The following is a 57,671-nucleotide window of genomic DNA, read 5'->3' as shown; positions in this document are numbered from 1 at the left end:
AAGTACGAGATATCAAGGGAATACGGAATGGTTAACAGAAGAAGTTATTAAGAACCTACCAGCAGTAACAAAAATTGATTTGAAAAAATATCAGTTTAACGATATTACCGATCAGAGACACGAAAGAAATGGATTCTTACCAGTGGAAGATGAATATGGCCAAATAATCGATCTAATCATTGACTGTGAAGTTTTAATTTTTGCAACGCCTATTTATTGGTTTGGAATGACCAGTGTGATGAAAAGATTCATTGATCGCTGGTCGCAGACAGTTAGAGATGAAAACTATCCCAATTTTAATCAACAAATGAATCGTAAACAAGCTTATATTATTGCGGTTGGAGGAGATAATCCTTTGGTTAAAGGAATGCCTTTAATACAACAATTCGCTTACATCTGTGATTTCATTGGATTGGAGTATAAGGGATATTTAATAGGCGAGGGAAATAAACCTCTAGATATATTGAAAGATGAAACTGCTATAAAAGAGGCTCATACGTTAGGGGAAAGATTAAAAAAAGAGGGGGGAGTACAGGAATGAATAAAGCTTCGCACTATGGATGTAAGCAGTAGAAAGAGTAACTATAGAAAATAAACAAAACGCTGTGAATAATAATTTGGTTAAGGGAAACCTGCAGATTTCTGTAGATTTCCCTTAGTTATTTGGAAAGGTTTTTAATAGAAGTGGTGTACAAAGCAATTTGAGATCGCATTTCCTCTTGGAAAGCAATGTAATTATTCGGATGAATTATCGTGATAGAGTAATAGAGTTGAGTGTTAAAATACTAGTTTATAATAATGAAAACGTTCACATATCGGGCAACAAGAAAAAGATAAACTGTTACGGGAAACTGCCTATAACGATTTATCTTTTAATCACAAATTTAATATCACTTTTAAAAAAGCTCACAGATTTTTTGATGCTATTTTAATTGTTATATGAAAGGCCACAGATAATTGACGGAAACAAAAAATAAAGAGATTGTTTCATTTCTCACTTTAGAAAATAAAATAGTCTATCCCTTTGCTGTTCCAGATACGCTTTCTTTTTCAGACCAGGAAGAACTATTAACAATTATAGATAAAGCAGCAAATGATACAAATATTATTAGAGAAGCAGGGAACGAACAGGAAAATAGAGATTGGGTAGGAATTATTCCCTTTTGGTAGTATAATGAACGTGATAGATTAGTATTTATACAGGAAGTGTATATGATGAATAAAACAGGATTTAGAACTGAAAAAGATTCTTTAGGACAAAAAACGATTTCTCAGGATGCTTATTATGGCGTTCAAACGGTACGTGCTCTTGAGAACTTTCCCATCACGGAAATCCCAGTTCATAAAGAGCTGATTCTCGCGCTCGCCGAGGTGAAAAAGGCAGCGGCACTGGCCAATATGCATACTGGAATGCTGCCAGAATCTATTGGGGGGGCAATTGTAAGCGCTGCCGAAGAAGTGATGGAAGGAAAACTATTGGATCAGTTTGTCGTGGATTCCATTCAGGGAGGAGCAGGCACCTCCATTAATATGAACATGAATGAGGTGCTGGCCAACCGTGCTTTGGAAATATTGGGAAAAGAAAAAGGCGACTATAATTTCTGTTCGCCTAATACCCATGTCAACATGTCCCAGTCCACCAATGATACGATACCAACGGCATTAAAAATAGCTTCCTATCGCATGGCTCAGGAATTGATAGCGACCTTGAAGCGATTGGAAAAAGAACTGGTGAAGAAAGAAGCAGAATTTCAGAATGTGCTAAAAATGGGACGAACTCACCTTCAGGATGCTGTACCAATCCTGTTAGGTCAGGAATTCAGCGCTTATTCGGAAGTGGTTAGCAGGGATATTAATAGAATTACGCAGGCAGCAGAGGCAATGCTGACGGTCAATATTGGTGCAACAGCTGTTGGGACAGGCCTTAACGCCAAACCTGAGTACATGGAAAAAGCAGTAACACAATTATCCAAACAGATTGGTGTGAAGCTCCATTCAGCGAAAAATTTAGTAGATGGCACACAAAATACAGATGCTTATACGGCACTTTCAGCGGCGTTGAAAGTGTTGGCAATGAATATGTCCAAAATTTGTAATGATTTGCGTTTGATGGTATCCGGACCAATGACAGGTTTTCAGGAAATCATTCTTCCTGCAAAGCAGCCGGGTTCTTCCATTATGCCTGGAAAAGTAAATCCGGTTATGATCGAAGTGGTCAACCAGGTTGCTTTTCAAGTTGCAGGCAATGACCAGTCGATTTGTATGGCATCTGAAGCCGGACAATTTGAATTGAACGTGATGGGGCCGGTTATTATTTTTAATTTGCTGCAGTCTCTTAAAATAATGGACAATGGCTTAGATGTGTTTACAAGCTATGCAGTAAGCGGTATAGAAGCAAATGTAGAGAGATGCCGTGAGTATGTGGAAGAGAGTTATGGCATTATCACCGCATTGAATCCACATTTAGGATATGAAACAGCTGCCAAGGTAGTTAAGCAGGCAATTGAAACAGGGCTGACTATCAAAGAAATCTGCAAGGCGCACGACCTTTTATCAGAGAAGGAACTGGATACGATTCTGGATCCAAAAGAGATGACAACACCTGGAATTGCCGGGAATGAGTTTCTGATGAAAAAATGAATATCAAAAAGGTAACTGTTATCTTGTATCTCAAAGAATGCAGTTACCTTTTTGTTTTAAATAAAGCTAAAAAGTCCCGAAGTTACTTCACGAGACTTTATCGTTAGTAAATAAGGACGTGATAGAATATTGTCCATGTTTGAATGGGTTTAGAGTAAATATTGATAACTTATAATAATCTGCTATGGTAATAATAAGGTATGATTGTTTCAAATTGGTTCTTGTAAATATAGAGATGAGTATTGTATTTCGTTTTTTATTCCGCAAAAGGAGGGAGTATTTTGAGTTCAAAATGGTTTGGTTCGGCAGGTGTATGTATAAATGAAAATGGCGAACTGCTAATGGTACTGCAAGGAAAACCCGAAGAGGACAAAACTTGGTCTGTGCCATCAGGTGGCCAAGAAAGAAATGAAACTTTTGAAGAATGTTGTATTAGGGAAATCAAAGAGGAAACAGGATATATTGCAGAAGTAGTTGATGAATTAAAAGTAAAAAAGGGGATTTATGAGAAAATAAATATTTCTTTTGAAGTTCACTATTTCTTTGTGAAAATCGTTGGCGGAAAAAGAAAAATTCAGGATCCTGATCATTTGATTTATGATATTGCTTGGAAAAGCATAGAAGAATTACAGGAACTTCGTTTAACTTTTCCAGAAGATAGAAACTTTTTATTAGACAATATATTAAAGTAACCGGTTCTATAATAGGTGAATGAAGTATTTATGAAAGATGTTTCTTTTTTAGTATTATAACTACTAATCAAAAATCACTTATCATGGAGAATCGCCTGTAAAACTCCCGCCTCAAAAAAAGAGAGAGAATAAATTTATTTAGACGGGAGATAACGAGCGCTAACTCCCTGAATCACTAAACTAATCATTCAGTGGGAGAAAAGCAGCAGATTAAGTTCGCGACGTCCTGAGCAGGGGGTGGGCTGTGATTAATCGCCCCGTCGAAGAGCTTTTGCGATTACTCGTCCCATCCGTATAGAGGTTTACGTCGGAAACTCCCACTGAATGAAGTTTCGTTTTATTCCGATACTTCAAATCTTTTCCTTTTATGTCGATATAGATATAGAAGGAAGGGAGTGCTATTGAGGAGAGGGTATATAAATATTAAAAACTAGCAAGTAGTATCAAAGAGTATGTGGAATTATACTGAAATTATCGATTAAACGCTAATGATAGTATTTTCAATCTATCACGAGTTTATTTCTTTATCTTTATTAGGAATTGTATGGTCTATTATCTATTTTAAGACGGGAAGTTTACGATGGGCTATATTCTCTCACTTTCTAGTGAATTTAGGCATTATGACTGTTCCAGTATTTTTAAATGTTTATGTTCCTCCAGTGTGAAAATTTTAAAATAATTTATAATGTGAAAGTAAATGCACTTCCTGGAATCTATATCTCAAAAAATTAACAATTGCCAAAAATTACTTAACAGAAAAAGATTCATTAATAGAAGTTAGTTAGCAATATAATTGTCATAGAATTATGAGGTGATTTATTATTATGGAACCTTTGAAAAATGGAGATACAATCGGTATATTTACTCCATCTTCACCAGCAACCGTTACAGCAAAAAAACGCTTTGAACGAGCAAAATCTTTTTTGAAAGAAAAAGGGTTTGCTCTCATTGAAGGAAATTTAACAGATCGAAAGGATTTTTATCGGTCAGGATCACCTAAAGAGCGTGCAATGGAATTAAATGAGCTATTACATAATTCGAACGTAAAGATGGTAATGTCAACTATTGGTGGGACAAATTCAAATAGTATGTTGCCGTATATTGATTATGAAGCATTTAAGAAAAATCCTAAGTTGGTAGTTGGATATTCAGACGTAACGGATATTTTACTCGCGCTTTATGCAAAAACAGGGATTACAACATATTATGGGCCAGCTTTGATTCCTTCATTTGGTGAATTTGAACCTTTAGTAAATGATACATATCATTATTTTGAAGACTATTTTATGAAAACAAATCATTTACCTTATAACGTGCCAATGCCTTCATTTTGGTCTGATGAAAGAGTAAATTGGCAAGAAAAAACTACGGAGAAAAAGCTCTATAAAAATGAGTGGATTACTGGTCAAAGTAGAGTTGCAGAGGGAAGGCTGATTGGCGGAAATGTGAATGCCATGTATGGATTTATTGGTTCATCTTATTTCCCTGTAATGAAGCAAGGGGACATTTTATTGATTGAAGATTGTGCAAAAGATGCGGCAATTGTTGAAAAAAACTTTGCTATGTTAAAAATACAGGGTATTTTTAATAAGGTATCTGGTATTATTTTGGGAAAACATGAACAATACAATGATTTAGGAACAGGTAAGCAGCCACTGGATTTATTAATGGAACAATTGGATGGATTAGAAATGCCAATTTTAGCTGAATTCGATACATGCCACACGCATCCGATGCACCCATTAGCCATTGGCAAAAAAGTGAAATTAGATGCAGGGCAAAAACAGGTATTTTGTACCGAAGATTGGTTCAGTATTGAAACTACATGAAAAAATATACAAGTTGAAAATCATCGCTTGCTGTTAAAAAACAGTAAGTCTTTTTTTTGCAAAGAAATCCAAAAGAAAAAGTAATTGACCCTGACACGGTGTCAGGGCTTATGATGATATTACTTAAGAAAAAGAAGGGGGGCAGACCAATGAAAATCGGTGAATTGTCACAGGAAACAGGAGTAAGTATTCGATCATTACGATATTACGAAAAGAAGAATCTAATACGTCCTCCCCGGAAGGAAAACGGGTATCGGGAGTATGAGGAATCAGATATTGAAACGGTAAAAGCTGTTCAATTATTTTTAAAGCTGGGAATGAATACAGAGGAGATCTACCACGTTTTATCATGTGGTGATTTTCAGTTTGCTGGAAATAGAGAGTGCGCTCAAGATGCTATAGACCTCTATTCGGAAAGGTTAATAAGTGTTCGTGAACAAATTAATCATTTGCAGGAGATTGAATTGCATTTAGAAAAATTGATGAAGTATTGGAAAATGAAAAAAGAAGAAGGTGAGGGTTAAGTGAATTATCGGCTTCTTATACTCGTACTTGGAACATTCATTATCGGGACAGACGACTTTGTGATTGCTGGCTTGTTACCGCATATCTCCAATGATATGAATGTCACGATTGCTGCAGCAGGTCAACTGGTTACTGCCTTTGCAATTGCCTATGCTATAGGAGCACCTCTTTTTGGAACCTTAACAATGAATTTGCCTTTAAAAGGGTTATTGGTTGTATCCATGCTGGTATTTGCGATTGCGAATGCACTCTCTGCCATCGTAGCTTCTTTTGAAATGCTTTTTATTACTAGAATATTGGCTGCTTTGGCAGCAGCGATATTTACTCCTTTAGCAATGACTGCTTCTGCCAGCTTGGTGTCTGAAAAAATGAGAGGGAAGGCATTATCATTTATATTGGCAGGTATAACCATCGGTTTAGTTTTAGGAGCGCCTATCGGAACATGGATTGGTAATGCAGCCACATGGCGCTATTCATTTATTTTTGTATCTGTTATTTCGTTTATTACAGTTATCGGAGTTTTTCTATTTTTACCTAAAATGAAAAGGGAAGGAGAGATGACGATTCGAGAAAGGTTAAAAGGATTTAATAAGGTTATTCTGTTAACCTTAGTTGTAAATATAATTGGTACTACTGGCGGCTTTATGACCTATACCTATATTGCTCCAATTATTACGGGGATTACCAATATGGAGAATATCAGTATTTTTCTAATGTTATTTGGGATTGGAGCACTCTTTGGAAACCTGATAGGCGGATACTTTACAGATCGAATTGGTTCTTCTAAAACACTCATGCTGTCTCTTGGAGGATTTGCAGTATTATTGGCCTCTTTCTCCTTTTTATCGTTATTAAATCCATCAACACTTGCGGTTATTATGGTATCCATTGTCGCCATTTTATGGGGCGTTCCTGGATTTGGGATGAATCCTGCTCTTAACACCTTTCTTATATCATTGAATCCAAAATCAGCGCAAATGGTTTTATCCTTTAGTGCATCCGCGCTTTATATGGGAATTGGATTAGGTGCATTTGTAGGAGGCGGTGTAATTAGTGTAAGTTCGGTTAATTATGTAGGAGCTGGGAGCGGGATATTGGTGCTTATTGCTTTGTTGCTGTTTGTTATGATTCATAAAATTTGACGGTGATAGCAGAGGTAAAAAAACCAATAACAGAACTTGATAAATTTGACTTAATATTTAAAACAATTAATATAGATGATTTTGAAGCTATAAAATCTTTTACCAATATAAATGCAAGTAAAAGCAGACAGTCATGAATTTTAGTAAATAAAGTTCTTGGCTGTTTTTTATATGTATACAAGAGGTGATTAAAACACAAGCGAGAAATAATGGTCAGTATACAATTATTTCTCGCTTGTAAAATATTTAGTTGTATATAATTACGCCATAATTTTTCGAGAATGATTAGCAACAATAATTAACAAATAGCTGCCAGTAGGGAAACAATGGTTTGTGGAAGATAGAAATAGGGCGGATCCAGTTTATAATTTCTGATTACTTGAAAATCAAACTAAAAATCATAACCGACATAAGATGATTTAAAGAGCGCCCGTTAAAAAATAAATTGAGTAATAAATTGATATTTCTATTGACTTTTACGGTGCGTAAGGCCTCATAGTACTAAACAAGGAGGTGCTAAAAGTGGCAATGAGAGTAAAGGAAGTGACTGATTTAATGGGTATTAGTGCTCGTACACTGCTTCACTATGATGAGATTGGTTTATTGACTCCAAAAGAAACTACCAGTTCCGGTTATCGATTATACACAGAAGAAAATATAAAAACGCTCCAGCAAATTTTGATCTTTAAAGAGTTGAGTTTATCTCTAAAAGAAATAAGAAAGATTATTTATAGCCCATCATTTAACCAAGGGGAAGCATTGCTGTTTCAACGGAAAATGTTGCTAGAGAAACAAAGTAATATCGATAAAATGATAAATACGATTAATAAAACCATTCAATACATGTCAGGTGAAATAAAGATGACAAATGAAGAGAAATTTGAAGGCTTGGCTTTAGCTATAAAGCCTACGAACAAGAAGCTCGTAAACGTTGGGGAAAGGAATCTGTCAATCTTGTAAACGCGAAATTAAAAAGAATGTCAGAGGATGAACGCAAAAGTTTATTGGAAAGGTGGGATACGATTTTTAATAAACTTGCGGTTTGTCATGATTTTTCCCCTGAATCTCAAGAAGTACAAGCCATCATAAAAGAATAGTATGATTTCTTAAATGAAAATTTTAGGAAGAACTACTCTCTTGATGAATTTTATGGATTAAGTCAAGTTTATATGGAAGATAAACGCTTTATACCAAACATTGATTAATATGGTACAGGGTTAACAACACTGATGAGCGGTGCAATAAAGGTCTTTACAAATAATTAGAAATAAAAGGGTGGTTACAGTGAAAATAATAATAGAAAATACAATGAAACAATATGAACAGTTATTCTCTATGGAGGAAAATAGAGAAAATTACTTTCGATACTCTATGATGAAGCCTTTTGAAAAGATGTGGAATACGATTAATGTTCCATTAAAGGCTAAAGACCCTAATGGGTATGATGTCATAATAGCTACAAATATGCTCGGTTATCTTGATGTATCTGAAACGCAAACAGGAAAAAAGGCATTGGAGAATTTAAAAGATATTCAAGCACTTGAAACAGCACGTAATACGTTGAACGATTGTGTCCAATTTATAGAAGAAAATAATTTAAATATAAATACGGACGAATTAAGATTTGGAATGTATATAGCAGATCCGAAAAAATTAGAATTGCAGAAGGGTTATTGCGGATTCGGTGGAATTCCGGGATTTATCCAAGTGTCTATTTACCCCGATTCCTATAATACTCCTAAAATTCCAGCAGTGATTGCCCATGAATTTAACCATAATATCCGCTTTTCGTATTTTGATTGGGATCATGGCAATGTTACGGTTGGTGACTATTTAATCATAGAAGGATTAGCAGAATCATTTGCTAAAGAGCTTTATGGAGAGGATCTTTTAGGACCTTGGGTTACCTCCTTTGATAAAGAGGACTTAGCGTACTCTACCGAGGTAATGAAAGATGCGTTAGATGTTAAAGGTTTTGCGGAAGTTAGCAGCTATATGTTTGGAGATAAAATTGCAGTGGAGCAAGGATACCAGCCTGTGGGATTATCCCCATTTGCCGGTTATGCCGTTGGATTCCAAGTTGTACAGTCTTTTATGAAAGAAAATAACATAGGAATTGCTGAAGCAACCCTGCTGAGAACAGATGAAATAATAAACCATTGCGGATTGTTCGATAAATAAAAATGGATGACTGCCTCGGGATAAAAGTGAAAACAATCTACTATTAGTCCAAAATAATTATTTAACCAATAGTTTTCATTGCTTTACTGTAAATTGTACAACAGGAAAGGAGTGAAATAATGGAACTGCATAAAATTCATTTTTCAGCCAACAGTAATTTAATAGATTCGCAGGTGGAAATCAGTATGAGCGGACTTTCTCCATGTGAAATTGTAATACTTAAAGCTGAAATGCAAGATAACTTTGGGATAGATTGGGAATCCTGCGCTGTATTTGAAGCGGATACGGAAGGAAGAGTTGATTTAATGACTGCCCAACCTATTTCAGGAACTTATTCTGAGGCTGATGCGGCTGGTCTTTTTTGGTCTATGTTGCCCAACTCAAACGCACCATCAAAAAAGCAAATACCTTTAAACCCTTTGGAAGTAAAATTAATATTGAAAAGACAAGAAGCATTGTTGGATGTGTTATCTTTGAAGCGGCATTTCGTTTTGCCCGAAGTTAAAAGAATACCGGTACGTGAACAAGGAATAGTCGCAACATTGTTTTCCCAACCAACATTGTGCTTGGGAGATCAGAAGGTGGTTTACATGAAGAAAATGCTGCGCTTTTAGCTTCATATGGGTTTAATACACTTGCTTTAGCTTACTTTGGTATGGAATAATTACCAGATGAGTTGGTTAATATTTCAGTTGATTATATTGAAAAAGCAATAAATTGGTTGGGCAATCAACCAAATGTAGATACTAAGAAAATTGGTATGGTTGGAACATCAAAGGGTGGGGAACTAGCTCTATTATCAGCTTCTATATTTCCAGCGATTAAGGCGGTAGCAGGTTATGCACCAAGTTCGGTTGTTTATCCTGGAATTAGTCAAAATAATAGTAGTTCCTCCTCTTGGAAATATAAAGGCGAGGAGTTGCCCTATGCAAAAGGGAAAGCACCTGAAAAGGTTGGGAGCGTCTATAGGGAAAAGTATATAAAAAGAAGAGCATATCATTTTTCAGGACTGGTATTTCCATTTGACGGAAGGACAAACGAATGCCGAAATCAAGAGAACATAAATGGTCCTGTGCTCTTGATTTCGGGTGGTGATGATCAATTGTGGCCGCCAGATATAATGTCTGATAGAGTGATAGAGCGTTTAGGACGAAAAAATCATCCTTATTATTATGAACATGTAACCTACCCCGGTGCAGGACATTATTTTGTTGCTCCTGGAATGCCGACGACTGATTCAGATAAGATTGCTTTTGCTTCGGGCTTCACAATGTTGCTTGGGGCAAATCCTCATGATAATGCTGTAGCTCATGCTAAGGCTTGAGAAAGCATCAAAACATTTTTTGGAACATATTTAATCGGGAATGAAGAGAAACGATAGACCTAAAAGGAGTAACCTTTTCATAAAGTGAATCCGTTAAGGCTATTAAACTTGTTTTTAATTGTTTGGATAGGTGGAAAGTCCAGACAATCATCGTGTTGTAACCTAACCGTTTTCCCTTCATGAATAAATGAAGTTACTGACCTATTACCTTATTCTTTCCATTATATCTTTTAATTTTCTAAAAATTTCATCAATTTGCGCTTCATTAATATAAGAATAGGAAAACCGAATATAATCGGCTGCGCTGCTATCATAAATCTCTCCTGGTTGGATCAGGATATTTTCTTTGATTGCTTCATTAAAAAGTGTTTTTACATCCAGCGAAACATGCAGCTTAAACCAAATATAAAAGGAACCATCCGGTATATCCCATTCTCCGTAATCTGATAAATACGTTGTTAAAGCCTTTAGAAACAAGTCCCTTTTATACATTAACTTCTTTTTTAATTCTTTGATATGAGATTCATGATAGTCACGCAGCCACCTTGCAGCAATATGCTGCGAAATAGAACTTGCGCCATAATCATTTTGCATTTTTAAGTCCGCCAGGTGTCTGATGACATTTTTATCTGCTACAATCCAGCCAATTCTCAAGCCCGGACTTACGGTTTTAGAGAGGCTGCCTAAAAGCAATACGTTATCGCTGTTTTTTAATGCTTTCATTGGTACAAGCTGTTCAGAGCCAAACCATAAATCAGCATAAATACCATCCTCAACGATAGGGATGCCATTTTTTTGACATTGATTTATGATTTTCTGTTTTTCCATTTTGGTATAGGTGTTCTGCGTCGGGTTATGTAACGATGGAATACAGTAAAAGATACTGTTTTGATAGTCACTCCCAGCTTTAAATAAATTATTTATGTTCCGTTTGATGTAATCAATGGTTAATGGAGTCATTCTGGCTCTAATATTATGCCATGTGCGGACGGAATGAATATAGGATGGTGTTTCAATAATAATTTTTGATTGCGGTACAAGTAAGCCATCAGCAATCAGTTTTAACCCTTGCAAAGCCCCGGAAGTGACACAAATATTATTTATATCACATGCTACTCCTCTTTTTTTCATATAGTTAACAATTTCTAATCGAAGCTCTAATTTTCCTTTTGGTTCTTCATAGTTTGTCGTTAATTTATCTTCTTCGTCTTGCTTTATAATCTCTTTAAATAAATGGTTGGGTATGAAGTCAGGCGCTAACTCTCCAGTCCCCAGCCGTATGATGTCTTCATCAAATTCTAATTCATTAATCTTTTGAATATAGTAGTGATTGTTTTTAGACAAACTCTTTCCGATATAATCTTGCCAGCGAATATTACTTGTTATGTAAGTATTCCATTTATTTGGAGATACAAATACACCCTTTTTCTCTATGGTATCTAGTACACCGTAGCTTTTGAGAATATCCAAGGATTGCACGACGGTTGATCTGTTGACATGATAATATTGCGCAATTTCTCTTTGGGAGGCTAGTTTTTCTCCTGGTCTCAATTCTCCTTCATTTATTTTATGAATAATATCATCAGCGATTTTTTTATATTTGAATCCGCTCATCTTATCTCTCGTTTCTGGTTGGATTTTTATTTTTAATCTGGCAGGTTTCTTTATTTTAATCCTAGTATAACATACATATTTAAGGAGGTATTTTTAGTGTAATCATTAAAAAAGCTTTATGTTTTAAAGGGGATAGAGAAAGAACGGAATCCAATATGCAAAAAAGATTCCTTATGATAATGTCTCTTCTGGTTGGTAATTTGAGAAATTGTTTTGATGAAGAATAAAAGATATTAAGGGGTGCTTCCTTGTACACCAAATCATAAAATGAAAGAAGGGAAATGATGATACAACCTGTCATTCATGGTTTCATACTCGCACTAGGGCTCATACTCCCTTTAGGTGCTCAAAATGTATTTATTTTTAATCAAGGTGCGAATCATAAAAAAATAATCGGTGCGCTTCCAGTGGTCGTAACCGCCGGTCTATGTGATACATTTTTGATTGTTTTAGCAATCTTGGGTGTTTCGCTCATATTAATGTCGCTGCCCGCCTTACAAATTTTCATTTATACGGTTGGCCTTATTTTCTTAGTCTATATGGCTTGGTCTCTGTGGAACGAAAAGCCTGCAAGCTTAAAAAAGTATGAACCGATGAGCGCAAAAAAACAAATTGGATTTGCTTTATCTGTATCCTTGCTTAATCCGCATGCCATTATGGATACGATTGGAGTAATTGGTACCAGTGCTGCCGTTTATTCTGGCACAGAGAAATTCCTATTCAGTATTTCTACAATTGTAGTGTCCTGGTTATGGTTTATTTTCCTGGCGATACTCGGGAAATTAATCGGATCTATTGATAGAACGGGGAAGTATATCATCATATTAAACAAAGTTTCGAGTATTATTGTTATTATAGTGAGTTTGGTTATAATGAAGAATATCATCACATTGGTTTTTTAATGAGGAAAGTGGAACCCGCTGTAAGATGAGTATCCGACATTATCTTCATGAAAAAGAATGACCAAAATACGGGTTAAAAAAGGGGAGAAAAAATGAAAAGATTATTTAGGATATTAATCATCGGATTGTCGACATTAGCTCTAGCTGCCTGCAGCCAAATTGCTACGGATGCAAACAGCCTTTTTGTCAGTGAATTAACAGAGAAGGAGGACGCCATACTTTCTATTGCTTCAGATAAATCATTTGTATTTGATTTCCATATAGATAGTGAATATAAAGAAGCATCTGTCTGGATTGAAAAATATGAAGCAGGTAAACTGGTTGATGATCGATTAGCTCATCTGACAACAGAGGTTGAGCAAAGCGGTTCCATTATTGTTACACTTTCGGAAAACACAAATGAAAACAATAATAGCTTTAATATCGGAGTTGGTACTGATGAGAACTTGACTTCAATTAATGTCTCAGATACAGATTTAATCGGTTTAGAGAGCATGGCGAGTGTATGGGGAAGTACTTCGGAAAAGGTAGCTATAGACAACGGTGAAGCCGTATTGGCAAATATTTCGTATTCTGATGATGAAAACGGGATGCATTCACTTACAACCGATTTTTTTGAAGATGCGGCGGGACATATGAATGAACTTGAAAAATATGATGTTGCTTATTTACTTAAGGTTGAATTTGTGAAGTAGATGATAGTAGAAATTAAAGAGCGGAATAGTTGAAAAATTATAATAGCAATAAACTTTGACGAAATGAGCCATCGAAGCGCGATTTCCAGACTTAAATTTTGATTAAGGTTGCTATCTCAGGTTTTGATGGCAACCAATTTTCTAATAATATATATTAACAGCTGCTTATGTAATCTCTGATGGTACTGTTTCAAACTCAATTTACCCATGCCTTTATTAGAAGTGACTGGGAGAACAAAGAAATAACTCCAATTAAACTTAATGATTTACCGTTTTAATATAGTAAAGTTGCAAGGTAGGTATTCATATCAAAATGCGAGAGGTGAAAACGTGAATTTAGGTTTAAACAGTGATGAAGTGAGATTAGTAGACTATACACCTGAGTGGAACGACGAATTTATTAGAGTGAAAAATAAGCTGCTAGAAAGCATAACTCTTGACGAAAATCGTATTCAGCACATTGGCAGTACAGCAATTAAGGGGATGGCCGCAAAGCCAATCATAGATATATTAGTGGGTGTTGATGATTTGAATAGGGTAGATAAAGCTTTATTTAAAGATTTTAGTAAATCGGGTTTTTTAAGGTTGAAAGTGGAGAGGCCGGGAGAAATTGTATTAGCAAAATTTACTGATGACACCTATAAAGTAAAAACCCATTATATTCACTTGGTTGAATATCAAAAGAAGCTATGGAACAATTTAATTTTCTTTAAAAATTATTTAAATTCAGATGAAGCTGCAAGAAAACATTATTTAGAGATAAAGTTGGAGTATCTAAAAATATCTTCTACAGGAGTCAATGATTATACTGATTTCAAGGAAGAATTTGTTAAAGAAATTTTAAAAAAGAGAAAGGGTTAAACACCGAATAAAAATGTTCGAGTGATTTATACTATAACATGTTTTTAAATAACTAAAATAAACATCTAATCTCTGCAGAAATGATTACTTATTGTTGAGGGTTGAAAGGGCTTTCCTGAATATCGATTTATTAATAAGGTAAACGCATGATTTGTTTTAAACTAGATCAGAGATGAGGGATGAATCGTATGTGGAAGCAAGGATTTATTGAAACAGAAAGAGGTATTTTCGAGTATTTTACAGCTGGTCAAGGGGACCCCTTAGCTATCGCACATTTATATATGGCTTTCGACGAACGCGGAAATTTATCAGCAAACCCTTTTACCGAACATTATAAGGTTTACTTAATTAATACGCGGGGAGCAGGCAGCTCTGTACAAGCTGAAAATGAAAATCAACTTAGCATGAAAGAGGTTATAAAAGATTTGGAAGCTATTCGAACAGCTTTGAGTATTGAAAAATGGGGATTTGCTGGTCATTCAACAGGTGGAATGCTGGCATTGCAATATGCGATAGAGGCACCAGATGCTTTAACAAAAATAATTGCAGGCTGTACAGCAGCAAGTAAAGAATATGCTGCGCATAAAAACAGCATTTACTGCTCAGAAAATAAGCATTTTTCACGAATAGTTGAAATCATGGAGTTATTGAACAATCCTGATACAGCGCCGGAAGAGCGTCAAACATTAGGATATGAATGGACATTAATGTCTTATTATTCAGAAGATAAATTACTTGAAGCAAAAAAACATCCAAATAGCGGTCGAACGGTTGGAGAAAATCTGGATTATTTCAGAAAAGTAGAAGTGAAAAACTATGATCTTCGAAATCAATTAAACAATGTAAATGTACCAGCTTACATATACTCTGGGAGATATGATGCGCAATGTCCTGTTGAGTTTGGTGTTGAAACCGCAGAACTTATATCCCATTCCCAATTAACTGTTTTTGAGGAATCAAATCACAATCCGTTTATTGAGGAGGAGGAGAAGTTTAAAGCGTTTGTAAGGAGGACGGTATAATTTTCTAAGGAAGATATAGAAGAATTCCATGGAATATAAAAGAGAACGAGGTATTTATACGATTTGTGAGCATTTTGAAGTGATTCATGTAAAAGATGAATGAAGGTTTGCTTCGTTAAATGATGTGGCAAATCCATATATAAATAATAATAGAAAGAGAATCACTAAATGATTATGAAATTAAAAATAAATATAGATTTCAACGTTGCCTTATTTTCTTCGAGGATTAATAAGGCATGAATATAAATCTATCAGCGTATTGGAAAATAAATGAATCCAACCAATTTATTTCTATCTGTGGAGAAGACGATAAATTGCCCTTTTATCGAGGTTTCTGGAAAACATTTTCTTTGATCATATTAATAGCTATTCCGGCTGTTTTTCTTCTTTTTTCGGTAGCTTTGGGGCTTGGTTATTTGTTTCACTAATTCCGGATGTGTATGTATAAATAATTTCCTAAAAAAGGTGATAGATACTCGTCTTGTATCAATATCACCTTTATCATTACCTGAAATCTAATCTTTTTAATTTTCGGATGGAAGCACGAAAATCTACACTTCTAAATGCTAAAATAAAGATGAATGCAAAAAGGATATAGGTCACGCCAACGAGAAAAGAACTTTGCAAGGGGGAAAGCCATTCTGTTAAAAAACCTGCCCCAATCATCGCGATACCCATGGAACTATTCTGAAACATGGATAACGAACCAAATAAAAATCCCCGTTTAGAAGCAGGAAGTATTTTCATCAACACCGTATCAAAGCAGATGTCACTTATTCCTCCTACAAATGTTATAAATATAGCAAGCACGAGAGCTTGCATAAAAAATCCTGATTGGCTGAGTAGTAAATGACCTGTGCCCTCCAGTAAAATCATGAAAACTCCTATTGCAATATATTTCGCGCGAATCCATTTAACCATTGTCGAGCTTAAGACAAAGCCCATTCCTAAGGATGCATAAATGAAACCAACTCCCAAGTCACCTTTCTCAAATACTTCTAATGCAATCAGATTAAATATGACATTGTCCACGCCATTTGCAAGCGGCATGAGCAGCATAACCATTAAAAATACACGTAATAAAGCAACTTTTATAATTAGAAATCCACTTTCACGCAATGAAGATTCTGCAGCTTTTATTTTTGAACTTTTGGTAATGTTACTTTTTGTTAAACGCCTTATTAAAATCGCTGCTGCGATTAGACAGATTGCATGAAGGGAAAATAAAACGTTCACATTGGTTAAAAAAGCAATGATTCCTCCAAGCATTGATCCGAAAACAAGTGTTATCCCTACGACATTCTGCTCTAACCCATTAACGGAAACCAGGTTTTTCTTTTCGACAATATCCGGAATAAGCGAAAAACGAACGGGTCTATACACAGCCTGCCCGCTGGAGATAATAAATGTACTAAGATATAACAGCCACAGCTGCTCTGTTATTGCTCCCAGTATCGGAAGTAATGCGAACGGTGCTCTCAACAAATCTGTCCAAAATAATAATTTGGCCTGGTGAAAACGATCAGCCAGATAACCGCTGATAGGAGCAAATAGAATGGTGGGTAAGACCAGCAGAGCCATAAGTATTCCTAATGCAATTCCGGATTCTGTTAATAGATAAAGGAGCGCAAAGGAACCGACTTGAGCGAATCTTCCACCAATCCCATTTAAGACAGAGCTCCAGAATACAATTTGATAGTTGGGTTCTTTTTTTAAAACATGAAAAACAAGCAAACTATCTCCTCCAGTAAAATAGATGGATATCTAAATAGATAAACATCTAATTAGTTATTTAAAAAAATAGCCTGATTAAACAGGCCACATATCAACCGGATTAAGTTCATAAATATTATTTTGGCGATACATAAAATGTGCCATCACAAATTCACGCCGAATCGTTGCATAATCTGGATGATATTGTTGAATATGTTCATTGATTTCTTTTTCTTGATATGTTTTTCCGTTTTCTAAACCACGCAGCATATATTCTAAGAGAATCAGCTTTTTCTTTCTTTGAGCAGGCAATGACTTTAATCTTCCTTGATGATCAATGAAATTCTGAATAACCATTGCTTTTTCTTCTTTTGTGATATCAAACTTTCCAAACATTTCATCACTCCCAATTCGAATAATCTCCTGCGCCATTCGTTCCAGTTTATCTTTATTTAAGTAAAAATAAATCGTATTTTTATCACGTCGTTGATAAACCACATCAATTTCTTTTAATTTTGTTAAATGGTGCGAAATGGTTGGCGGTTTCAACCCTAATTTGCCTGCAATTGCTTGACCATGGAGCGGCCCTGATTTCAATAAGCTAATAATGCGTATCCGGGTTTTATCTCCAATGGTTTTGTGAAAATGAACGATTTGATCTAGTTGCATCATTTTGCCTCCTCATCTAATTAGATTATAATCTAATTAGATGGATATAAAAACCCTTTTATTTAAATTAATATTTAGAGGCAGGGCAGTTTTTACCCAAAAAGCATTCGTACTCCCAAAGTATATTGTAATATATATGTAAAAATAAGTTAAATACATCGAATTGGAATTCATTTTATCACATAAATGGATTATACTTGTTAAATAAAGGTAAAAAAGGAAGAATATGCCGTGAATAACCGAAGGAGTTAATGAAGTTGGAGAAAAGAAAGAATGGTATTTTTATTTTTTTAGGAATTTGTATTTTAATCGCGGGAGGATTTATTGGCGGCGGTCTCAGTGGTGGGGCAGACAGCATCAATCAGCAGGATGAAGAAACAGATGATTCGTACAGGTTAATTGTGCAAGAGGGGACGCTTTATATGTATGATACGGTCACAGGGCAGGTTTGGAGAAAAACAGATACTCCTGATTCGAAGTGGGAAGTGGATGAATCCCTAATTGACGATTATTGAAAACGAATAAATCAAGCGTATATAATTATTGAGAAACGCAAATTGAAAATAATCAACCCTATTTAGAAAAATAAAACAACATTTCATGAATAAGGAATCTGCTTAATCGTTCGATAGCATGTCTAAGCAGATTTCTTATTCATTTTTTTATTCGTATATATGAGAATAGCAATTGCTGTTATAAAAAATAAAAAGAAGAGGATAAAACCTGCAAGATATTTATCCAAAATAATAGTAAAAATTAAAATGGCCAGACCGGAAAGAATAAAGCAGACTTTAGATAATATATTTAAAACGGAAAACATAATTGAATACTCCTTTAAATCGTAAAATAATAATCAAAAAATATCGATACTCCTGATGGGTTATTACCGTAATTTCAAAGTCATAAGTGTATGAAGGGCATTCCTTCCATGCTACTGTTCTGCTTGAATAAGATATAAATATACTTATTCGAAAGGATACTATACTTAAAAATTAGTGTAAAGCGTTCTAATAATAGATATCTTTCAAGTTTTTTAACGTTATCCGGCTTATCGCAAAACACGCCCTATTACGGAATAGGACGTGCCCGTGTAGCATTTCATTTTAAAATATTTACTTAGAATTCATATAATAAATCAGATTATCAGCCCATTCATCAGACTCATAAATAAATTTTTTTCTAATACATTCATAGGTGAACCCCACGCGTTCTGCTAGACGGATAGAAGGTGTATTATCTAAGTTTATATGAGCCTCTACTCGATGAAAATGAAGATTGTTAAAAGCAAACTTTAACCCTTCGTTGACAGATTCTTTGCCATAGCCGTTTTTCCAGAATTGATTATGGATTCGGTATTCTAAAAATCCCCATTGAAATTCGCGCCTCATAAGCGTCCAAAATCCAACCATACCGATGTGTTTGGAATCTGACTTGCGAAAAACGCTTAAAATATATCCTTCATCCTGCATAGCCAGCTGTTCGTGCCTCTTCACTGCCTCATTAAACTTTTCTTGTGTCCAACCGTTCAAGTCCATTTTGGGACTGTCATGTTTATGCTGTTGAGGAAGGGTATGACGGAAGCCTTCCAGCCATCTGTCATAATCCCGGCTCTCCAGCGGCCGTAATATTAATCTTTCCGTTTCTGAATAAAGATTTTGTTTTTCTGTTTCCAATGCGACATCTCCTTAGCATGATTTTTTCCAAAGAATATCTCCGCTCTACTTTTTTGATTTAATTTATTTGCCATAAGACATCACACCTTTCAACTAGATTATGTATTTATCATACCATTTTTTATTACAGAGTGAGAGGGCATATTACAATATACGCAAAATGAGCTTTGTTCTAAACGCTGTTTAACGTGCATCATAATGTATTTCTTCAGTAAAAATGAACTTATTCCTCTACACTAACTTCAAAGTCGAAAAATTCGTCCATTATCTTTTCTAATTCCTCTTTATCAATATTTGCTCCATCACGTATAGTTAGATTAATATGGAGATTTTCATCTATATTTGCTGCATAAGTAACATTCTGATCCATGCCGTTCTCTTTTAAATAATTTTGAACCATCTCGGTAATATTCATTTCTAATATTTCCAATCTTGCTTCTTCAGTCGACGTCTGTTCAATTTCGATTGTGTATTTATCTGCTAAATCATATTGCTTCAGTTTATCTAATATATCTGAATGAAATTCTTCTATATCCACCGTATCCGGATTGATATCAAAAAATAACACGGGATTCTCTCCATCATCATGCCCGCTTGATGCAGCATGTATATCGTAATTTTCAAATGTATAATCCAGTATTTCTTCTGCTATAATTTCATCCTCCTCTCTTTCTTCCAAAGAAAAGTTGTTAGAAAATATAGTAATGATTACGATAAAAAGAAGAATTCCTGAAAATATAATTATTTTTTTCTTCATATAAATAATAGCAGAGGGGAAATAGAGTGTCTAAGTCATATTTTCTGATAATATAGTATTAATAGTCTGAGAGGGAGGTAATGTTATGTTAAATGATCCATGGTTTACCGTTCGAAAAATAGATGAAAAAACATATGCCATTAGTGAGCTTGGTCATTGGGAAAAAGTGCATTCATTTTTGCTTATCGGAGACAAAAAAGCAGCTTTAATTGATACTGGCTTAGGTATTGATAATATCAAGCGAATCACAGATCAGCTGACGCCTCTGCCCATTGATGTTATCACGACGCATGTACATTCCGATCATATTGGAAGTCATGGAGAATATGACCGGATATTTGTTCATGAAGCGGAAAGAGATTGGCTTGTTCATGGCATTGTAGGGTTGTCATTAGAACAAATAAGACAAAATACAGCAAGGGATATTACGATTCCTGTGCCAGAAAGCTTTGACCCGAATACATATAAACCCTTCCAGGGTGAGCCAACTGGAATTTTAAAAGACGGTGATAGGGTGGAGCTGGGGAACAGAACATTAATTATCTACCATACTCCCGGCCATTCTCCAGGTCATATTGTGATTTTTGATGAAGAGACCGGATATTTATTTACAGGGGACTTGCTATATGATGAAACTCCAATCTATGCTTTTTATCCGACAACCAATCCGGCAGACTTAGTAAATTCGTTAGAGAGGCTCACGCAAATAAATCATGTCTCCATGATTTATGGAGCGCATAATACATTGGGACTTCTTCCTGAAATTTTAGATGAAGTTAAAAATGCAGTGGAGTATTTACGGAAGCATGATTTTGTGCGATTTGGCACGGGAGTTCATACTTTTCATAGGTTTCGTGTGCAGTTTTAACTTCGAATATCATTAAGAGGGAAGGGAAATTCAATAGCTGAATCAAGGAGTGTAAAAAATGAATGTAACTGAATTTCAACAATGGGTAAATAGTTATTACCAACATAGAGGCTGGTCGGAATTAGATATTTTCATCCGGATCGGTTTTTTAGCAGAGGAAACAGGAGAAGTAGCAAGAGCCATAAGAGCACTGGAGATTGGCAGGGACAGACCGGATGAGATAACGGAATCAATTGCCGAAAATAGAGATGCTTTAGTAGAGGAATTAGGAGATGTACTGGGGAATGTTATCGTTATCGCCAATAAATATAATATCTCTTTGGAGGAAGTATTTCAGTCTCATAAAGAGAAGCTCTTAGAGCGTTATTCTGCGGACGGATAATATCGTATTTTATAAATAAGGAGCTGTCAACATGCAATCAGCGTATACGGAAAACAAGGAACACAATAAAACAATCTTAAAGGAATATGTAGGAATCAATGGTGCAAAGCAAGGGATCATTGTAGAATCTTTAAATCAAAATAAACCATTACTTTTATTCTTGCACGGCGGGCCCGGGTTTCCAGCTTATCCCGTCAATAAAGCACATGGGGTAAACCTGGAGCAATATTTTGATGTGTGTTATTGGGACCAGAGAGGAACTGGAATGTCGTATGATGCGGAGACAGCAAAAAAAGGGGTTATGGTGGAGCAGTTAATTGAAGATACAAATGAGGTAACAAATCATCTAAGAAATAAATACGCACGGGATAAAGTGTTTCTTCTTGGTCACTCCTGGGGCAGCTACCTGGGCAGTCTGGCGGCGCAAAAACGTCCGGATCTTTTTTATGCGTATATTGGAGTGGGGCAGATAGGTTCTCAGCTGGAATCAGAAAAAGAAGCCTATCAATATATTTTAAAAACGGCAAAGGACAGGAAGGATAAACGTGCTGTTAAGCAAATTGAAAATGTGACTTTTGATGAAAAATTTTATGAAAATCGAACTTATGGCGCTATCAGGACTAAATTTACCGAGAAGTATGGCGGGGGCTTTAAAAGAGAGGGTTACTCCAATCTGGAAAGGTTGAAGCACGTTTTTTCGTGTGCGAATTATACATTTAATGAACGAATCAATAGTTTTAAAGGGGCTGTTTTAGGCTGGCAGTCACTGGGGCATGTAATGGCCGCCGCAGATTTAGCAGAGCTTGTTCCCAAGCTTCCGTTGCCTGTCTTTATTCTTCAAGGCCAGCATGATTATCAAACAACCTACACACAAGCGAAACGTTTCTATGATTCCATCGAAGCTCCGTTCAAGAAAATGTATACCTTTGAAAATTCCGCACACACGCCTTTTATTGAAGAACAAGTGCTATTTTATCAAATTATTGAAAATGATATTTTGCCTGTGGTTGAGGAAGAGATCTATTCTATTTAAATCGTGTATTCAAATAAAAATATTAAAAAGCAGGTGGCAGTATGAAATTTAATAATTTTTCAGCAGTGCAAGTAAGGATAGCCAGACCGACAGATAAATTTGATGAAATAATCAGCTTTTACGAAACGGGTGTAGGTTTAACAAAAATAGAAGTATTTGAAGGAGACAGAGGGATTAAGGGAGTTATCTTCGGATTGCCTCATACAGACTATCATTTAGAATTTACATCTCATCAAGACGGAAGCCCATGCCCTGCACCTACGAAAGATAATCTGCTGGTTTTTTATATAGAAAATAAAGATGAAATCATGCATGTCGTAAATCGTTTAGCCCAAATGGGATATAACGAAGTAGAGTCAGAGAATCCCTATTGGAAAGACAAAGGAGTTACCATCGAAGATCCAGATGGCTGGAGAGTCGTTTTTATGAACCGCGCCTATGATTAAAATGAGATGTGTTATTTTTTAGAAAATTAGTAAGCTATCCTACCTTTCATGCTGATGTTAAAATGTAGTAAAAGAGGAGGTAATTATCATGACAGAAAAGAACGGGAAGGAAATTCTTTTAGCAGAGAGCGAACAGAATTTTAAAGCGTTATTTGAAATCATTGAATCTATACCCCCTAGAAAAAGAAGTATGACAATAGAGACAGAAGAAAGAGATAAAAATTTTCGGGATGTATTGATGCATTTATATGAATGGCATGCCATGCTTGAAAGATGGTACAGAGAAGGGATGGATGGAGATACGCCGTTTATGCCGGCACCAGGTTATATGTGGAGAACAATCAAGCCGCTTAATATGCAAATTCGGGAAAACTATCAGGATGTAACGATGAATCAAGCCATAAAAAAATTGAAGTTAAGTCATCATCGGGTAATGAAGTTGATCCAATCTCATACAAATGAAGAAATTATGACGAAGAAATATTATAAATGGACAAAGACCAGTAATTTATATGGATATTTTGCTGCGAATACTTTCAAACATTACATATGGGCAATCTCCAAATGTGAAGCTATTGCAAAGTCGATTAAAGAAGGGGAAAATAGCTTGAATAAAAGAAGAATAATTAGGTAAAGATTTGAGAAGGCATACTGGATATACTTCAGAGGACATGGCTTATACAATAATCAAGAAGAGCGAAATGATTTTCTTAAATAATTAATGTGCACAGCGTACATCACAGCGCTTTATAATGCTGATAACTGGGAGAAATAAAACATCATTTGAAGTAAGCCGAATTTGCGACAGCTCAAATGATGTTTTTTCCCATAAGGCTATAGGATAAATCAACCCAACTTACTCGTATCCATACCAAAGGATTTCTCTAATCCTTTTATTCCTGTATCAGTAACTTTTACAGCACGGCCAGGTAATCTCTCAATCCAGCCTAAATCAAACAATTGAAGTAAAATGGCATTTCCGAGAGATCCTGCCAGGTGATAACGTCTTTCACTCCAGTCCAGACATTTTCGGGCAAAGTGTCTTCGTTTTTGTCGTAAAGCATCCAGGTCGATTTTAAAGCTGTTAAAGAATTCTTCTCCAGCCTTCGTTACTATAAAAACGTCTTGATCTTCCACCACATATTCTTTTTCTACCAAGGCCTCTGTTATTAATACACCAAGCTTACCTGCTAAATGGTCATAACATGTTCTGGCAATTTGAATTTTTTCAGAGCGTGAAAAATCCTTCAACGAATTCACCTGGGCAGACGGAGCAAGAACAGTCAACATTTCGATTGCCTGAGCAACCTCGGCGTTCGCAATTCGAAAATAACGATGCCGGCCATGCTTTTCCACGCGAAGTAAATTTCCTTCTACCAGTTTTGATAAATGACCACTTGCCGTTTGCAAAGATACATTTGCCCTTTTTGCTAATTCGCTTGCAGGAAGTCCATCAAGATCAAGAAGAGCTTCTAACATCGCAGCTCTTGATGAATCAGCCATTAGTTTTGCAACATATGAAAAATCAGGTCTGCTGCCCATTATTATTCCTCCCAAAACATTCATACTTCGATTATAGCCGAAGTATCTGCGTGCTACAATAGGTTATACAATATGACAGGAGGATTATGAAATGAATACAAATGAATTGATTACTCTTAATTTTGAAGAAGTCCGGCGCAGAAGCGAAAAAGTTTGGAGAGCAATCCCAGAAGAATTGCTGCAATGGAGACCTGATGAAAATGCAATCAGCTGCTCTGAAATGATTAGGCATGTATTAGAAGGGGAGTTTCTCTATCATCAAATTATCCTTGGCAGAGGGAGTAGGGCGTTAACCAATATATCTAATCCTTTTGAGGATAGAGTATTTACAACAGTGGATGATGAATTGGAATTTGCTAAGAAGTACCGCAATGAATTTATTAAATATATTAAGACAATACATATAAATGATTTAGAAAATATTGAAATTGACCGTTCAGATGTTGGTTATAAAAGAAAACTGGGCGATATGTTATTGCGGATTGCATATCATGAATCTGTGCATACAGGACAACTGTTAAGTTATATGAGAACAATGGGGGTAGAACGCCCTAATATATGGGATTAATTTTTTTCTTTATTATGATAGATTATAAAAAGCTGTTTTAAGTTAAAATAAATTACCAATCATTTTAAAACCATTCATGTATCTCATCAATAGAGCACGCAATGGTTTTTTTATGAAATTAAACAGTTGTACATCGGAAAAGCTTTTCATCAGCTTATCCATATTAACCAAAGCAAAATCCTTTGATGTAAAGAGGGCTTAACTGAATAAAAATGTTACAAAATAAGCGGAATGATTTGTTGTTCTCTTTCAAATATGATATTATGTTCTATTGTTGATTAAAAAGTAAATATTTTGTAAGGAAGTTGGTATAAAATGGAAAGCGAAAATACATTTGAAATTAAAAAATATATTCCGCTTTTCGCGGTATTATTATCCGGTGCTTTTGTCACCATATTGAACCAGACGCTGCTAGGGACTGCACTTCCACCCATCATGAAAGATTTGAATTTAAGTGAGAGTACAGCGCAATGGCTACAGTCGGTTTTTATGCTCGTAAATGGGATAATGATTCCAGTTACGGCTTTTTTAATTGATAAATTCACAACACGTAAATTATTTATGACTGCAATGGGATTGTTCACTATCGGCACGTTTATTGCAGCAATTTCACCAAACTTTTCATTGTTATTGGTTGGGCGGATTTTGCAGGCTTCAGGGGCCGGCATTATGATGCCGCTGATGCAGACGATATTATTCCTGACCTTTCCTGTTCATAGAAGAGGTACAGCAATGGGACTGTTTGGACTAGTTATTGCATTCGCGCCGGCGATTGGCCCGAGTCTCTCAGGCTGGCTCGTGGATCAGTTCCCATGGCGCAGTGTATTCTATGTTGTACTGCCGATTGCTATTTTAGATATGATAGCGGCTTACTTCTTATTGAAAAACGTAACAGAGCTGAAGAAACCGAAATTGGATATTTTATCGGTCATCCTTTCTACAGTCGGCTTCGGTGCAATTCTATACGGTTTCAGTGTCGCCGGCGACGCAGGGTGGCTCAGTCTTCAGGTCATTCTTACGATTGTTATCGGCAGCATTTCTCTCTATTGGTTTATTACCAGACAGTTGAACTTGAAAGAACCGCTTCTTGAATTCCGGGTATTCAAACACAGCACATTCACGTTAGCAACGGCGCTTGGAATGCTGGTCTTCGCTGCGATGATTGGGACAAATGTTATTTTGCCGTTATACATGCAGAATATGGTTGGCTTCTCGGCGCTTGAATCTGGGCTTGTCTTGTTGCCCGGTGCGATTATAATGGGATTCTCCAACCCGATTACCGGTTATCTTTTTGATAGATTCGGAGGAAAATGGCTTGCTCGGGGCGGCTTGTTACTGCTAGCCTTGACAACTTTTGCATTCACGAATTTATCTGCGGATACAAGCTTCAACTATCTGGCAACCATGAATGCCATTCGCATGATTTCGATTGCCATGGTAATGATGCCTATGACAACCATGGCATTGAACCAGCTGCCTAACGAATTGATTCCGCACGGGACAGCAATGAATAATACATTCCGCCAAGTAGCTGGCTCGGTTGGTACAGCAGTGCTTGTAACAATCATGTCCACTGCAGCTATACCAGGTGAGGATATCAATGGTATTATTCATGGTGTGAATGTTTCCTTTATCGTAGCAGCAATTATTGCTATCGTTGGATTTATTCTTTCTTTTAAATTAAAAGAAGAGATAAAACCGGGAAATCGTGTCAGCTAAGGCTCTAATATCAAGCTAAATAAAGTACCAGGCATTGTAACAATTGATTATTGTTAGATGTCTGGTACTTTTTTTGATGGAGTATTGAAGAGAGTATTTACATTTATAGTTTCCTTCATAGAATTCTAAGAAAGTTGATCGGACTTGGTATATGGTATAATGGTGGTTAGCATCATTTGGGACGAATAAAATATAATGGAAGAAATTTAAAGATCAGAGAACTCGTTATTTTTTACACTTTAAGAAAGCATAAAGAATTCAAGGAATAAAGTATAAGTGCAACGTTTTTGATGGGGCGAGTAATCGCAGTCCCAACTAAGGCATTCGCGAAAGGCTTGCACTCCAGAGTATAAGGGATTCTAAGAAAGTAAAATACGCTTTCAAGACTCCCCCTTTAGGAAAAGCTTGTCTGCTGCATGCAAAATTTGTAAATATTCATCCTTTTTCTAACGGAAATGGAATAACCTCTAGATTACTTATGAATTTTGAATTGATGAAGTCTGGATTTCCTCCAATTACAATTGAAAAGGACGATAGATTCAAGTATTACGAGGCTTTAGATATTTCTGGAACAGAAGGGGATTATGAACCCTTTCTATTGTTTATAGCCGAGCGAGAGGTGAAAACGTTAGAAAATTATTTAGCTTTTTTAAAAGATTTATAAATAGAACCTTCATTTAGTAGAAGTTTATCGGCACATAGGATGTGATAGGATGGAATTAAATCAAAAAGAAGATGAATTTGCTACGAAAACTACAGCTCAAAATTTGGGGAGCGAATGGCTCTAAACTAACTGAGCGATAAAAAAGTTGTTACTGTCGTTTCAGAAACATGAAAATTTAGGGAAATCTTCAGTTGATATTGTAGTACAGTGAGTTAAAAGAATATATATTCATTAGGATGTAATAGTCCCTTATAATATAGGTATAGACAAGGAGGATTCAATGAATTTTGAATAATAAAAAAATGGATTTTTCTACCCTTGTTGCCAATTTGCTTACTGTTGGTCTAGTAATGGGTAGTATCGCAGTTATTGTAGCCATTCCTATTTTAATAACATATGGTTTATCTAATATTTTAGCAGGCTGGAATCTTATCGAAATACATTTTTTTGATAGTATTTTTATTAATTTTCTTTACTTCGGAGGATTGCTTTTTCTGTCTTACGTGGTGGGGATGCTGTTTGATTTGTTATATATGCTAATCCTTAAAGCAGCGAAAATGAAACAGACAAAGAAAGTAATGCTTTGGAGTTATGTCGTTCAATGGTTGCTTAGTGTTAGTTTTTATAAAATATGTATTGAGCCCCTATTTACGAGGGTTAGTGTATCATGGGAAGGAGCAGCTATTTTATTTTTTTGCTTGTATTTTTCTGCTTTTGTGATCAGTGAAGATTATAAAATTTTTTCCGATAAAAAAAGGTAACGCAATTTTGATTTAAAATCGATCGCAGAAAGATTCCTATATTTTGGGATTCTCCTTGACGAATTCATTGCTTCCATGTAAAGTAAACTGTAATTATTCGTATAATTCCATATATTCTTATCGAGAAAGGTGGAGGGACTGGCCCGCTGAAGCCTTAGCAGCAGACGTTGATTTGTACTGTGCTAATTCCAGAAGCATTTTTGCTTGAAGATAAGAAGAGATTTTATCATATCGAACCTCTTCTATTTTCGGAAGGGGTTTTTTTTAATGGAATATAGAATGAATATAGGAGACAAAGAGGAAGGGGTATTCGATGGCGATATCAGCAGAGACAAAAAATACACGGGCTCCATTCAGAGCAGATCATGTAGGGAGTTTTCTTCGTCCCAAGCGTTTAAAAGAAGCGCGTGCCCAGAGGGCAAAAGGAGAAATCAGTGCAGAACAATTGCGTCAATTGGAAGATGAGGAAATTATCAAACTGGTAGAACAGCAGAAAAAAGCAGGTCTTCAATCGGTGACAGATGGGGAGTTTCGCCGTGCCTGGTGGCATTTTGATTTTCTGGAAGGCTTCGATGGCGTGGAAGGCTATACCGCGGAGCAAGGCTTGCAATTCACTGGTGTGGAAACGAAAAAACGAGGCATTAAGGTAACCGGTAAAATTGGTTTTAGTAATCATTATATGATTGAGCATTATAAATTCCTGCATGGTATTGCCGGGGATGCGGTTGCAAAATTTGCGATTCCGAGTCCGAACATGCTCTTTTTCCGGGCGGATTTTGAAGAAGGAATTTATGAAAATGATGAAGCCATTATTGATGACCTGGTTGCTGCTTATCAAGGGGTGATTCAGGCATTATACGATGAAGGCTGCCGCTACTTACAGTTGGATGATACGTCCTGGGCAACCTTTTTCTCAGAGAAGGGCAGAAATTCGTTGCTTGAAAAAGGAAGAAATCCAGAGAAAACAGCTGAATTATGTGCGAGAGCAATCAATGAATCGATTGCGAACAGACCGGATGATATGCTGGTAACAATGCATATTTGCCGGGGGAATTTCCAATCTACCTATATGTCAAGCGGCGGTTACGAGGCGGTGTCAGAAACGATTTTTGGCGGTTTACAGGTGGATGGTCTTTTCCTGGAGTTTGATGATGACCGCTCGGGCGGATTTGAACCTTTACGCCATGTGAACCGTGATGATTTATTCATTGTGCTGGGTCTTATCACGTCTAAGTTCAGCGAGCTGGAAGATCCGGAGGCTGTTAAAGCAAGAATTACAGAAGCGGCGGGCTATGTACCGTTGAATCAGCTTTGCCTGAGTCCTCAATGCGGGTTTGCTTCCACAGAGGAAGGGAATTTATTGAGTGAGAAACAGCAATGGGAAAAAATCCGGCATGTTGTGCGAATTGCTGAAGATGTCTGGAAATAAGAGTGATGAGCAAGGGAGATTTGGAGAGGTGAGCTTTCCAAATCTCCTTTTTGTCGAACTTTTTTGAATACGTACTATGAATCATTTAGAGAAGATTGTTTTGAATGAAAATACTTTTGAGCTAATAAACCAGTATTGAAAACGGAAGCTAAGGTGATGAACAAAAATAAATTTGCCATTATGTCACTGATTTGATAAGTAAAATTAAAAAGTAAGTAAGTGTTTATGATGAATAATATTGAAACAACTGACGAAAGGATGAATTGATTTTTAAACGATTTGAACAAAAAAACGCTCCTCTCTTTGTCAACCTAATTTAAATCAAGGTTAACATACGGGCGTGAAAAATTAAATATAAATTCCAAAAAAATTCAAACAAAGAAAGAAATCATTATAATTTTTTGATATATTAGTAATAACAATAAGAATATTCAGCTGTTTTATCATGGTAAATAAAAGAATTTATACGAATGATAGTACATCGTTTCAAATAAAAGGGAGAATGTAGAATGGAAATTCGCAGTTTACAAAGTTCGGATTATGATGTCCTGATTCCGCAGATAAACGACTGGTGGGGCGGGCGTGATATGGCAGGAATGCTGCCTAAATTATTTTTTCAACATTTTAAGAATACCAGCTTTATCGCAGAAGAAGATGACGAGATAATAGGTTTTTTAATTGGATTTTTATCTCAAGATCAGTCAGATGAAGCATATATTCATTTTGTCGGTGTACACCCGGATTACAGGAAGAAAGACATTGGAAAAACACTTTATGAGAAATTTTTCACCAAAGTTAAAATGGCTGATCGGAAAATCATCCGCTCCATCACTTCTCCCGTAAATAAAACATCGATTGCGTTTCATCAAAAAATGGGCTTTGTGATCGAGCGAGGAGACAAAACAGTAGATGGTGCAGCAGTAAAAGCAAATTATGATGGGTTTGGCAATGATCGCGTTCTGTTTAAGAAAGAGCTGACATAAAAAAGGAGGAAATAAGATGAAAGCGGTTGTGATGAATGAATTTGGCGGATCAGACGTGCTGCAATTCAAAGAAATACCAAAGCCAGAACCTCAACCCGATGAAATTTTAATTAAAGTAATTTATACCAGCGTGAATTATGCTGATATTAAGAACAGAAATGGCAGTAAAGCGAAGGCGAATTTCCCGATGATTTTAGGTTTAGATGCCGCTGGAGCAGTCGAGAAGGTTGGAGCATCTGTAGAAAGTGTCAAGCCTGGTGACCGCGTTATATGCTTTCCAAAAGGGGGCGCCTATGCGGAATATGTCCTGGCCTCGGAGTTACTTACTTTTAAAATTCCAGATGAATTAGATTTTAAAATGGCTGCAGCATGCCCGACTGTCGGATTTTTATCTTATAAGTTAACACATGATTTAGCGCAAATAACTCCAGATGATACGGTTTTAGTCCATTCGTCGGCCGGTGGTGTCGGTTCAACGATTATTCAGATGGTCAAATTGCTCGGGGCCAAACGAATTATTGGTACGGTCAGCAGCCTTGAAAAAAGCAGCGTGCCGCTTGAATTAGGAGCGGATGATGTTTATACATATACGGATTTTGATGAAAAAATAAAAGAAACAACAGATGGTAAAGGTGTAGATATTATTTTTGATTCGCAGGCTGGAGAGATAACAGAAAGAAGTATGAAGGTTTTATCTCATTTTGGCAGGCTGGTTCATTTTGGGAATTCATCAGGCGGCATTGGAAATTTTAATACAAAGGACGTGCATGCGAGCTGCCGGTCTGTACTGGGATTCAGCTTAGGTACCACTAGAAAAGAAAGGCCGGAGACATTGGAAGCCGTATCTCAAAATGTCCTTGAATTGATAAGGAGCGGAAAATTAGAAATAAAAGTCGGTGCAGTGTTTCCTCTTGAAAAAATAGCGGAAGCACATGATTTTATCAGCAGCAGGAAGAGTACCGGGAAAATATTGATTCATGTTTCTGATTGATGGGAATGCGATGAGGAGTAAGAGAAGGAATGAATGTCTTACCTGAAAGAATGTAAAATTAGAAGCTACTATTGACGTCTATTGGAGGAAGCAGGATGATACGAAAACTGACAAAAGAGGATCATGTAAAAGTAATGGAGTTAGTTGAGCCTAAGGCTGCAGAAAATTTGTTTATTATTGGAGACATTGAAGCGTTTGGCTATGACTCAGATATTCAAGATGTCTGGGGAGAATGGAAACAGGAAGATTTAATCGCTGTTCTCCTGCGCTATCGTGAGAATTTCATTATTTACAGTGAAGGGGAGTATGATGTAAAAGGGTTTGCGGAGAGGACTAACGACTATAAACAGCGGTGCAATGTGAGTGGTCTGAAACTGGCTGTCACCCCTTTGCTTAAACACATGGATAAAGTCATTCGTGTACATAGAGAAATGTATTATGCAGCTTGTGAAGAATTAAGCTACACAACGACTTTAGAACAAGCTGAGCAGGTAGAATATTTGCAGCCTGTTGATTATGAAGAGAACATCAAAATGCTGGAGTCTATTCCGGAATTTGCAGCAAGTAATATAACTGTTGAATCGAGGGAGCATGCAGAGAAAAATAAGACAGGACGCACCTATTTTATTCGTGATGAGGAAGGGACGATGGTTGCATCTGCATCGACGACCGCTGAAAATTCCCATTCTGCCATGATCGTTGCTGTTTGTACGCGCCCAGGGTATGAGCGTCAAGGCTATGCAACGAAGTGTATGGAGAAATTATGCACTGCATTATTAGCAGAGGGGAAGTCGCTTTGTCTTTTTTATGATAACCCTGCGGCTGGAAGCATTTATAAACGAATGGGCTTTAAAGATATTGGGATGTGGACGATGATTCGTTATGAAGCGGAATAGGTTTTGCGATTTAATCAGAATAGGGGGCTGGTTCATTTGAAGATTATTTCGTTTGAGCAAGAATCCGGTGTATCGATGGATTCAGAGACAACGAAATTTACTGCGCATCGTCTTTTATTTGATGCCGATGATATAAGAATGAGTTATATGTATTTAAGAATAGAGGATAACATTCCTTTCCACGAAGCACAGGCGGATCAGCTTTTCATGATTGTATCTGGAGAAGGCTGGGTCTGCGGCGAGGAGGAGAACAAAATCCCTCTGACTGCCGGTAAAGCAGCATTTTGGGAAAAAGGAGCGCTTCATGCTGCAGGAACAGATTCTCAGATGACTGTTTTATGTGTGGAGGGGAAGCATTTAAACACAGAAAACATGCCTATATTAAAGAATGCTGTAACAGGTTATTAATTGATTATTTTTTCTATATAAAGGAGTATGCATTTTAAATTTCCTATGCACTCCTTTATTTGTTTTGGTGAAGATTTAGACAGGTGCACTTTTCAAACGACAAAAGAGTGATTATTATAATAAAGTAATAGCAATCATACAAAAGTGAGTGGTAAACGTGAATGAAGAGAAACGAATTTTAATTATTGAAGATGATCAGGAAATCAGCAAACTGCTGCAGGTAATTTTAACAAAAATGGGGATGGCGCCAGTTTCTGCTTATTCAGGGACAGAAGGTCTGCTGCAGCTGAAAAGCAATCCATTCGATTTGATTTTATTAGATTTGATGCTGCCGGGGATAAGCGGCGAAGAATTTATTACCCAGGTCAGAGAGGAAAGCGCAATCCCCATTATTGTGATTTCCGCAAAGGTTGGAATAGAGGATAAAGTCCAAGTCTTGAAAATGGGAGCCGATGATTATATAACCAAGCCATTTCACCAGAAAGAAGTAGAAGCCCGTGTAGAGGTTCAGCTGCGAAAATCGATTGGCCAGCCCTCACAAAAAGACGAAAAGGTATGGCGTGGTCTGACTATCTTTCCTGAAAAGCTGTCTGTCACACTAGAGAACAAATCATTGCAGGTAACCAATGCGGAGTTTGATATTTTGTTCTTATTTATGAGTCATCCGGAGCATGCTTTTTCTAAAAGAGAGATTTACGAAAAAATTTGGAAAGGCACGTATGTCGGGGATGATAATACCATTAGTGTCCATATCTCCAATCTGCGCAGAAAAATGGCTGAAGTCACACCTGAAGAGTATATCAGAACCATTTGGGGTGTCGGGTTCATGCTGGTTTGATTCTGTTCTGTCTTTCTTTATGAATTCTTTATGATTTGCTTAAAGGATTTTAATGGCTCTTGCGCTAAACTGGAAACAAGAAAATAGAGTGAAGGAGCCGAGAAAATGAGTGCTGTTATTCAGACGTATACATTAACTAAGAAATTTAAGCAGGAAGAAGTCATTAAACCGCTTGATTTTTCTGTAGGAAAAGGAGAGATTTGTGCCTTAATTGGTAAAAATGGTGCTGGTAAATCGACTATTTTTAAAATGCTTGCAGGGCAGTTAACGCCGACAACGGGAGAAATTTACTTGTTTGGTAAGTCCGGCAAAGAAATGATGCAGGCGAAAAAAAGAATGGGATTTATGATAGAGACGCCGGTCTTTTTCCCGGATTTTACAGCAATTCAAAACCTGGAGTACTTCCGGATTCAAAGGGGAGTTGCGGAAAAGAAGCGGATATATGACGTATTGGAAATTGTCGGGCTGGCCAATCAAAAGAAGAAAAAATTTAGAGAATACTCTATGGGGATGAAGCAGCGGCTGGGAATCGCGCTTTCTCTTTTAAGCAGCCCGGATTGTTTAGTGCTTGATGAACCAATTAATGGTTTAGATGCGGAAGGTATTACGGAAATTCGCAGGTTATTGATCCGGTTAAATCAAGAAAAGCAAATAACCATCTTGATTTCCAGCCATATTTTAACGGAATTGCAGCTGTTGGCAACGCGGTTTGTATTTATCAAAAACGGGGTGATTGTCGAGGATGTAAGCAAGCAGCTTCTGGATGAAAAAAGCAGGAAACAAATCCATTTAAAGGTGGATGACACAGCCAAGACAGCACAGCTATTAGAACGCACTTATGAGGATATCCAATATAAATCCCTTCCTGACCAGGTTATCACGATACAAAACCACATTGAGAAGGCTGGAGAAATAAACCGCCTTTTAATCAAAAATGATGTATTGGTGATGGAATTCCGGCTAGAAGCACTGAATTTAGAGGAATATTTCTTAGGTTTAGTGGAGGGGGGTGGCGAAAAATGATTAACTATTTGAAAAGTGAAAACTACCGTATATTGCATAGGAAAAGCTTATATCTCACTACTGCTATCTTTTTTCTCCTAATTACAGGTGCTGCATTTTGTTTATATTTTTTTAGCAGTGTAGATGCAGATTTCCGTTACGGCACAAGCAGCTTTTTCTATTCGAATGTCATTGGTATGGGGATACAAATAATTATTATCTCTTATTTGTATAATAGCATATTGACTGGTAAGGATATTATGCTGACAAAACAGGCAATTTCTTTCGGTATCTCTCGAAGCGTCATCTTCTGGTCAAAATTGCTTGTGACGCTAGGTTATTTTTTGTTGGTTTGTGCAGCAGGTTTACTTCTGATGATAGGATTAGGGCAGAGTCTTTTTGCGGAGGACCAAGGAGTAGTCAGCAATTTCTTCATTGCAAGCTTTAATATGCTGCCGATTGTGCTCAGCGGTTTTATTTTGATACATGCATTAAAAATGCTGAAAATCGCTGATATATATAATATCATTATTGTCGCAGTTATCTATATTTTTTTCGATGATGTGTTGCGCCTTATTTTCCGTCAGGTGAATGGATTAAATGAGTTATATACATTTGCTCCAGGTGCGTTATTGACGGATAATTTAATGCACTTTATGAATCAATCTGTACAATTGGATTATCGTTATTGGGTGACCGGTGCTGTCATTAGCATCATTGCTTTGTGGATAGGAGCGGGCAGATTTACGAAACAGGATATGGATTAAGGAGGAGGGGTGACAGTGAGCAGCTGGTTGATTATTGTTATATTGAGTATATTATTAGTCGTTTGTATCAGCATGCTGCTGTTACTTTATTGGGATATCAGAAGGATAACCAGTCAGCTCAAAGGCATTAATGAGAACTTTGGCACAAACGAACTAATCCGTACAAATACACACAGCAGAGGTTTGCTCCGGTTTATTGAAAATATCAATCAGTTAATTCATCTATTTAAGCAGGATCAACAGCGTAAGCAAAGGAGAGAAGAAGCATTAAAGCAGGAAATCACCAATCTCTCACATGATTTAAGAACGCCGTTAACATCAATAAAAGGATTTTCTGAATTGATGGCAGATCCCTCTTTGTCGGATGCAGAAAAAAAAGATTTTTTGGCTATTATTCAAAAGAAAATTGATCATTTAACGATGATGGTGGATCAGTTTTATGAGCTTTCCCAAATAGAATCTTCGGACCAGAAATTCAGTATCCAGCAGGTATCTTTGAATCAGCTGGTAGTGGATACGATGCTGCTGTTTTACCATGATTTTGAGAAAAATAAGCTGCAGATAGAAATAGACGAGACGGCTGTACCCCCCATTTTAGCAGATGAAAAAGCAGTCCATCGGATTATCAGTAATATTGTTCAAAATGCGTTACGATATGCGGAAAGTTATTTTACCATCAGGCTGGCAGAAGAAGAGGAATGTGTCAGGCTGGAAGCAGAAAATGATATCACCGTATTGGATGACAAAACGGAACTCCATCGGATTTTTGACCGGTCGTATCGGATGGACAGCAGCAGAGCTGGCGGACAGCTAGGATTAGGCTTGCATATTGTCAGGCAATTGGTTATGAAATTAGGTGGTCAGATAGACGCTAAGCTGGAGGATAATAAATTTCAGCTTGTTGTATTATTCAAGAAGTGGTCATAAATCGCATGGAATAAATAATCGCAGGGCGACTAGGGGCAATTCACAGATTTTCATAGAATGATTTCCCGGGTTTTCTTTAAAAAAGTATATAACATGGGTGCTGCCACAGTATTTTGTACTGTGGCATGTTAAATGGGCATTTATACCTTTTTTTCTCTTTCTCTCTAGTCAACCAGTTGTTCTCTCCGTATAATATATGTATAACGTTTACATTAAAAAAGAAGGGAGAGGGAGCTTTATTTTGAAAAATTATATCTTTGGAGCTGGATTCATTATTATTTTATTTTTAGCCGGGTGCTCCGAGCCTGAGGCTGCAGAGGTTTTGGAGGAAATGGAGCAGTTGGAGCAGGATATGACCTCGTTAGACGTGAAGTTTGAAGAAAATATCGAAGGCGAAACGTTATCGGGGAATGGCGTGTTTGACTTTGAAAAGGATATCGATTATTACAACCTGGGGAACTTTGCTCTGTATAGAGACAATAGTGACTTTTTGATGGAAACTGCTGAAGGGGAGGTCATGGAGAGCTTTGCAACAACAACCGCTGATCAGGAGGAACTCGAACATATCTTTAATAATCAATTAGGCAGGATGAAAATGCCATTTGCCTTTTTCGTATCCATAGACCCGGATATTCATAACAAATTTGATATGGAAGCAAGAGATGAAGATTATGTCCTTACATACAATGGGGATGAAACAGATATCGAAGAGTTAGGCAGAGGAATCGCGGAACAAACACTCCGAATTACCGAGGGCTCGGAAAGAGTGGATTTTGACCCCGCCGATTTTGACATTGATAAATTCACACTTGAAATGGTTATTGAAAAAGAGACCCATCATCTGCAGGAAATGGAACAGGAATTTACGTATACGTTTCATGATTTGACGAATGATCAGAATTATTTGTATACATACTCTAATCATAATGATGCTGAACCAATTGAAATTCCGGCAGTCACTGTGACAGCAGAGGATACAGAGCCCGCAGATGCGGAAACAACAGATATAAGCGAGGAAGAGAGGGAAACACTGGAAACAGGAGCATCGGATTATTTGGATGCACTTATTCAGGCGACGGTCTTCCAGGATGCGGAAGCCTCTATCGAGCGTTTGCCAGACACTTATTCGGAAGAAGAGAAAACAACAGAAGCTGAGACACAGCGGGATATGTTCAAGGATATATATATCCAAAACACGGAACGAAATATGCAAGGGACCAATGTGGCAGAACAAGAAATTATCGAATTAGCGGATGCTGTGATGTATGCATTGTCTACTGCGGATTATGAGATTGTTGAAGCACAGGCGGAATCGGCAGATAGTATTATGGTTACGGTTTCCATAGAAGGAATCAGTGATACGTCCATTTATCAGGAAGTAGACCAGGAATTGCTTGAGCTTATTGAAAATGGTGACATTACACGTGAAGAAGTTGATTCGAAAACCATCGAGCTGTTGATTGAAAAATATAATGCCATCGATACGCTCCTGCCTCCTGTAGAGCTTACTGTTCATGTGATGCAAAATCCTGATGGCAGCTATGTCGTTATCGCGCAGGATCAATATTTAGCAGGATTTTTTCAATAAAGGATAACGAATGCCTTAGTTGGGGCTGGGACTGCGATTACTCGCCCCATCAAAACCGACTTGGTACCTAAAAATTTTTACTACATTGAAATTCTTCTTCGTTAAAATTTTATGCTTTCCTAACGTGTAAATAAAAGATAAGGCGGCTGGAATAGATACTTTCCAGCCGCCTTATCTTTAATCGATATTATATTCAATCAGGCTTTCTGCAAGAATCCCCAATCGTCTTAATCAATAATATACATTTTTTCAATAATAGCTATAACATCTTCCTCCTCACCAGGCTCAATGGTGACCGTCTCGGTATTTTCAATCATCTCTCGCATATCTTCCTTTACCTCTTCTAAATCAACATCATCCGGACGAGGCATTCCTCCGTACCAGCGATTTCCATATGGAATGTCATATACATTAATGGTACCGTCTCCATTTCCGCTATACGTAATCATGCCATCTGCGATACGGGAACCGGAGACCTGAATCACCTCTTCCGGGTAGCTGATATCATTTTCTTCATCGTTGGGATCAAGCGGGGTGCCGGCTGGAATATGTTCGACGTATAGTTCATCGATATCTTGATTTGGCCCAAGCTGCAGCCAGACGCGGGCATACTCAATTTCTTCGGAAGAATAGTCCGATAATGCCTGATCGTTCCCCGCTTCTTCGTCTTCCGAAGAACTATCGTTACTTTCTTCCTCTTCAACAGAGCTATCTTCCGAAGCATCTGTTTCTGCTTCATCACTTGACTGATCATCAGAGTCATTTTCGGAGGAATCTTCCGATGAGTTATCTGATTCTGAAGGGTCTTCTGATTCCTCTCCATCCGGTAAGTCTTCATCGTCTGCTGTACCCGGTTCTTCAGTAGTTTTATCTGTGGCAGAACCAGAGTTATCTTCATTATTTGTATTGTCTGAACAGGCAATAAGCAAAAAAATGAGAGGCAGCAGAAGACTGTAGCAGGAGAATTTTATATGTTTTTTCATTTTTAGACTTTCCTTCCTTTTGTGTAATTTCAATTCAATAAATAGGTAAGTATGTTAAATTAATCATAAAGTATTCTAGCCGGGTTGTAAAACTTCGATAGTCAAAGTAAATGGACATATAGAATTGTAAAAACTATTGGGAACGGGTTTGGCGACAGGAGCATAAAAAGAAATATTTGCACTAGAAAGAAATACGCAGGATTTTAACCAGGTACGGGCTTTGTTTTGAAGAAAAATACAGTGGCAGCAGAAGCGATAAAAAATGGAATCAGGCTGTGAAGGAATTTTTAAAGAAGATGTTTTCAGGCAGGGAAATGATGAAGATATAAAGCGGACAGGGCTTCTTTGACCCTCGTCTGTTTTTAGTATAATGGATAGCAACAAACATTTCCATATAAATATGAAAAAAGGGAAGCGGTTTTACAACTAGGCAACAAAAAAGCTGAGTCAACTGGTCACTCAGCCCTTTCGTAAAGATGCTACCTTTTTCGTTTGTTTTTCTTATTGTCTAAGTTCAGAAATTCACTATTTTCACTCGCAAACTCTGTATCATTGCCTGTCTTATTGTGTTTATTGCGATTATTTTGCTTTCCTTTATCCTTGTTGCGATTTTTATTTTGCTCAGACATGGGGGCACCTCCTGTAAGTAAATATGGTGATTACAATCACCAATGAAGCTAGTTTAACCATATAACGATAAATTATAAGCGAGCACGAATGATAAACTGCGGTTTTAGGTATCTATTAGAAAAAAAGTGAAATCTATGGCATAATAAGATATCGAACGAATGTTTCTAATATAAAAAAATGATAGCGAAAAACCAGCTGATATGGCTTTTAAGGAAAGGCGATGAATTCGAAATGGGAGTCCGATTAATCTTAGCAGAGAAACCATCTGTCGCAAAAAATATTGCAGATGCATTAAATATAAAATCGAAGAAAGACGGCTATTTTGAAGGGGAGCGCTATGTGATTACCTGGGCATTTGGCCATCTTGTCGAGCTGTATGATGCAAAGGACTATGATGGGAAAATGCGAAGCTGGAAAATGGATAATTTTCCTTTTATCCCTTCTGAATTTAAATATAAAGTGAAAAGCAATCCAAGAAATCGGGCGCAGACAGATGGCGGAGCTGCAAAACAGTTAAAAACGATTCATGCTTTAATGAAGCGGAATGATGTGGACGAAATTATTTCAGCATGTGATTATGACCGGGAAGGACAGCTGATTGCAGACAGTATCATCTATCGGGGCGGGGTGAAGCCAAAGGCAGCTGTATATCGCCTGCTTTTAAATGAATGGACGCAAAATGAAGTACTGCAAGGCCTGGAAAATCTCCAATCAAACGATAGGATGAAGCCGTTGCGCGATGCGGGAATCAGCAGACAATGGGCAGATTGGGTTATCGGTATTAACCTGACATCCGTGGCAACGTTAAAATATCAGCAGGGTAAAAGCAAAGCGTTAAATATAGGCCGGGTGCTACTCCCAACTCTAAAAATAATCTATGACCGCGATCAAGAGATTGAAAATTTTAAGCCAGAGGATTATTTTAAACTGACTGCAACCTTTCAAACGGCGGCTAACCACGAATACGAAGGGACTTATGTCGAAAACAAAGAGGATAAATTTAAGAAAAAAGAGTTATTGGAGCCAATTAACGAAGCGATTCAGAACAAACAAGCCATAATTACCGATAAGCAGGTGGAAAAGAAAAAGGAATTTCCGCCGTTTCTATTCAATTTATCCAATTTGCAAGGGTTTATAACGAATAAGTTCAAGGGATGGACATCTGATAAGGTATTAAAGGTGGCTCAGTTACTTTATGAGAAAAAACTGATTACCTATCCGCGAACTGCGAGTACTGCCTTAGAAGAAAGCCTGGTTGGAAAAACAGCCCATGTCTTAAAGGTGCATTCCGAAGAGCTTCCTTATAAGGATGAAATGAAGTTTATGAAAACAAAGCGTGTCTTTAATAACGCAAAAGTGGAAAGTCACAGCGCAATCATTCCCACTTATATGAAGCCTAAACGGCTCTCGGCAGATGAAGGAATTGTCTACACAGCCATCAAAAACCGCTTTATTATGCAATTTATGCCGATAGCAGAATATGAAGAGACAAAGCTGACTACCAAAATTCTGGATGTGGATTTATCTGGTGTTTTCCATTCAAAAGGGAAGGTACAGCTGGTAGAAGGATGGAAAAAGGTAGAGAATATCCAATCTAAGGATACCCTGCTGCCATCGGTGGAGAAGCAGGAGCGTGTCCAGGTGAGCGATTCTGAGGTCACTTCCCATGTTACCAAGCCGCCGAAGCATCATACTGAAAGAACCTTGCTGCGTGTCATGGAAACATGCGGGAAAAGCTACCAGGAGGATGAAAGCGAGGAGCTGATGGGCAGTATTTTGACCGGTTTTAGTATTGGCACTGCTGCAACAAGAGCTGAAACCATTAAAAAGTTGAAGGATATAGGCTATATTACAACGGAAAGTAAGCATTTGCTTTGTACAGAGCTTGGTAAACGGCTGGTTACCACTTTTCCTGTAAAAGATTTATTTGATTTAGAGTTCACCGGACGTCTTGAAAAAGCCTTATCGGATATTCAAAAAGGAAAAGCGGGCAAGCAGGAATTTCTCCGGCTCGTTTTTCATTTTACATCAGAATCCGTTGAAACAATCAAGCATGGAGAGGACGTTATTATCAATAAGGTAACGCAGACACGGGCAACCAATGAAGTAGTGGGAACCTGTCCGCAGTGCGGAGGCAAGGTAATAGATGGCTATAAAGCCTTTAACTGCAGCAACCGGAAGCAGGGCTGTACATTTGCCATTTGGAAAAATGATAAATATTTAGCTTCGATGCGGAAGAAGCCGACGAAAACCATGGTGAAAAAACTGTTGAAGGATAAGAAAGTCTTTGTGAAAGGTCTGACAAGTAAAAAAGGAAAGAAATTCAATGCTTATTTAAGCTATGAAAAGAATAAAGAAAATGACTACTACAGCTGGAATATGGAGTTTTCAAAGTAGGTTCTTCGAAGTTTTCAAGCTTTTAAAGTGAAAGTAGTGTATACTAAAGAGTAGAGGTAGCATTATTTAATAAACGGAGATTTTAAGAATGATATTTACCATGCTAAATTTTCCTCTAGACAGGATGACAAACATGAAAAAAGTTATCGTAAGTACAAAGGAAAATCTGGATTATGGTACTTTAATATGGATTTACGCAAACAACCGTAAAGTTTATCGCAGCAGTAAAAGCATTGATTCCGAAATGCCGTTCCATCATTACGATTCGCATTATATGGGAATGATGGAAGAACTGTACAGAGATCAGGAAAAACATCCCCTTTTATTTAAACAAATGATTGAGGAATCGAACCGGATTTTTGGCGTTTGCCTGAATAAACGCCGTAATGAGGATGGTTCCAGAGATATGAAGGTTCTTTTCTTTTCAGATTGGGACAGCGTCCAGGACTTTGCTGAAGATACTTATCCAAAGCTTGTAAAAGCAGAAGTAAAGCGAAGGAAAGAAGCCAAACAAAAATGGCTGGAAAGAGGGAAGCTCTTCTCCGAAAAGAAAAAAATGTCACAATAGATGTTACTGCAATGCAGTCTGGCTGCTCCATGAGGTATTTTACTTTATGGGGCAGCTTTTTTATGTGGAGATAGTTGTTAAGAAAGCATAGCACGTTTCATTTTTTTATAATAAAGAAGATTAATAGCGCGATATATAATTAAACAGTATACTGAAAAGTAGAAGTATTATTTAAATTCACTTGATCTTAATGGTTCATTGGATTGCTTAAACAAATAAGAGCAGGGGGGATTTATTTGGAAAGGAAATACAATGATTTAATTGGAGATATGATTAAAGAGAACGATTATAGCTATGAAAAGAATTTGCCGGGAAAGGGAAAACCGCTAACGAAGGATTATATGGAAAAGGATACGTTCCAGCATTTTCAAAAAATAGCGAAGGATGCAGGCTATTTACCGCCATGGTTGAAGCTGCAAAAGGAAATCAGTGTATTTGTACAGGAAGCTCAAACTGAAAAGGATATTAAGAAAATAAATAAACAAATAAAAATGCATAATCGCATTTGTCCGCCTCCAATGCAAAAGAGCTTTATCAGTTTAACTGATTTGGAAAACGCAAAAAAAGTGTGGTGAATATAAACAACTGGACTTGCAAGATATATCTTACCTTTGCAAGTCCAGTTATTTTCTGTAGAGTTATTCTACTTTCTTCCCTTTTTTATAAACAATTTTATCCGCTTGGACAGCTTTGATATCCTCCAATGGATTTTCTTCAATAATAATAAAATCAGCAAGCTTGCCTGTCTCAATAGAGCCTGCATAATCATTTATTTTCAACAGTTCTGCTGCATTGATAGAAGCTGATTGTAATACCTGCAATGGTGTTAAACCAGCATCGACCATCTGTTCAAGCTCTTGAGAGGGCCCTTTCTCAAAGTCATTATAAGCAGTTCCGGAGTCTGTCCCCATTGCGATTTTAATTCCAGCCTTCGCTGCTTTGCCAATACTTTCAATATGTGCTTCTTGAACAGCAAGTGATTTTTTTACCATAAAATCAGGCAGTTTTTCCGGATGTTGATTGATTGCCCAAGGTGCCATTAAGGTTGGAACAAGATAAGTATCATTATCCAGCATCATCTGGATGGCTTCATCATCTAAATAAATCCCATGTTCAATCGAATCTACTCCAGCACGGATGGCGTTTTTGATTCCTTCTGTTCCTTGAGCATGTGCACAGGCAGTATAGCCTTTATGATGTGCCTCGTCCACCGCAGCACGCATTTCCTCGACGCTAAGCTGAACATCATTAGGTGTTTCCCCATCCATACTGACGCCGCCGGTTGCCATGACTTTAATATTTCGTGCTCCATTTTTAATATTGGTGCGGGCATGTTTACGAATCTCATCTACGCCGTCCGACTCCCATCCGAGTTCTACGCCATGCCCGCCTGTCATTACGATGGCAGGACCGGATCCGATAATTCCAGGGGCTGTTATTTTATTTTCTTTTTCTAATTTAGATAACTGTAAATCAATGTTGTCAGAAGAACCAACATCACGTATATACGTAACGCCGTGTTTTAAAAGTTTATTCAGGTTATCAATTGCAATATACGTGTTTACGACGGCTCCCGTCTGAGATGCATTGACCGAAGAAAGGCCGCCGATTTTGAAGAAAGGATCTAAGATAATATGCGTGTGGGCGTTGATTAAGCCGGGCATGACATATTTCCCTTTTAAGTCGATCGTTTCATCTGCGTTTGCTGTTTCTTTGTTGATAAATTGGCCTGCTTCTGTATCTACAGCAAAGTCAATCCCTTCAAAATCCGTATTTTTGCCGGTAAACACCTTGGCATTTTTAAATAAGATGGTTGTCATTCTTGTCTCTCCTCGTGATAGGTTTTTCTAAGGGTGTGTGAAATATTTTAGAATAAAGAACAATATATCATAAAAAGAGAAGAAATTGTGAGAAAAAGTTCTAGTTAAATTGAGGAGATGTTATAAACCTACTATGTGTATTTTGTTTGTAAGGGTTTTCTTTCATGTGACAAGAACAAAAGAGATAATCCATATTGTATATAGAAACAGGGCTACAACGAATCTAGTTCTCTTGCCCCAACACCAGATTTCCGATAAACTGATAATGCCATTACATAAAACGAAATAGACTCATGGATCAATAGAAAAGGAGGTATAAATGTTTTCTTTGATTAAAAATATGACGATTCGAAAGCGGATTGTCTTTATATTTCTGACTTTATCTACTTTTCTTATTTTATTATTTATTTCTGTGTTTGCTTATTTTGAGATTGGCAATGCCCAGGATACATACAAGCAATTATCCAGACAGACGGCTAATGGACTGGCCTTTATGCCGGCTTTGGAGGAAGCTGTCAGCAGCAGTGACCATGACGAATTACAGGGAATTATTGACCGTGTGCGGCTGCAGGCAGAAAATCCGGTTGTGACCGTAGTTACACGAGACGGAGAATATATTATCCATCCAGATGAAAACCACATCGGTATAACGGAAGAAACAGAGCAATTTGACCAGACGCTGTTATATGGCTCTTATGTGACAGAGTCTGGGGAAGGGGCGCTTGGACCTGCTATTATGACCACTGCACCAATCTATGAAGAGGTGGATGCCAATGGCGGGGAAAGAATTATCGGTGCGGTTACAGTCGAGTATTTGGAAGAATCGATCAACGCTATCATAGTAAGTAAGCTCACAAGATTAGTTATCGTGGCATCCATTGGGATGATTCTTTGCGTTGGCGGAGCGTTGTTTTTAGCCAGAAGTATTCAGGAGGATACGATGGGCATTGAGCCTGCAGTTATCGCAGAAATGTTCCGTGAGCGGGAGGCCATGTTAAACGCAGTAAAAGAAGGGATTATTGTGATTGATGATAAGCAAGCGATTTCCTTGATTAATCCCTCTGCGAAGGCATTACTAGATTCATCGATGGAGCTCCGGCAGTCGATTCAACTGCTTGGCCTGCCGGAGACGCTTTTCTCTGGAAAGCCGAGCTATGATGAGGAAAAAGTCTACCAAGGGAAAACATTTATTACGAATTGCATTCCTTTATATGAAAATAAACAGATTGTCGGTGCGATTTGCAGTTTTCGAGATAAAACAGATATGAAGCAGCTTCAAGAAACAGTGATGCAGATAGAGGGCTATGCAGATAGCCTGCGTGCCCAGACACATGAATTTAAAAATAAGATGTATGTGCTGTTGGGGTTAATCCAGCTTGAGCAATATGAGGAAGCGTTAAAAGTGATTCAAGAAGAAACCGCTGATAAGCGACAAGCATTCCCAATGTTAAAGAACATTAAAGACCCTGGAGCGCAGGCAATTTTATTAGGGAAACTAGTGAAGGCGGCTGAGAAAAAAATAGCACTTATCATAGAAGAAGCAAGTCATCTGGATAAAACGAAAATAGCTGCTGCAGATATGGCTATCATGCTTGGCAATTTATTAGATAACGCCATGGATGCTGTACTAGAATCGGAGGAACAGAGAATCACCGTGATGGTTACTGATGTTGGAAGTGATATTGTGATAGATATAGAAGATACCGGGCCGGGAATGACGAAAGAACAGACTGGGCAGATTTTTACCAGAGGATATTCCAGCAAAGGGGAAAATAGAGGCTATGGTCTGTTTCATGTCTATGAAGCGGTGAAAAAGTATTGTGGAGAGATGGAAGTGACTTCCCCAGCTGAAGGTGGAACTGTGTTTTCTATCTATTTACCAAAAGGAGAAGAGGTGAAAAAATGAATGTGGTTATTGCAGAAGATGATTATCGGGTAGCTTTATTGCATGAAAAGTATCTGCAGGCTTTTTCAGAGATCACAGTTGTTGGCAGAGCGCTGAATGGCAAAGAACTCAAGGAGCTGATAGAAAAAGAGAAAGTAGATCTGATCATCCTTGATATTTATTTTCCTGATATATTAGGGACAGAATTGCTTCATTACCTGCGAATGCATTCTCCGAATCTGGATATTATTATGGTCTCTGCATCTACAGACCGGCAGCATTTGCAGCTGGCAAAACGTTATGGCGTATACCAGTACTTAATTAAACCAGTGACGGTGGATGATTTTACAAATACGGTAAAACAATATGTAAAGGATCGGATATGGTTTGAAGAAACGGGAGAATTTAAAGCGAACGATACCGATTATTTTTTGACAGGGGGATACCAGCGAAGCATAGAAGAAAAAGGGACAAATATGCCTTTGCCGACAGGGATTGATTCCATTACATTAGAAAAAGTAAAAGCAGCGTTAAGGGAGCATCCAGAAGGGGTAACCATCGATAAGATGTGCCAGCTGGTCGGGATTTCAAGAACAACGGCCAGACGATATTTGGAGCATATCGTATCTGACGAAGAAGCTACTACCATTTTAAATTATGGGGTTATCGGCCGGCCGGAAAGAAGATATATTTTACAGTAAAACCTCAAAACATCCTGGTATCAGGGTGTTTTTTTATTCTCTTTTTTTCACTTAATGGATAAAAAGGACGAAAAGGCATTAAAGAATGTTAAGTGAATAAAATTCGAAATATTGTTTTTCCTCTTTGGGTTTGCAATAATTACCCTATCATTGAAAGCGTTTACTTAATTATTTATTTTGAGAGGTGTTGACATGAAGCGTTTATGCTTATTATTTATTGGCTGTATTCTTCTGGCAGGATGTTCAGAGAATACCAGTGAAGGGAAAGGGACCTTTCCTGAAAAAAACATAGAGATTATTGCTCCGGCAAGTCCGGGCGGCGGATGGGACAGGACAGCGCGTTCTGCACAGCGGGCGATGAATGCGGACGGGACCGTAGAAGAGGATATTACAGTAGTGAACAAGCCTGGAGGCGGCGGGGAAGTAGGCTGGCAATATTTGATGCAGCAGGATGCGCATTTTGCTGCATTAAATTCCAGTCTATTAATTACAGGTCCATTGCTTGGTCAGACAGAATTAACCCATGAAGAATTTACGCCATTAGCCATGTTATCTACGGAATGGCTTGCTGTGGCAGTCCGGGAAGATGCAGGGATTGACAGCGGTACAGAGTTATTGGAGCAGTTGAAGGAAGATCCAAAGTCGCTGGTGATTGGTGTCAGTCCATCTTTAGGAAGCGGGAATCATCTGGCCTTTGTCCAAGCTGTGATTGAATACGGCATTGATCCGACAGAATTACAGTTCCTTGTTTACAGCAGCGGCGGCGATATTATGAATGCATTACTTGGCGGACACATCGATGTCACCAGCAATTCGTTATCTGACCTGTCCGAACAATATTTAGCAGGAGAAGTGGATATATTAGCTGTTACATCGCCAGAAAGACTAGACGCATTTCCGGATATACCAACCTGGAAAGAGCAGGGTATTGATATGGAATTTCCGCATTGGCGCGGAATCATGGGCCCTCCGGGAATGAGTGAGGAGGAAATTGCTTCCTGGGACCTTTATTTGAGTGAAATGGTAGAAACAGAAGAATGGCAAACAGATTTAGAGAATAATAATTTGGAAGAATTCTATATGAACAGTGAAGAAACAAAGGAATTTTTACAAGATCAAAATGAATTTTTTGAAGGTATAGTAGAGGATTCTGGCTTAACGCCTTAGGAGGGAAAATAGGATGCAGGTAGCAATACGGTATGCCATGCCTGTCATGTTTATTATTGGCAGCGTTATCTATGGCACGATGATTATACAATTAGATCCGGCAACATTAGGCAACCCGGATGGACCAAAGTTTTTTCCTTTATTTGTTTGTGCTGGATTGCTTGTATTTTCTATCGCAGATTTAGTCAATGTACGTAAACAAATATATGCGAAGAATAAAGATTTAGAGCTGATTGCCCAGCTGAAATCATTTAAATTAATTGCAATCATTATTGGAATTTGCGTGATATATACGCTTATTTTTGAACATGTCGGTTATTTGATTGCAACGATATTATTTATGGGAGCACTTATGTTTTATTTAAACGGAATGAAGAAATGGCTCTTGAATGTAGTTGTAACACTGGTTGTTTCTGTTTCAACCTGGTATGGCTTCACAGAGCTGCTGCAAATAAGTCTGCCTTAGAGGAGGAGTGCGAGAATGGATGTAAATATTATTTTAGATGGATTATGGACAGCGCTCCAGCCTGCTAATTTGTTATGGCTTTTACTTGGAGCAGTTCTTGGTACAATTGTCGGTATTCTGCCGGGGCTTGGAGCGGCAACAGGAGTGGCAGTGCTTATTCCATTAACGTTTGGAATGGAGCCGGTCAGCGCATTGATTTTAATGGCAGCGATTTACTACGGAGCTTTATTTGGAGGCTCCCGCAGCTCTATTCTGATTAATACGCCGGGAGATGGTTCTTCGATTGCAGCTACGTTTGACGGATACCCGATGACGAAGAAGGGACTGGCAGGGCAGGCGATGTCTATTGCTGCGATGGCTTCGCTGATTGGCGGTGTGATGGCAATCTTCGGATTTATCTTTTTAGCAATACCGCTGGCAAATTTTGCATTAAATTTTGGGCCGGCTGAGTTTTTGCTGTTGTTCCTATTTGCCTTATCTGCTGTGGTGACCTTATCGCAAGGAAATATTATTAAAGGCTTTTTAACCATGTTTTTAGGATTGGGTATCAGTACAATCGGAGTGGATTTGCAATCCGGCGTACACCGCTTCACCTTTGGATTGCCGCATTTAACAGATGGTATTAATTTTATTGTGATTATCATCGGTATTTATGCCATAGGGGAAGTGCTTTATAATTTACTTAAACCGCAATACTCTGGAAAATCAAATGGGCAGGACATCGGGAGCAAGTGGTTTACGAAGGAGCAGTGGAAGCGATCGCTTGCCCCGATTATCCGAAGCGGCCCGATCGGATTCTTCCTCGGTGTACTTCCCGGTTCTGGCGGAACGATTGCTTCTTTGTTATCTTATAGTACAGAAAAACAAATATCCAAAAATAAAGATGAATTCGGCAAGGGTGCTGTAGAAGGACTGGTTGCACCAGAATCCGCAAACAGTGCATCGGCTGTCGGCTCGCTGATTCCGATGCTGACCATGGGGATACCTGGGTCCGGGACAACAGCAGTGATGCTGGGAGCACTTGTTATGATTGGAATCACACCGGGACCTTTGTTATTTGAAAATAGTCCGGATACGATTTGGACGCTGATCAACAGTATGTTTATTGGAAACATTATCTTAGTAATTATTAATATCTTAATGGTCGGTATGCTGGTGAAAATCTTAAAAACACCGCCGAATGTGCTTTATCCGATTGTTCTTATTCTTTCCTTCTTAGGGGCATATACGCTTGGATACAGTACAATTGATTTTTATATTTTAATTATTGCCGGTGTTATTGGGTTGTTGATGCGTATTCTGAATTACCCTGTTGTACCGTTAATTCTTGCTTTGATTGTTGGAGGAGATATGGAGCAAAATTTCCAGAGAGCAATGATTGTTTATGATTCTCCAATGGATATTTTATTTGCTTCTCCGATTGCGATTGTTCTTGCTTTGCTGACTGTTTTATCCCTTTGTTATCCATTGATTGCGAAGGTTTTTAAGAGAAGAAAGGCAGTGAAATAAAGAAAATTTCAACATGTAAACACAGTATCTATGGTGATTTCTACATCGATAGATGCTGTGTTTTTTAACGTATACGAAACATTATTTGTACGGTTATCACAGGTGAAATTGAAATGAATTCTCTTATAAGACTATGGTATACTCAGCTGTAGAAGCATAATCAAGATAATATAATCAAAGCATTTAGCATTATATTTTTGGAGGAAGATAACATGCTGCAAATGAATTCACAAGAGCTATTAAATGAAGAAAATGGTCAAGCCGGCAATTGGATGAGAAGGAATCCGGAGATCATTTATTTAAATGAAACTGTAAAAGCTGCAGCAGCGCTTCTTCATAATTTGGCAGCCGATTTCCTTCCTGTTGTAGGGGAATCTATGAATCCGGTTGGAATCATTACGTCCAAAGCAATCCTGAAAGCGTACCTGGATGGGGAAAACGAAGCGTCGATTGCGAATTATATATCACAGGAGGATTTTTCGATTATTCGAGCCGATGAGTTCATCATCGATTTTTATAAAATGCCGTATACTTACTTTTTTGCAGTTAATGAGAAGCAGCAGCTGACAGGCGTATTAACAAGAAAAGAAATACAGCAATGTTTATCGTTTTATATGAACGAGCTGAGTCAAACCTCTCATACTGCCGAAATTTTGGATGTTATTCTTGAAAGCGCTTATGAAGGGGTTGCTGTTGTTAATCAGGAAGGAATCATTATTGAGTTTAATGAAGCCTACAGCCGTTTTACTGGAATTGATCAGAAGGATGCTGTCGGACGACCAGTACAGGAAATTATTGAGAATACCAATCTGCATCATACAGCCAGAAATGGAATGCCGGAGCGGGGAGTTATCCAATACATCCAAGGGCAGCCGATGGTGGTGCACCGGATACCGATATGGAGAGAAGAAAAGCTGGTGGGCGCAATCGGGATGCTTATTTTTGAAGGCGTAACAGAGCTATATCAAATCTATGATCGGTTTTTGGAAAAAACGATGCAGACAGCTGTAAATAAAGACAGAGTGAAGCAGCCTTTGCAGGAGAACAGAATAGAGCATGCATCGATTGAAAAAATTAAGGGATCCAGTGAACAGATAACGGATGTGAAGCGGATTACCCGAAAAGTTGCCAAAACAGATGCAACCGCTTTAATCACAGGGGAAAGCGGAACTGGGAAAGAAATGTTCGCTAAAAGCATCCATGAGCTGAGTTATTATCAACATGGTCCATTTATCAGTGTCAACTGCGGCGCCATACCGGAGCAGCTTTTTGAGTCTGAAGTATTTGGCTATGCAGATGGTGCCTTTACAGGTGCGAGAAAAGGCGGGAAACCGGGAAAGTTAGCATTAGCTAAAGGAGGGACACTGTTTTTAGATGAGATTGGTGAAATGCCTGAGATGATGCAGACAAAATTATTGCGTGTGCTGCAGGAAAAGGAATTTGAACGGGTAGGAGCAGTTCAAAAAGAAAAGCTGGAGGCAAGAATCGTTGTAGCGACAAATCAGAATTTGTTAGAAATGGTTCGGGAGGGAACCTTTAGAGAGGATTTATATTATCGGATCAACGTTATTGAAATCCCGATACCGCCGTTAAGAGAGCGTCCGAAAGACATCCCGGTACTGATTTCTCATTACTTATCGAGTTTGTGTAAGAAATATGATGTTCCGGATAAAGAAGTAACACCTGAAGCAATGGCTGTTTTTATGAATTATGCCTGGTATGGAAATATCCGAGAGCTGATAAATACAATGGAAAAGTTAGTTATTTTAGTTGAATCCGATACCATCGATGTAGACCATCTTCCAAACTATTTGAAGCGTTTTGACCTGCTGGAGACGCCTTACGTCTTCCAGCGGGAAGTGAAGAATAAAGAAAAAGAAGTTCTGATGAAAGCGCTGGAAGAGAACAGAGGCAACAAATCAAAGGCAGCGAAGGAACTCGGGATGCACCGTACGACATTATATAAAAAAATGAAAAAGCATGGTTTGGATAAATAGTGTAGCAGAATAACTACAACTTTTCAGTGAAGTGTAGCTGTTTAGCTACACTTTTTGTTTTAAAACGCTTACAGCAGCGCTCTAAAAATTTGGCATGATTTTTGCTATTTAAAAAGTGAAAGAAAGAGAGAAGGAGAGATACTTATGGGAGAGAGTAATGTGTTTCGTACACCACAGACTATTCATTATGGAAAAGATGCTTTTAAAAAGATAGGGAAGGAAGCATCGGAAAAAGGGCAGAAGGCGCTGATTATCAGTGACCGTATCATGGAGAAGCTTGGTTATGTCAGCGAGTGCAGAGATATCCTTTTGCAGGGACGGATTGAAAGCGCTGTCTATTTAGGGGTTGAATCAGAGCCGACAGATGTTTATGTTGCTGAGGCATTGGAATTATGTAAAAAAGAAAAATGTGATGTCGTTATTTCCGTAGGTGGAGGCAGCTGTATTGATACGGCCAAGGCAGTAGCTGTCGCTGCAGTAAATGGGATTTATATTGGAGAGTATATGGGTGGAAAGAAACAAATAGAGCAGCAGCCGCTTCCGCATATAGCAGTGCCGACTACAGCCGGAACAGGTTCAGAAGCAACAGATGTTACCGTAATCACTGATACAACGAATGATGTCAAGATGATGATTAAGCAGCCATTACTGATGCCGAATGTAGCGATTGTAGACCCTGTTCTAAGCATATCATCGCCTAAATCCGTTACAGCTGCTACCGGGATTGATGCTTTAAGTCATGCGGTGGAGGCTTATATTTCGAAAAAAGCACAGTCCATGACAGACACGCTGGCTTTATCGGCGATTGAACAAATCGTAAAGAATATAAGAACGGCCTATAACGAAGGAGAGAATGTGGCTGCCCGGGAAGCAATGTCTATTGGATCCATGCAGGCGGGGATGGCTTTTTCCAATGCCTCGGTGTGCTTAGTGCATGGCATGTCCAGACCGATTGGAGCGTTGTTCCATGTACCGCATGGGATTTCTAATGCAATGCTTCTTCCTGCTGTGCTTGATTTCAGCAGAGATGATTGTGTGAATCGATTAGCTGATTTAGCGAAATTTTTTGATGCGGACGCAGATAGGCTTTCTAAAGAGGAAGCTGCAGATCTGACGGTTTATGAAGTAAAAAAACTGTGCTATGAGTTAGATGTTCCTAATTTACAAGGCTGGGGAATCGATCAGAAGAATTTTGAAGCAGCTGTCAGTAAAATGGCGGAAGATGCAATGGCAAGCGGCAGCCCGCAAAATAATCCGAGAGTACCAACAAAAGAAGAGGTAGAGGAGCTTTATCATGTTTGTTTCTCGTATCAGTTTAGCATAGAAAAAACGTCGTAATAGAAGGGATGATATCAAGGGGGATAAATGGGATGGAAATAATCAGTTTTATCGGATTGATAGCTGCGCTTGCTTTGCTCGTCTATCTGACAATGAAGGGAATTCATATTATCGTTGCTGCGCTGATCAGCTCAGTAGTTATAGCTGTTACAGGGGGATTGAATTTAGAAACAGCATTACTGGATAATTATATGACGGGCTTTACAGGGTATTTTGCTTCATGGTTTTTAGTATTTTTATTGGGTGCTATTTTTGGAAAGTTTATGCATGAAACCAAATCAGCGGAAAGTATTGCCCAGTGGATTAAAAAGAAATTCGGCGTCAAACGGGCCGTGTTTGCCGTGGTAGCGGCAGCAGCAGTGATGACATATGGAGGGGTAAGTTTATTTGTAGTTGGCTTTGCGGTCTACCCAATTGCTGTTTCCCTGTTCCGTGCGGCCAATCTGCCGCATCGTTTTATTCCTGCTGCACTTATTTTTGGATCGATTTCGTTTACGATGACTGCACCGGGATCACCGGAAATACAAAATATTATTCCAACAGAATTCTTTGGAACTACACCGACAGCAGGCGGCTGGATTGGAGTTTTATGCTCCCTGCTGATTATGATTGCCGGCGGATTGTACCTTGGATCAATGGTGAAGAAAGCGGTTGCCGGCGGGGAAGAATTTTCTCCTCCAAAATCCGTTCTGGAAAAAGAAAAAGAGGAGGCAGCTGCCGCTGTGGAAGAAAATGAATCACAGGCGCTGCCGAATATTGTGGTTGCTATTTTACCTCTCTTTTTAGTTATTGTTTTACTAAATATATTAGGTCAGTTTATGAACCCGACAACGGCATTATTAATTGCATTAATTGTAGGGATTGCTGTTTCCTGCTTAACGATGTTGAAATTTCTTAAGGAATTTTGGAGTTCAATGGCAGCAGGAACACAAAATGCACTGGTTGCACTGGCAAATACCTGTGCGGTCGTTGGTTTTGGAAGTGTTGCCGCAGAGGTATCGGCATTTGATACCTTGATAACTGGACTTGTTAATCTGCCTGGACCGCCATTATTGGGACTGGCTATTGGGGTAACGGTTATTTGCGGAATTACTGGTTCGGCCTCTGGCGGATTAGGGATTGCACTGCCTATTCTAGCGCCTATTTATTTAGCGCAAGGAGTAGACCCTGGTGCAATGCATCGTATTTCTGCGTTAGCATCCGGCGGTCTGGATTCGCTTCCGCATAATGGAGTCGTTGTTACGACGGTAAGAGCTATTTGCGGCGAGACGCACAGCCGGGCATATAAACCCGTTTTCCTTGTTAGTATTATTGTTCCAAGTATCGTATTAGTATTGGCGATTGTGCTTTACAGTCTTATTTAATAAAGAATATTACAGGAGGTTTTTTCATTGACACAGACAACAGTAGAAACATTAAAAAATTATGTAGGCGGAAAATGGATCGAAGCGAAAACAGCAAAAACAGAAGAGGTAGTGAACCCGGCGACAGGAGAAGTGCTTGCTCACGTGCCGTTATCTACTTTAGAGGATATTAATTATGCAATAGAAACAGCTGCAGAGGCATTTGAAACCTGGAAAGAAATTCCGGTACCAAAACGTGCCCGGATTCTATTTAAATACCAGCAGCTTCTTGTTGATAATCATGAGGAACTGGCAAAGCTGATCACTCTTGAAAATGGTAAAAACTTTGCGGAAGCGTATGGAGAAGTACAAAGAGGAATCGAAAATGTAGAATTCGCAACAGGAGCGCCGTCATTGATGATGGGAGAGCAGCTTGCTTCGATTGCAACAGAGTTGGAATCCGGATTATACCGTTATCCAATCGGAGTTATTGGAGGAATCACACCGTTTAATTTTCCAATGATGGTGCCGTGCTGGATGTTTCCGATGGCGATTGCGACTGGAAATACGTTTGTAATGAAGCCTTCTGAACGGACACCGCTGCTTGCCAATCGTTTAGCGGAATTACTGGAAGAAGCTGGTCTCCCGGGCGGTGTGTTCAATATTGTTCACGGCGCACACGATGTCGTAAACGGATTATTAGATCATCCGCAAGTGGCAGGGATTTCATTTGTCGGTTCGCAGCCGGTGGCCGAGTATGTCTACAAGCGCGGGACGGATAATTTAAAACGGGTACAGGCTTTGGCAGGCGCAAAGAATCATTCGATTGTTCTGCAGGATGCCAACCTGGATAATGCTACAACACAAATTATGAATGCGGCATTTGGTTCGGCTGGCGAGCGCTGTATGGCAGCTTCTGTAGTAGCAGTAGAGGACAGCGTTGCAGATGAATTTATCAAGCTTTTGACACAAAAAGCCAATGGAATTCAAATTGGTAATGGTTTAGATGAAGGAATTTTCCTTGGACCAGTGATACGTGACAAGCATAAAGAACGTACGTTAAGCTATATCGAAGCTGGACAAGAAGAAGGGGCTAATCTGGTCCGGGATGGCCGAAAAGATGAAGCTGTGAAGGAAAAAGGCTATTTTGTCGGTCCGACCATTTTTGATCAAGTTACTTCGGAAATGAAGATATGGCAGGATGAGATTTTTGCGCCTGTATTATCTATCGCTCGTGTGAAGGATTTAAGTGAAGCAATTGAACTGTCTAATCAATCACGCTTTGCGAATGGAGCATGTATTTTTACCAGAGATGGGGGAAGCGTCCGTCAATTTCGGGAAACCATTCATGCAGGAATGCTTGGTGTGAATATTGGTGTACCGGCGCCAATGGCATTTTTCCCCTTCTCCGGGTGGAAGGATTCGTTTTATGGGGATTTACATGCCAATGGGAAAGACGGGTTACATTTCTATACGAGAAAGAAAGTTATTACGACGAAATGGGTGTAAGGAGAAAGAGAGGTCGCTGTATTTTTGCAGCGGCTTCTTTTAATTGACCAACTATGTTACTTTTAACCACCATCATTCATTTATATTGGAAAACACAGCTTTTTAACAAAATTTTTTGATGAGTGATTATAAGTGAAAAGCTTACTTATCTTTGACTATTACCAAACCTGATTTTTTACTTCTTTGATTAAAAGATAAATAACCAATGTATCAATGTCATTATCCTGATATTTTTGTCTATTGAAATAGAATCCTTCTTAGATAAAGCCAATTTCACCGAAAGCAATCCATGCCATATAGTTATTGGGTGTCAAATAAGCTTTGTTGTCGTATAATAGTGATAGAAAGTAGTTCTCTAATTTTTTTGAATGTTTTTGTCGACTGCCATTATACAATGCTTTTGCTTTATAAAAAATACTGTTTGTTTTTCAGTTTTTGGAAACATTAAGGCTATAAAATTTGTATTCCATTCATTATAATAAAGTTTTTTATTTTATATATGTGCAGTGAAGTTTAGTAAAAGGAGCTGTTACAATGGGTAAAATTATTAAATCGGAATCTCTACACTTACAAGCCTATCAATTGATTAAAGAATCGATTATGCAAGGAGATCTAAACCCCGGAGAACGTGTTGTAGAAGCAAAAATTGCAAGTAAGTTAGGAACTAGCAGGGGAACAGTAAGAGAAGCGATTCGTATGTTAACTCAAGATGGTTTATTAATATATAATGATGGATTTGTCCGTGTTTATGAACCGACAGTAGATGATATTGCGGATATTTTTCAATGTAGGGAGAGTTTGGAAGTATTAGCAATTCGACTTGCTATTAAGAATTTAACTGATGAAGTAAAATTAAATTTAGATAATAATTTAAAAGAAACAAAAAACGTGAAGCCTGATTCTCCAGAACTTGGTCAGTTGGATCAGCAATTCCATACAATTATTACCAAAGCCTCCAACAACGGGCAACTCATTAAATTACTTGAAGTAATCAAAGTGAAAATTCATTACATGAGAAAAAGTATGGTTGGGGGAGCTTTTTACCCTTCATTTATTGACGAACATGAACAAATTTATGAAGCGATTTTGAACGAAAATGAAGAAGATGCGGTTCATTTAATGAGTGCTCATATTAAAAAGGCATTAGAAGGTGTATTGAAGCATATTAAATCTTAATCCAATCAAATCTGGATTAGGATTTTTTATGTGCGCCAGGCATGGCGACTATCTAGGTGGTGGAAATCCACTGTGGAGGTACACATCGACCAACCACTAGAGAAGCGCAAAGCATTTATCGTGAGGTAAAG

57 protein-coding genes, 1 pseudogene and 1 riboswitch (1 of these 59 running past the window's edge) are annotated in these 57,671 nt (G+C 38.0%); of the genes and pseudogenes, 49 read left to right on the top strand and 9 right to left on the bottom strand.

What is annotated here, in order from left to right:
• The 12 genes and pseudogenes from ACFO3P_RS16350 to ACFO3P_RS16295 all read left to right on the top strand — a co-directional run.
• Nucleotides 1-541, top strand: partial view of a flavodoxin family protein gene (locus tag ACFO3P_RS16350; RefSeq protein WP_193064564.1) — the 3' portion only. Its footprint begins 23 nt before the window's first position; only the last 541 of its 564 coding nucleotides appear in the window; its start codon lies beyond the left edge, outside the window; it ends in the stop codon at nucleotides 539-541.
• 416 nt (nucleotides 542-957) lie between these two features.
• Nucleotides 958-1,170, top strand: coding sequence for a hypothetical protein (locus ACFO3P_RS16345; protein WP_212929366.1), 213 nt, complete (start codon nucleotides 958-960; stop codon nucleotides 1,168-1,170).
• A gap of 42 nt (nucleotides 1,171-1,212) precedes the next feature.
• A complete protein-coding gene (locus ACFO3P_RS16340; protein ID WP_289585223.1) occupies nucleotides 1,213-2,640 on the top strand; it encodes an aspartate ammonia-lyase in 1,428 nt (475 codons plus the stop codon).
• Nucleotides 2,641-2,918: 278 nt separating this feature from the next.
• Nucleotides 2,919-3,332: an NUDIX hydrolase gene (locus ACFO3P_RS16335; RefSeq protein WP_289585239.1), complete on the top strand. Its 414-nt coding sequence runs from the start codon at nucleotides 2,919-2,921 to the stop codon at nucleotides 3,330-3,332.
• A 488-nt stretch (nucleotides 3,333-3,820) separates the two neighbouring features.
• A complete protein-coding gene (locus ACFO3P_RS16330; protein WP_354005228.1) occupies nucleotides 3,821-3,997 on the top strand; it encodes a CPBP family glutamic-type intramembrane protease in 177 nt (58 codons plus the stop codon).
• Between the two features lie 159 nt (nucleotides 3,998-4,156).
• Nucleotides 4,157-5,161: a S66 family peptidase gene (locus tag ACFO3P_RS16325; RefSeq protein WP_289585222.1), complete on the top strand. Its 1,005-nt coding sequence runs from the start codon at nucleotides 4,157-4,159 to the stop codon at nucleotides 5,159-5,161.
• A 149-nt stretch (nucleotides 5,162-5,310) separates the two neighbouring features.
• The gene (locus ACFO3P_RS16320) at nucleotides 5,311-5,685 is read left to right on the top strand and encodes a MerR family transcriptional regulator (protein WP_289585221.1); all 375 of its coding nucleotides are present in this window, start codon (nucleotides 5,311-5,313) and stop codon (nucleotides 5,683-5,685) included.
• A complete protein-coding gene (locus tag ACFO3P_RS16315; protein WP_289585220.1) occupies nucleotides 5,686-6,828 on the top strand; it encodes an MFS transporter in 1,143 nt (380 codons plus the stop codon). It abuts the gene before it with no gap.
• A gap of 522 nt (nucleotides 6,829-7,350) precedes the next feature.
• Nucleotides 7,351-8,030 (top strand): annotated as a pseudogene (locus ACFO3P_RS16310) (MerR family transcriptional regulator); the annotation flags it as partial.
• Nucleotides 8,031-8,112: 82 nt separating this feature from the next.
• Complete coding sequence (locus ACFO3P_RS16305; RefSeq protein ID WP_289585219.1) at nucleotides 8,113-9,009, top strand: DUF2268 domain-containing putative Zn-dependent protease; 897 nt, start codon at nucleotides 8,113-8,115, stop codon at nucleotides 9,007-9,009.
• Nucleotides 9,010-9,128: 119 nt separating this feature from the next.
• On the top strand, nucleotides 9,129-9,623 hold the full coding sequence (locus ACFO3P_RS16300) for an acyl-CoA thioesterase/BAAT N-terminal domain-containing protein (RefSeq protein ID WP_289585218.1): 495 nt from the start codon (nucleotides 9,129-9,131) through the stop codon (nucleotides 9,621-9,623).
• Between the two features lie 62 nt (nucleotides 9,624-9,685).
• Nucleotides 9,686-10,333, top strand: coding sequence for an acyl-CoA thioester hydrolase/BAAT C-terminal domain-containing protein (locus tag ACFO3P_RS16295; protein WP_289585217.1), 648 nt, complete (start codon nucleotides 9,686-9,688; stop codon nucleotides 10,331-10,333).
• A 204-nt stretch (nucleotides 10,334-10,537) separates the two neighbouring features.
• Here the strand turns inward: ACFO3P_RS16295 and ACFO3P_RS16290 are convergent, their stop codons facing one another.
• On the bottom strand, nucleotides 10,538-11,947 hold the full coding sequence (locus ACFO3P_RS16290) for an aminotransferase-like domain-containing protein (protein ID WP_289585216.1): 1,410 nt from the start codon (nucleotides 11,945-11,947) through the stop codon (nucleotides 10,538-10,540).
• Between the two features lie 284 nt (nucleotides 11,948-12,231).
• Between ACFO3P_RS16290 and ACFO3P_RS16285 the strand changes: the two genes are divergently transcribed.
• The 4 genes from ACFO3P_RS16285 to ACFO3P_RS16270 all read left to right on the top strand — a co-directional run bounded on the left by ACFO3P_RS16285 (nucleotide 12,232) and on the right by ACFO3P_RS16270 (nucleotide 15,427).
• Nucleotides 12,232-12,849: a LysE/ArgO family amino acid transporter gene (locus ACFO3P_RS16285; protein ID WP_289585215.1), complete on the top strand. Its 618-nt coding sequence runs from the start codon at nucleotides 12,232-12,234 to the stop codon at nucleotides 12,847-12,849.
• 92 nt (nucleotides 12,850-12,941) lie between these two features.
• Nucleotides 12,942-13,544 (top strand): hypothetical protein, encoded by a 603-nt coding sequence (locus ACFO3P_RS16280; RefSeq protein ID WP_289585214.1) that lies wholly within the window; start codon nucleotides 12,942-12,944, stop codon nucleotides 13,542-13,544.
• A gap of 330 nt (nucleotides 13,545-13,874) precedes the next feature.
• A complete protein-coding gene (locus ACFO3P_RS16275) occupies nucleotides 13,875-14,405 on the top strand; it encodes a GrpB family protein (protein WP_289585213.1) in 531 nt (176 codons plus the stop codon).
• 188 nt (nucleotides 14,406-14,593) lie between these two features.
• Nucleotides 14,594-15,427, top strand: a complete 834-nt coding sequence (locus ACFO3P_RS16270) for an alpha/beta fold hydrolase (RefSeq protein ID WP_289585212.1) — start codon at nucleotides 14,594-14,596, stop codon at nucleotides 15,425-15,427.
• Between the two features lie 504 nt (nucleotides 15,428-15,931).
• Here ACFO3P_RS16270 and ACFO3P_RS16265 read toward each other — a convergent pair.
• Nucleotides 15,932-17,161 carry an MFS transporter gene (locus tag ACFO3P_RS16265; RefSeq protein WP_289585211.1) on the bottom strand — a complete coding sequence of 410 codons (1,230 nt, stop codon included), beginning with the start codon at nucleotides 17,159-17,161 and terminating at the stop codon, nucleotides 15,932-15,934.
• A 75-nt stretch (nucleotides 17,162-17,236) separates the two neighbouring features.
• The gene (locus ACFO3P_RS16260; protein WP_289585210.1) at nucleotides 17,237-17,809 is read right to left on the bottom strand and encodes a DUF2087 domain-containing protein; all 573 of its coding nucleotides are present in this window, start codon (nucleotides 17,807-17,809) and stop codon (nucleotides 17,237-17,239) included.
• Between the two features lie 257 nt (nucleotides 17,810-18,066).
• Between ACFO3P_RS16260 and ACFO3P_RS16255 the strand changes: the two genes are divergently transcribed.
• Nucleotides 18,067-18,324: a hypothetical protein gene (locus ACFO3P_RS16255; RefSeq protein ID WP_289585209.1), complete on the top strand. Its 258-nt coding sequence runs from the start codon at nucleotides 18,067-18,069 to the stop codon at nucleotides 18,322-18,324.
• A gap of 597 nt (nucleotides 18,325-18,921) precedes the next feature.
• Here the strand turns inward: ACFO3P_RS16255 and ACFO3P_RS16250 are convergent.
• Both ACFO3P_RS16250 and ACFO3P_RS16245 read right to left on the bottom strand, forming a co-directional pair.
• Nucleotides 18,922-19,482, bottom strand: a complete 561-nt coding sequence (locus ACFO3P_RS16250) for a GNAT family N-acetyltransferase (RefSeq protein ID WP_289585208.1) — start codon at nucleotides 19,480-19,482, stop codon at nucleotides 18,922-18,924.
• Between the two features lie 223 nt (nucleotides 19,483-19,705).
• Nucleotides 19,706-20,239, bottom strand: a complete 534-nt coding sequence (locus tag ACFO3P_RS16245) for a hypothetical protein (protein ID WP_289585207.1) — start codon at nucleotides 20,237-20,239, stop codon at nucleotides 19,706-19,708.
• An 85-nt stretch (nucleotides 20,240-20,324) separates the two neighbouring features.
• Here ACFO3P_RS16245 and ACFO3P_RS16240 point away from each other — a divergent pair, with 85 nt between their 5' ends.
• From ACFO3P_RS16240 to ACFO3P_RS16220, 5 genes are all read left to right on the top strand, one after another.
• Entirely contained in the window at nucleotides 20,325-21,107 is a 783-nt protein-coding gene (locus ACFO3P_RS16240) for an MBL fold metallo-hydrolase (protein ID WP_289585206.1), read from the top strand.
• A 58-nt stretch (nucleotides 21,108-21,165) separates the two neighbouring features.
• Complete coding sequence (locus tag ACFO3P_RS16235) at nucleotides 21,166-21,489, top strand: MazG-like family protein (protein WP_256706074.1); 324 nt, start codon at nucleotides 21,166-21,168, stop codon at nucleotides 21,487-21,489.
• 31 nt (nucleotides 21,490-21,520) lie between these two features.
• A complete protein-coding gene (locus ACFO3P_RS16230; protein WP_289585205.1) occupies nucleotides 21,521-22,522 on the top strand; it encodes an alpha/beta fold hydrolase in 1,002 nt (333 codons plus the stop codon).
• Between the two features lie 41 nt (nucleotides 22,523-22,563).
• Nucleotides 22,564-22,968, top strand: coding sequence for a VOC family protein (locus ACFO3P_RS16225; protein ID WP_289585204.1), 405 nt, complete (start codon nucleotides 22,564-22,566; stop codon nucleotides 22,966-22,968).
• A gap of 88 nt (nucleotides 22,969-23,056) precedes the next feature.
• Nucleotides 23,057-23,602 carry a ClbS/DfsB family four-helix bundle protein gene (locus ACFO3P_RS16220; RefSeq protein ID WP_042533529.1) on the top strand — a complete coding sequence of 182 codons (546 nt, stop codon included), beginning with the start codon at nucleotides 23,057-23,059 and terminating at the stop codon, nucleotides 23,600-23,602.
• 212 nt (nucleotides 23,603-23,814) lie between these two features.
• Here the strand turns inward: ACFO3P_RS16220 and ACFO3P_RS16215 are convergent, their stop codons facing one another.
• A complete protein-coding gene (locus ACFO3P_RS16215; RefSeq protein WP_256706078.1) occupies nucleotides 23,815-24,510 on the bottom strand; it encodes an ArsR/SmtB family transcription factor in 696 nt (231 codons plus the stop codon).
• Between the two features lie 91 nt (nucleotides 24,511-24,601).
• Between ACFO3P_RS16215 and ACFO3P_RS16210 the strand changes: the two genes are divergently transcribed.
• The 14 genes from ACFO3P_RS16210 (at nucleotide 24,602) to ACFO3P_RS16145 (ending at nucleotide 38,051) form a co-directional block, all read left to right on the top strand.
• A complete protein-coding gene (locus tag ACFO3P_RS16210) occupies nucleotides 24,602-25,078 on the top strand; it encodes a DinB family protein (protein ID WP_256706079.1) in 477 nt (158 codons plus the stop codon).
• 315 nt (nucleotides 25,079-25,393) lie between these two features.
• On the top strand, nucleotides 25,394-26,797 hold the full coding sequence (locus ACFO3P_RS16205) for an MDR family MFS transporter (RefSeq protein WP_289585203.1): 1,404 nt from the start codon (nucleotides 25,394-25,396) through the stop codon (nucleotides 26,795-26,797).
• 322 nt (nucleotides 26,798-27,119) lie between these two features.
• The gene (locus ACFO3P_RS16200) at nucleotides 27,120-27,461 is read left to right on the top strand and encodes a Fic family protein (protein WP_354005231.1); all 342 of its coding nucleotides are present in this window, start codon (nucleotides 27,120-27,122) and stop codon (nucleotides 27,459-27,461) included.
• A 287-nt stretch (nucleotides 27,462-27,748) separates the two neighbouring features.
• Nucleotides 27,749-28,222, top strand: coding sequence for a hypothetical protein (locus ACFO3P_RS16195; RefSeq protein ID WP_289585202.1), 474 nt, complete (start codon nucleotides 27,749-27,751; stop codon nucleotides 28,220-28,222).
• A 114-nt stretch (nucleotides 28,223-28,336) separates the two neighbouring features.
• Nucleotides 28,337-28,439: riboswitch (SAM riboswitch) on the top strand.
• A 96-nt stretch (nucleotides 28,440-28,535) separates the two neighbouring features.
• Entirely contained in the window at nucleotides 28,536-29,651 is a 1,116-nt protein-coding gene (locus ACFO3P_RS16190) for a 5-methyltetrahydropteroyltriglutamate--homocysteine S-methyltransferase (protein ID WP_289585201.1), read from the top strand.
• A 509-nt stretch (nucleotides 29,652-30,160) separates the two neighbouring features.
• Nucleotides 30,161-30,634: a GNAT family N-acetyltransferase gene (locus tag ACFO3P_RS16185; RefSeq protein ID WP_042533535.1), complete on the top strand. Its 474-nt coding sequence runs from the start codon at nucleotides 30,161-30,163 to the stop codon at nucleotides 30,632-30,634.
• A 16-nt stretch (nucleotides 30,635-30,650) separates the two neighbouring features.
• On the top strand, nucleotides 30,651-31,625 hold the full coding sequence (locus ACFO3P_RS16180; protein ID WP_289585200.1) for a quinone oxidoreductase family protein: 975 nt from the start codon (nucleotides 30,651-30,653) through the stop codon (nucleotides 31,623-31,625).
• A 95-nt stretch (nucleotides 31,626-31,720) separates the two neighbouring features.
• Entirely contained in the window at nucleotides 31,721-32,521 is an 801-nt protein-coding gene (locus ACFO3P_RS16175; RefSeq protein WP_289585199.1) for a GNAT family N-acetyltransferase, read from the top strand.
• 36 nt (nucleotides 32,522-32,557) lie between these two features.
• Complete coding sequence (locus ACFO3P_RS16170) at nucleotides 32,558-32,929, top strand: cupin domain-containing protein (RefSeq protein ID WP_042533537.1); 372 nt, start codon at nucleotides 32,558-32,560, stop codon at nucleotides 32,927-32,929.
• Between the two features lie 157 nt (nucleotides 32,930-33,086).
• Complete coding sequence (locus tag ACFO3P_RS16165; RefSeq protein ID WP_042533538.1) at nucleotides 33,087-33,767, top strand: response regulator transcription factor; 681 nt, start codon at nucleotides 33,087-33,089, stop codon at nucleotides 33,765-33,767.
• A 105-nt stretch (nucleotides 33,768-33,872) separates the two neighbouring features.
• Nucleotides 33,873-34,790 carry an ATP-binding cassette domain-containing protein gene (locus tag ACFO3P_RS16160; RefSeq protein ID WP_212929374.1) on the top strand — a complete coding sequence of 306 codons (918 nt, stop codon included), beginning with the start codon at nucleotides 33,873-33,875 and terminating at the stop codon, nucleotides 34,788-34,790.
• Nucleotides 34,787-35,536: an ABC transporter permease gene (locus tag ACFO3P_RS16155; protein ID WP_212929375.1), complete on the top strand. Its 750-nt coding sequence runs from the start codon at nucleotides 34,787-34,789 to the stop codon at nucleotides 35,534-35,536. Before ACFO3P_RS16160 ends, ACFO3P_RS16155 begins: the two co-directional genes overlap by 4 nt.
• A gap of 15 nt (nucleotides 35,537-35,551) precedes the next feature.
• Entirely contained in the window at nucleotides 35,552-36,463 is a 912-nt protein-coding gene (locus tag ACFO3P_RS16150) for a sensor histidine kinase (RefSeq protein ID WP_042533541.1), read from the top strand.
• A 241-nt stretch (nucleotides 36,464-36,704) separates the two neighbouring features.
• On the top strand, nucleotides 36,705-38,051 hold the full coding sequence (locus ACFO3P_RS16145; protein WP_289585198.1) for a DUF6612 family protein: 1,347 nt from the start codon (nucleotides 36,705-36,707) through the stop codon (nucleotides 38,049-38,051).
• Nucleotides 38,052-38,278: 227 nt separating this feature from the next.
• Here ACFO3P_RS16145 and ACFO3P_RS16140 read toward each other — a convergent pair whose 3' ends face one another.
• Nucleotides 38,279-39,034, bottom strand: a complete 756-nt coding sequence (locus ACFO3P_RS16140) for a hypothetical protein (RefSeq protein ID WP_042533543.1) — start codon at nucleotides 39,032-39,034, stop codon at nucleotides 38,279-38,281.
• A gap of 479 nt (nucleotides 39,035-39,513) precedes the next feature.
• Nucleotides 39,514-39,663: a hypothetical protein gene (locus ACFO3P_RS16135; RefSeq protein ID WP_175297047.1), complete on the bottom strand. Its 150-nt coding sequence runs from the start codon at nucleotides 39,661-39,663 to the stop codon at nucleotides 39,514-39,516.
• Between the two features lie 232 nt (nucleotides 39,664-39,895).
• Here ACFO3P_RS16135 and ACFO3P_RS16130 point away from each other — a divergent pair, with 232 nt between their 5' ends.
• From ACFO3P_RS16130 to ACFO3P_RS16120, 3 genes are all read left to right on the top strand, one after another.
• Nucleotides 39,896-42,061, top strand: coding sequence for a DNA topoisomerase (locus tag ACFO3P_RS16130; protein WP_289585197.1), 2,166 nt, complete (start codon nucleotides 39,896-39,898; stop codon nucleotides 42,059-42,061).
• Nucleotides 42,062-42,194: 133 nt separating this feature from the next.
• On the top strand, nucleotides 42,195-42,629 hold the full coding sequence (locus ACFO3P_RS16125; RefSeq protein WP_042533545.1) for a hypothetical protein: 435 nt from the start codon (nucleotides 42,195-42,197) through the stop codon (nucleotides 42,627-42,629).
• Between the two features lie 236 nt (nucleotides 42,630-42,865).
• Nucleotides 42,866-43,204 (top strand): DnaJ family domain-containing protein, encoded by a 339-nt coding sequence (locus ACFO3P_RS16120; RefSeq protein WP_052485037.1) that lies wholly within the window; start codon nucleotides 42,866-42,868, stop codon nucleotides 43,202-43,204.
• A gap of 63 nt (nucleotides 43,205-43,267) precedes the next feature.
• On the opposite strand, the gene ACFO3P_RS16115 is transcribed toward ACFO3P_RS16120, so the two are convergent.
• Nucleotides 43,268-44,449: a metal-dependent hydrolase family protein gene (locus tag ACFO3P_RS16115; protein WP_212929312.1), complete on the bottom strand. Its 1,182-nt coding sequence runs from the start codon at nucleotides 44,447-44,449 to the stop codon at nucleotides 43,268-43,270.
• Nucleotides 44,450-44,768: 319 nt separating this feature from the next.
• Here ACFO3P_RS16115 and ACFO3P_RS16110 point away from each other — a divergent pair, with 319 nt between their 5' ends.
• The 10 genes from ACFO3P_RS16110 (at nucleotide 44,769) to ACFO3P_RS16065 (ending at nucleotide 57,540) form a co-directional block, all read left to right on the top strand.
• Nucleotides 44,769-46,355 (top strand): ATP-binding protein, encoded by a 1,587-nt coding sequence (locus tag ACFO3P_RS16110; protein WP_379542516.1) that lies wholly within the window; start codon nucleotides 44,769-44,771, stop codon nucleotides 46,353-46,355.
• Nucleotides 46,352-47,035 (top strand): response regulator transcription factor, encoded by a 684-nt coding sequence (locus ACFO3P_RS16105; RefSeq protein WP_289585196.1) that lies wholly within the window; start codon nucleotides 46,352-46,354, stop codon nucleotides 47,033-47,035. The genes ACFO3P_RS16110 and ACFO3P_RS16105 overlap by 4 nt, the downstream gene beginning before the upstream one ends.
• 192 nt (nucleotides 47,036-47,227) lie before the next feature.
• The gene (locus tag ACFO3P_RS16100) at nucleotides 47,228-48,202 is read left to right on the top strand and encodes a tripartite tricarboxylate transporter substrate binding protein (RefSeq protein ID WP_042533548.1); all 975 of its coding nucleotides are present in this window, start codon (nucleotides 47,228-47,230) and stop codon (nucleotides 48,200-48,202) included.
• Nucleotides 48,203-48,215: 13 nt separating this feature from the next.
• The gene (locus tag ACFO3P_RS16095) at nucleotides 48,216-48,668 is read left to right on the top strand and encodes a tripartite tricarboxylate transporter TctB family protein (RefSeq protein ID WP_042533549.1); all 453 of its coding nucleotides are present in this window, start codon (nucleotides 48,216-48,218) and stop codon (nucleotides 48,666-48,668) included.
• 15 nt (nucleotides 48,669-48,683) lie between these two features.
• A complete protein-coding gene (locus ACFO3P_RS16090; protein WP_042533550.1) occupies nucleotides 48,684-50,177 on the top strand; it encodes a tripartite tricarboxylate transporter permease in 1,494 nt (497 codons plus the stop codon).
• A 212-nt stretch (nucleotides 50,178-50,389) separates the two neighbouring features.
• Complete coding sequence (locus ACFO3P_RS16085) at nucleotides 50,390-52,174, top strand: sigma-54-dependent Fis family transcriptional regulator (protein WP_042533552.1); 1,785 nt, start codon at nucleotides 50,390-50,392, stop codon at nucleotides 52,172-52,174.
• Nucleotides 52,175-52,318: 144 nt separating this feature from the next.
• A complete protein-coding gene (locus tag ACFO3P_RS16080) occupies nucleotides 52,319-53,512 on the top strand; it encodes an iron-containing alcohol dehydrogenase (protein WP_193064154.1) in 1,194 nt (397 codons plus the stop codon).
• A gap of 32 nt (nucleotides 53,513-53,544) precedes the next feature.
• Nucleotides 53,545-54,876, top strand: a complete 1,332-nt coding sequence (locus ACFO3P_RS16075; RefSeq protein WP_175297048.1) for a GntP family permease — start codon at nucleotides 53,545-53,547, stop codon at nucleotides 54,874-54,876.
• Nucleotides 54,877-54,903: 27 nt separating this feature from the next.
• Nucleotides 54,904-56,364, top strand: coding sequence for a CoA-acylating methylmalonate-semialdehyde dehydrogenase (locus tag ACFO3P_RS16070; protein WP_042533554.1), 1,461 nt, complete (start codon nucleotides 54,904-54,906; stop codon nucleotides 56,362-56,364).
• A 534-nt stretch (nucleotides 56,365-56,898) separates the two neighbouring features.
• Complete coding sequence (locus ACFO3P_RS16065; RefSeq protein ID WP_193064151.1) at nucleotides 56,899-57,540, top strand: GntR family transcriptional regulator; 642 nt, start codon at nucleotides 56,899-56,901, stop codon at nucleotides 57,538-57,540.
• Nucleotides 57,541-57,671: the final 131 nt, after the last annotated feature.

This window comes from Oceanobacillus aidingensis, assembly GCF_042654105.1.
Classification (GTDB): domain Bacteria; phylum Bacillota; class Bacilli; order Bacillales; family Amphibacillaceae; genus Oceanobacillus; species Oceanobacillus oncorhynchi.
Note: the sequence above shows the minus strand (reverse complement) of the source record. Positions and strands in the feature narration are given on the sequence as shown.

Bases quoted from the DNA above. Each gene is read 5' to 3' on its own strand.
- ACFO3P_RS16340 (WP_289585223.1), top strand. From the start codon at position 1,213: ATGATGAATAAAACAGGATTTAGAACTGAAAAAGATTCTTTAGGACAA.
- ACFO3P_RS16330 (WP_354005228.1), top strand. From the start codon at position 3,821: ATGATAGTATTTTCAATCTATCACGAGTTTATTTCTTTATCTTTATTA.
- ACFO3P_RS16325 (WP_289585222.1), top strand. From the start codon at position 4,157: ATGGAACCTTTGAAAAATGGAGATACAATCGGTATATTTACTCCATCT.
- ACFO3P_RS16320 (WP_289585221.1), top strand. From the start codon at position 5,311: ATGAAAATCGGTGAATTGTCACAGGAAACAGGAGTAAGTATTCGATCA.
- ACFO3P_RS16300 (WP_289585218.1), top strand. From the start codon at position 9,129: ATGGAACTGCATAAAATTCATTTTTCAGCCAACAGTAATTTAATAGAT.
- ACFO3P_RS16290 (WP_289585216.1), bottom strand. From the start codon at position 11,947: ATGAGCGGATTCAAATATAAAAAAATCGCTGATGATATTATTCATAAA.
- ACFO3P_RS16285 (WP_289585215.1), top strand. From the start codon at position 12,232: ATGATACAACCTGTCATTCATGGTTTCATACTCGCACTAGGGCTCATA.
- ACFO3P_RS16280 (WP_289585214.1), top strand. From the start codon at position 12,942: ATGAAAAGATTATTTAGGATATTAATCATCGGATTGTCGACATTAGCT.
- ACFO3P_RS16270 (WP_289585212.1), top strand. From the start codon at position 14,594: ATGTGGAAGCAAGGATTTATTGAAACAGAAAGAGGTATTTTCGAGTAT.
- ACFO3P_RS16260 (WP_289585210.1), bottom strand. From the start codon at position 17,809: ATGCAACTAGATCAAATCGTTCATTTTCACAAAACCATTGGAGATAAA.
- ACFO3P_RS16245 (WP_289585207.1), bottom strand. From the start codon at position 20,239: ATGAAGAAAAAAATAATTATATTTTCAGGAATTCTTCTTTTTATCGTA.
- ACFO3P_RS16240 (WP_289585206.1), top strand. From the start codon at position 20,325: ATGTTAAATGATCCATGGTTTACCGTTCGAAAAATAGATGAAAAAACA.
- ACFO3P_RS16235 (WP_256706074.1), top strand. From the start codon at position 21,166: ATGAATGTAACTGAATTTCAACAATGGGTAAATAGTTATTACCAACAT.
- ACFO3P_RS16230 (WP_289585205.1), top strand. From the start codon at position 21,521: ATGCAATCAGCGTATACGGAAAACAAGGAACACAATAAAACAATCTTA.
- ACFO3P_RS16225 (WP_289585204.1), top strand. From the start codon at position 22,564: ATGAAATTTAATAATTTTTCAGCAGTGCAAGTAAGGATAGCCAGACCG.
- ACFO3P_RS16220 (WP_042533529.1), top strand. From the start codon at position 23,057: ATGACAGAAAAGAACGGGAAGGAAATTCTTTTAGCAGAGAGCGAACAG.
- ACFO3P_RS16215 (WP_256706078.1), bottom strand. From the start codon at position 24,510: ATGGGCAGCAGACCTGATTTTTCATATGTTGCAAAACTAATGGCTGAT.
- ACFO3P_RS16210 (WP_256706079.1), top strand. From the start codon at position 24,602: ATGAATACAAATGAATTGATTACTCTTAATTTTGAAGAAGTCCGGCGC.
- ACFO3P_RS16205 (WP_289585203.1), top strand. From the start codon at position 25,394: ATGGAAAGCGAAAATACATTTGAAATTAAAAAATATATTCCGCTTTTC.
- ACFO3P_RS16190 (WP_289585201.1), top strand. From the start codon at position 28,536: ATGGCGATATCAGCAGAGACAAAAAATACACGGGCTCCATTCAGAGCA.
- ACFO3P_RS16185 (WP_042533535.1), top strand. From the start codon at position 30,161: ATGGAAATTCGCAGTTTACAAAGTTCGGATTATGATGTCCTGATTCCG.
- ACFO3P_RS16180 (WP_289585200.1), top strand. From the start codon at position 30,651: ATGAAAGCGGTTGTGATGAATGAATTTGGCGGATCAGACGTGCTGCAA.
- ACFO3P_RS16175 (WP_289585199.1), top strand. From the start codon at position 31,721: ATGATACGAAAACTGACAAAAGAGGATCATGTAAAAGTAATGGAGTTA.
- ACFO3P_RS16160 (WP_212929374.1), top strand. From the start codon at position 33,873: ATGAGTGCTGTTATTCAGACGTATACATTAACTAAGAAATTTAAGCAG.
- ACFO3P_RS16155 (WP_212929375.1), top strand. From the start codon at position 34,787: ATGATTAACTATTTGAAAAGTGAAAACTACCGTATATTGCATAGGAAA.
- ACFO3P_RS16140 (WP_042533543.1), bottom strand. From the start codon at position 39,034: ATGAAAAAACATATAAAATTCTCCTGCTACAGTCTTCTGCTGCCTCTC.
- ACFO3P_RS16135 (WP_175297047.1), bottom strand. From the start codon at position 39,663: ATGTCTGAGCAAAATAAAAATCGCAACAAGGATAAAGGAAAGCAAAAT.
- ACFO3P_RS16130 (WP_289585197.1), top strand. From the start codon at position 39,896: ATGGGAGTCCGATTAATCTTAGCAGAGAAACCATCTGTCGCAAAAAAT.
- ACFO3P_RS16125 (WP_042533545.1), top strand. From the start codon at position 42,195: ATGAAAAAAGTTATCGTAAGTACAAAGGAAAATCTGGATTATGGTACT.
- ACFO3P_RS16115 (WP_212929312.1), bottom strand. From the start codon at position 44,449: ATGACAACCATCTTATTTAAAAATGCCAAGGTGTTTACCGGCAAAAAT.
- ACFO3P_RS16110 (WP_379542516.1), top strand. From the start codon at position 44,769: ATGTTTTCTTTGATTAAAAATATGACGATTCGAAAGCGGATTGTCTTT.
- ACFO3P_RS16105 (WP_289585196.1), top strand. From the start codon at position 46,352: ATGAATGTGGTTATTGCAGAAGATGATTATCGGGTAGCTTTATTGCAT.
- ACFO3P_RS16100 (WP_042533548.1), top strand. From the start codon at position 47,228: ATGAAGCGTTTATGCTTATTATTTATTGGCTGTATTCTTCTGGCAGGA.
- ACFO3P_RS16095 (WP_042533549.1), top strand. From the start codon at position 48,216: ATGCAGGTAGCAATACGGTATGCCATGCCTGTCATGTTTATTATTGGC.
- ACFO3P_RS16090 (WP_042533550.1), top strand. From the start codon at position 48,684: ATGGATGTAAATATTATTTTAGATGGATTATGGACAGCGCTCCAGCCT.
- ACFO3P_RS16085 (WP_042533552.1), top strand. From the start codon at position 50,390: ATGCTGCAAATGAATTCACAAGAGCTATTAAATGAAGAAAATGGTCAA.
- ACFO3P_RS16080 (WP_193064154.1), top strand. From the start codon at position 52,319: ATGGGAGAGAGTAATGTGTTTCGTACACCACAGACTATTCATTATGGA.
- ACFO3P_RS16075 (WP_175297048.1), top strand. From the start codon at position 53,545: ATGGAAATAATCAGTTTTATCGGATTGATAGCTGCGCTTGCTTTGCTC.
- ACFO3P_RS16065 (WP_193064151.1), top strand. From the start codon at position 56,899: ATGGGTAAAATTATTAAATCGGAATCTCTACACTTACAAGCCTATCAA.